Annotated in this window: 46 protein-coding genes and 1 pseudogene (2 of these 47 running past the window's edge); 28 read left to right on the top strand and 19 right to left on the bottom strand. The window is 62.3% G+C overall.

Translation table 11 applies throughout. The features are described from left to right. From ACLD1Y_RS16090 to pbpC, 6 genes are all read right to left on the bottom strand, one after another. On the bottom strand, positions 1-977 hold the start of the coding sequence (locus tag ACLD1Y_RS16090; RefSeq protein WP_429478864.1) for a pilus assembly protein TadG-related protein. 979 nt of this gene lie to the left of the window's left edge; only the first 977 of its 1,956 coding nucleotides appear in the window; it begins with the start codon at positions 975-977; its stop codon lies off the left edge, out of view. Between the two features lie 128 nt (positions 978-1,105). Beyond that, a complete protein-coding gene (locus tag ACLD1Y_RS16085; protein ID WP_429478863.1) occupies positions 1,106-1,663 on the bottom strand; it encodes a DUF4136 domain-containing protein in 558 nt (185 codons plus the stop codon). Positions 1,664-1,708: 45 nt separating this feature from the next. Next, on the bottom strand, positions 1,709-2,305 hold the full coding sequence (locus tag ACLD1Y_RS16080; protein WP_429478862.1) for a DUF4136 domain-containing protein: 597 nt from the start codon (positions 2,303-2,305) through the stop codon (positions 1,709-1,711). 24 nt (positions 2,306-2,329) lie between these two features. Continuing rightward, complete coding sequence (locus ACLD1Y_RS16075; protein ID WP_429478861.1) at positions 2,330-3,079, bottom strand: methyltransferase; 750 nt, start codon at positions 3,077-3,079, stop codon at positions 2,330-2,332. After that, positions 3,072-3,380, bottom strand: a complete 309-nt coding sequence (locus ACLD1Y_RS16070) for a MazG-like family protein (RefSeq protein WP_122487391.1) — start codon at positions 3,378-3,380, stop codon at positions 3,072-3,074. Before ACLD1Y_RS16070 ends, ACLD1Y_RS16075 begins: the two co-directional genes overlap by 8 nt. Before the next feature lie 318 nt (positions 3,381-3,698). After that, positions 3,699-6,011: a peptidoglycan glycosyltransferase PbpC gene (gene pbpC, locus ACLD1Y_RS16065; RefSeq protein ID WP_429478885.1), complete on the bottom strand. Its 2,313-nt coding sequence runs from the start codon at positions 6,009-6,011 to the stop codon at positions 3,699-3,701. Positions 6,012-6,236: 225 nt separating this feature from the next. Between pbpC and ACLD1Y_RS16060 the strand changes: the two genes are divergently transcribed. Then, positions 6,237-6,527 carry a hypothetical protein gene (locus ACLD1Y_RS16060; protein WP_429478860.1) on the top strand — a complete coding sequence of 97 codons (291 nt, stop codon included), beginning with the start codon at positions 6,237-6,239 and terminating at the stop codon, positions 6,525-6,527. A gap of 138 nt (positions 6,528-6,665) precedes the next feature. On the opposite strand, the gene ACLD1Y_RS16055 is transcribed toward ACLD1Y_RS16060, so the two are convergent. Beyond that, entirely contained in the window at positions 6,666-11,561 is a 4,896-nt protein-coding gene (locus tag ACLD1Y_RS16055; RefSeq protein ID WP_429478859.1) for an alpha-2-macroglobulin, read from the bottom strand. Positions 11,562-11,861: 300 nt separating this feature from the next. Here ACLD1Y_RS16055 and ACLD1Y_RS16050 point away from each other — a divergent pair, with 300 nt between their 5' ends. Next, positions 11,862-13,199, top strand: coding sequence for an MATE family efflux transporter (locus ACLD1Y_RS16050; RefSeq protein WP_429478858.1), 1,338 nt, complete (start codon positions 11,862-11,864; stop codon positions 13,197-13,199). Here ACLD1Y_RS16050 and ACLD1Y_RS16045 read toward each other — a convergent pair. The 5 genes from ACLD1Y_RS16045 to ACLD1Y_RS16025 form a co-directional block, all read right to left on the bottom strand. Continuing rightward, positions 13,144-14,037: an alpha/beta hydrolase gene (locus ACLD1Y_RS16045; RefSeq protein ID WP_429478857.1), complete on the bottom strand. Its 894-nt coding sequence runs from the start codon at positions 14,035-14,037 to the stop codon at positions 13,144-13,146. The two genes, ACLD1Y_RS16050 and ACLD1Y_RS16045, sit on opposite strands and share 56 nt — an antisense overlap. 153 nt (positions 14,038-14,190) lie before the next feature. Then, positions 14,191-16,104 carry an arginine decarboxylase gene (gene speA, locus ACLD1Y_RS16040; protein WP_429478856.1) on the bottom strand — a complete coding sequence of 638 codons (1,914 nt, stop codon included), beginning with the start codon at positions 16,102-16,104 and terminating at the stop codon, positions 14,191-14,193. 144 nt (positions 16,105-16,248) lie between these two features. Continuing rightward, entirely contained in the window at positions 16,249-16,620 is a 372-nt protein-coding gene (locus ACLD1Y_RS16035; RefSeq protein WP_429478855.1) for a translation initiation factor Sui1, read from the bottom strand. 300 nt (positions 16,621-16,920) lie between these two features. Further along, positions 16,921-17,457 carry an NUDIX hydrolase gene (locus tag ACLD1Y_RS16030; protein WP_429478853.1) on the bottom strand — a complete coding sequence of 179 codons (537 nt, stop codon included), beginning with the start codon at positions 17,455-17,457 and terminating at the stop codon, positions 16,921-16,923. A gap of 2 nt (positions 17,458-17,459) precedes the next feature. After that, the gene (locus ACLD1Y_RS16025; RefSeq protein ID WP_429478852.1) at positions 17,460-18,527 is read right to left on the bottom strand and encodes a DUF2333 family protein; all 1,068 of its coding nucleotides are present in this window, start codon (positions 18,525-18,527) and stop codon (positions 17,460-17,462) included. Between the two features lie 301 nt (positions 18,528-18,828). Here ACLD1Y_RS16025 and ACLD1Y_RS16020 point away from each other — a divergent pair, with 301 nt between their 5' ends. From ACLD1Y_RS16020 to ACLD1Y_RS15960, 13 genes are all read left to right on the top strand, one after another. Next, complete coding sequence (locus ACLD1Y_RS16020; protein WP_429478850.1) at positions 18,829-20,499, top strand: diguanylate cyclase; 1,671 nt, start codon at positions 18,829-18,831, stop codon at positions 20,497-20,499. A gap of 53 nt (positions 20,500-20,552) precedes the next feature. Further along, complete coding sequence (locus ACLD1Y_RS16015) at positions 20,553-22,514, top strand: methyl-accepting chemotaxis protein (RefSeq protein ID WP_429478849.1); 1,962 nt, start codon at positions 20,553-20,555, stop codon at positions 22,512-22,514. A gap of 316 nt (positions 22,515-22,830) precedes the next feature. Beyond that, positions 22,831-23,286, top strand: coding sequence for a type II 3-dehydroquinate dehydratase (gene aroQ / locus ACLD1Y_RS16010; protein ID WP_056860456.1), 456 nt, complete (start codon positions 22,831-22,833; stop codon positions 23,284-23,286). Positions 23,287-23,310: 24 nt separating this feature from the next. After that, positions 23,311-23,772, top strand: coding sequence for an acetyl-CoA carboxylase biotin carboxyl carrier protein (gene accB / locus ACLD1Y_RS16005; protein WP_429478847.1), 462 nt, complete (start codon positions 23,311-23,313; stop codon positions 23,770-23,772). Positions 23,773-23,789: 17 nt separating this feature from the next. After that, entirely contained in the window at positions 23,790-25,151 is a 1,362-nt protein-coding gene (accC, locus tag ACLD1Y_RS16000) for an acetyl-CoA carboxylase biotin carboxylase subunit (RefSeq protein WP_135291444.1), read from the top strand. A 251-nt stretch (positions 25,152-25,402) separates the two neighbouring features. After that, entirely contained in the window at positions 25,403-26,281 is an 879-nt protein-coding gene (gene prmA / locus ACLD1Y_RS15995; RefSeq protein ID WP_429478846.1) for a 50S ribosomal protein L11 methyltransferase, read from the top strand. Positions 26,282-26,311: 30 nt separating this feature from the next. Further along, positions 26,312-27,553 carry a DUF3426 domain-containing protein gene (locus ACLD1Y_RS15990; RefSeq protein WP_429478845.1) on the top strand — a complete coding sequence of 414 codons (1,242 nt, stop codon included), beginning with the start codon at positions 26,312-26,314 and terminating at the stop codon, positions 27,551-27,553. Positions 27,554-27,738: 185 nt separating this feature from the next. After that, a complete protein-coding gene (dusB, locus tag ACLD1Y_RS15985) occupies positions 27,739-28,752 on the top strand; it encodes a tRNA dihydrouridine synthase DusB (protein WP_429478844.1) in 1,014 nt (337 codons plus the stop codon). Next, positions 28,749-29,069 carry a DNA-binding transcriptional regulator Fis gene (gene fis, locus ACLD1Y_RS15980; RefSeq protein ID WP_002555375.1) on the top strand — a complete coding sequence of 107 codons (321 nt, stop codon included), beginning with the start codon at positions 28,749-28,751 and terminating at the stop codon, positions 29,067-29,069. Before dusB ends, fis begins: the two co-directional genes overlap by 4 nt. An 82-nt stretch (positions 29,070-29,151) precedes the next feature. Then, positions 29,152-30,759 carry a bifunctional phosphoribosylaminoimidazolecarboxamide formyltransferase/IMP cyclohydrolase gene (gene purH, locus ACLD1Y_RS15975; protein WP_429478843.1) on the top strand — a complete coding sequence of 536 codons (1,608 nt, stop codon included), beginning with the start codon at positions 29,152-29,154 and terminating at the stop codon, positions 30,757-30,759. A gap of 125 nt (positions 30,760-30,884) precedes the next feature. Continuing rightward, positions 30,885-32,177 (top strand): phosphoribosylamine--glycine ligase, encoded by a 1,293-nt coding sequence (gene purD / locus ACLD1Y_RS15970; protein WP_429478842.1) that lies wholly within the window; start codon positions 30,885-30,887, stop codon positions 32,175-32,177. Between the two features lie 114 nt (positions 32,178-32,291). Then, complete coding sequence (locus tag ACLD1Y_RS15965; RefSeq protein ID WP_429478841.1) at positions 32,292-35,063, top strand: response regulator; 2,772 nt, start codon at positions 32,292-32,294, stop codon at positions 35,061-35,063. Positions 35,064-35,263: 200 nt separating this feature from the next. Then, a complete protein-coding gene (locus ACLD1Y_RS15960; protein WP_429478840.1) occupies positions 35,264-35,860 on the top strand; it encodes a MarC family protein in 597 nt (198 codons plus the stop codon). On the opposite strand, the gene ACLD1Y_RS15955 is transcribed toward ACLD1Y_RS15960, so the two are convergent. The 5 genes from ACLD1Y_RS15955 to cobG all read right to left on the bottom strand — a co-directional run bounded on the left by ACLD1Y_RS15955 (position 35,857) and on the right by cobG (position 41,196). Then, the gene (locus tag ACLD1Y_RS15955; protein ID WP_429478839.1) at positions 35,857-36,636 is read right to left on the bottom strand and encodes a hypothetical protein; all 780 of its coding nucleotides are present in this window, start codon (positions 36,634-36,636) and stop codon (positions 35,857-35,859) included. The genes ACLD1Y_RS15960 and ACLD1Y_RS15955 overlap by 4 nt on opposite strands. Before the next feature lie 226 nt (positions 36,637-36,862). Next, the gene (gene cobJ, locus ACLD1Y_RS15950; RefSeq protein WP_429478837.1) at positions 36,863-38,500 is read right to left on the bottom strand and encodes a precorrin-3B C(17)-methyltransferase; all 1,638 of its coding nucleotides are present in this window, start codon (positions 38,498-38,500) and stop codon (positions 36,863-36,865) included. Further along, complete coding sequence (locus ACLD1Y_RS15945) at positions 38,500-39,231, bottom strand: precorrin-2 C(20)-methyltransferase (RefSeq protein ID WP_429478836.1); 732 nt, start codon at positions 39,229-39,231, stop codon at positions 38,500-38,502. The genes cobJ and ACLD1Y_RS15945 overlap by 1 nt, the downstream gene beginning before the upstream one ends. Continuing rightward, complete coding sequence (locus ACLD1Y_RS15940; RefSeq protein WP_429478835.1) at positions 39,231-39,857, bottom strand: precorrin-8X methylmutase; 627 nt, start codon at positions 39,855-39,857, stop codon at positions 39,231-39,233. Before ACLD1Y_RS15940 ends, ACLD1Y_RS15945 begins: the two co-directional genes overlap by 1 nt. Continuing rightward, positions 39,850-41,196, bottom strand: a complete 1,347-nt coding sequence (gene cobG / locus ACLD1Y_RS15935) for a precorrin-3B synthase (protein ID WP_429478834.1) — start codon at positions 41,194-41,196, stop codon at positions 39,850-39,852. The genes ACLD1Y_RS15940 and cobG overlap by 8 nt, the downstream gene beginning before the upstream one ends. Positions 41,197-41,234: 38 nt before the next feature. Between cobG and cbiE the strand changes: the two genes are divergently transcribed. Further along, positions 41,235-42,440, top strand: a complete 1,206-nt coding sequence (gene cbiE, locus ACLD1Y_RS15930) for a precorrin-6y C5,15-methyltransferase (decarboxylating) subunit CbiE (protein ID WP_429478832.1) — start codon at positions 41,235-41,237, stop codon at positions 42,438-42,440. Continuing rightward, complete coding sequence (locus tag ACLD1Y_RS15925) at positions 42,437-43,156, top strand: cobalt-precorrin-6A reductase (RefSeq protein ID WP_429478831.1); 720 nt, start codon at positions 42,437-42,439, stop codon at positions 43,154-43,156. Before cbiE ends, ACLD1Y_RS15925 begins: the two co-directional genes overlap by 4 nt. A gap of 119 nt (positions 43,157-43,275) precedes the next feature. Here the strand turns inward: ACLD1Y_RS15925 and ACLD1Y_RS15920 are convergent. Continuing rightward, a pseudogene (locus tag ACLD1Y_RS15920) lies at positions 43,276-43,440 on the bottom strand (DUF6124 family protein); the annotation flags it as partial. 160 nt (positions 43,441-43,600) lie between these two features. Here ACLD1Y_RS15920 and ACLD1Y_RS15915 point away from each other — a divergent pair. From ACLD1Y_RS15915 to ACLD1Y_RS15865, 11 genes are all read left to right on the top strand, one after another. After that, entirely contained in the window at positions 43,601-43,903 is a 303-nt protein-coding gene (locus tag ACLD1Y_RS15915; protein WP_429478830.1) for a type II toxin-antitoxin system RelE/ParE family toxin, read from the top strand. Positions 43,904-43,906: 3 nt separating this feature from the next. Continuing rightward, the gene (locus ACLD1Y_RS15910; protein WP_122511288.1) at positions 43,907-44,197 is read left to right on the top strand and encodes an addiction module antidote protein; all 291 of its coding nucleotides are present in this window, start codon (positions 43,907-43,909) and stop codon (positions 44,195-44,197) included. A gap of 97 nt (positions 44,198-44,294) precedes the next feature. Further along, positions 44,295-44,690 carry a DUF2946 domain-containing protein gene (locus ACLD1Y_RS15905; RefSeq protein WP_429478829.1) on the top strand — a complete coding sequence of 132 codons (396 nt, stop codon included), beginning with the start codon at positions 44,295-44,297 and terminating at the stop codon, positions 44,688-44,690. A gap of 46 nt (positions 44,691-44,736) precedes the next feature. After that, positions 44,737-45,219 carry a copper chaperone PCu(A)C gene (locus ACLD1Y_RS15900; protein WP_429478827.1) on the top strand — a complete coding sequence of 161 codons (483 nt, stop codon included), beginning with the start codon at positions 44,737-44,739 and terminating at the stop codon, positions 45,217-45,219. A gap of 11 nt (positions 45,220-45,230) precedes the next feature. Then, positions 45,231-45,632, top strand: coding sequence for a DUF2946 domain-containing protein (locus ACLD1Y_RS15895; protein WP_429478825.1), 402 nt, complete (start codon positions 45,231-45,233; stop codon positions 45,630-45,632). 95 nt (positions 45,633-45,727) lie between these two features. Beyond that, on the top strand, positions 45,728-47,746 hold the full coding sequence (locus ACLD1Y_RS15890) for a TonB-dependent copper receptor (protein WP_429478823.1): 2,019 nt from the start codon (positions 45,728-45,730) through the stop codon (positions 47,744-47,746). Positions 47,747-47,908: 162 nt separating this feature from the next. Further along, on the top strand, positions 47,909-49,291 hold the full coding sequence (locus ACLD1Y_RS15885; RefSeq protein WP_429478822.1) for a PepSY-associated TM helix domain-containing protein: 1,383 nt from the start codon (positions 47,909-47,911) through the stop codon (positions 49,289-49,291). A 157-nt stretch (positions 49,292-49,448) separates the two neighbouring features. Then, positions 49,449-51,557 (top strand): TonB-dependent receptor, encoded by a 2,109-nt coding sequence (locus ACLD1Y_RS15880; protein WP_429478820.1) that lies wholly within the window; start codon positions 49,449-49,451, stop codon positions 51,555-51,557. A 139-nt stretch (positions 51,558-51,696) separates the two neighbouring features. Then, positions 51,697-52,479 carry an ABC transporter ATP-binding protein gene (locus ACLD1Y_RS15875; RefSeq protein ID WP_429478819.1) on the top strand — a complete coding sequence of 261 codons (783 nt, stop codon included), beginning with the start codon at positions 51,697-51,699 and terminating at the stop codon, positions 52,477-52,479. Next, positions 52,476-53,423, top strand: coding sequence for an ABC transporter substrate-binding protein (locus ACLD1Y_RS15870; protein WP_429478817.1), 948 nt, complete (start codon positions 52,476-52,478; stop codon positions 53,421-53,423). Before ACLD1Y_RS15875 ends, ACLD1Y_RS15870 begins: the two co-directional genes overlap by 4 nt. After that, positions 53,420-54,433 (top strand): FecCD family ABC transporter permease, encoded by a 1,014-nt coding sequence (locus ACLD1Y_RS15865; protein ID WP_429478816.1) that lies wholly within the window; start codon positions 53,420-53,422, stop codon positions 54,431-54,433. Before ACLD1Y_RS15870 ends, ACLD1Y_RS15865 begins: the two co-directional genes overlap by 4 nt. Here the strand turns inward: ACLD1Y_RS15865 and ACLD1Y_RS15860 are convergent. Then, positions 54,428-57,671 carry the 3' portion of a hypothetical protein gene (locus ACLD1Y_RS15860; protein ID WP_429478815.1) on the bottom strand. Its footprint extends 1,235 nt past the window's final position, so only the last 3,244 of its 4,479 coding nucleotides appear in the window; its start codon lies off the right edge, out of view; it ends in the stop codon at positions 54,428-54,430. The two genes, ACLD1Y_RS15865 and ACLD1Y_RS15860, sit on opposite strands and share 6 nt — an antisense overlap.

Raw genomic sequence — 57,671 nt, 5'->3', positions numbered from 1 at the left:
AACGGCAGGTTCACCTGCACCGCGGCACTCACGGCGCTCTTGTTACTCGACAGTTGCGCCACCCCTTGCAGCAAGCCAAACAACTGCACGTTGGTGTTCAACGCAGCGGCAGGCGTACCCGTGGCCAAATTCAGCAGGTCGCCGACTTTCAGCAATTGGGTATTGGGCGCGATTGCACTCAATGAAATCGTGTCAGTGATGACACTGACTGCCGCGCCGCTTTTTTGCAGCACCTTCACCGAGGCATCAATCAACTCACGGGCGGATACGGCGGTGTTCAACAGCGCATCGTAATCCCCCGCCTTCACGTTCAGCTGCACCGCCAATTGGTCCAGATAACTGAGCAGGTTCACGTTGGTGTTCAGCAACCCAGTCCACCCGGCCGCCGTGAGCGACAGGCTGCCGCCGAGCAAACCGCCAAGTGTGGCGTTGAGCAACGCAGATTTTGAGGAGTCGAGAGTGGCCAGGTTGCTGCGAATCGTCAGTTGCGCTACCGGCGGCGCGTTGGCGGCCACCGCCGTGGCGGTCAGGGTGGTTTGCGAGGAAACCGGCGTGCCGCCGAACATGTTCCAGATACCACTAGCGATGCTGGACATCACGCTGCGGGTGGCGACCACACGCACTGCATCGTTTTTGCTCGCGTCGGCGGTAAACACGCGGATATTACTGGCATTGGTTGCCAGGGTGCCGCAGGTCACGACCAAGCCACGGCTGGTATCGCCGGCAACCACGGTGAAGCCGTTGCGCGTGGCATTTTCCTTGGCGTAGTCGTTGGCGGTGGTGGTCGGGGTGCACAGGCCTCCACGGCCGGCGGCTTCCAGCGCAGCGGTGTCGGCGATGGATTGCAACTTGCGCTTTTCCAGGTACAAGCGGCCGCTGTCCACCGCCAGCAGCATAAATACCAGGGCCACCGCCAGGGTACCTGCCGCCATCAAGCCAATCGCACCGCGTTGCCTGGAACGAAGTCGGGGAGACATCGAGCACTCCTTAGCGCTTACTCTCCGTAGGTGAGTTGGAGTGTAGACAAGGCTGGGCGGGTATGTGGTGGGCATACAACAAATGTGGGAGGGGGCTTGCTCCCTCCCACATTTTCCCTGCAGTGTCTTTAGCGAGGGGGGTAGCTGGAGAGAATGCGCGTGATTGTGGTACGAATGGCATTACTGCGATCCTGCGGGTTCGGCGTGCTGCTCATCATCTGCTCGTCACTGCCGCGCCACACCAGTTTGCCGTCCTTGCCGTCGAGCAGGTCGATCTGGATCGTTGCTACTTTGTAGGTGATGTTGCGCGTCTCGTTGTACATCGGCGCGCCCCAGTAGCCGTTCCACGGGCCGCCCCAGGCGCCGCCGTAGTTGGTGGTGACTTGCTGCTGGCGGTCTTCGACGATCAGGTAGGCCTGTACGTTCAGGTCAGCCTTGGTGCCCGCCGCAGCCGGGCGCAGGCCGCGCTGGTCGAGTTGTTCGCCCACGGCCTGGCGGATGCGTTGTTCTGTGAGGTCGCTCTTGATGCGCGGGTCATCCGGGCGGTATTGCAGCGCCGGGTCTTTCCAGGCCCAGTTGCGGTACGCGCCGAAGTCCCGGCTGGCGTCAAAATCGTGGTTGACCTGGCTGGTCTGGCAGCCACCCAGCAGCACGACAAAAGCGAGCGTAGCAATACGACCAAACATGGGTTTTCTCCAAAAAGCGAACGGCGCTTGAGATGAGAATAGCGGTTAACTGGGCGGGTAAGCCGTCATGGCCTTTTGCACGGCCTGGCGCAAGGCATCGGCGCGTTCGCTGAGGCTGCCATTGCTGGCGGTTTCGGCACTGGTGCTCCACACCGGCTGGCCGCTGCGCGCATCAAACAGGTCGACCCGCACCACGGCCACCGTCACTTCATAGGTGCGCACCACCGGCACCGAGTTGTACATGCCGTAGCCATTGCCATAACGGTTGTAGCCGCCGTAACCGTAGTCATCCTGAACTTGCTTGAGGCGCTTCTCCAGGCGCACATCGGCGCTCACCAGCAGGTCGGGTGGGCGGTTGTCATGCAAGGGGCGCAAGCCGCGCTGGTCGAGGGCGCCGCTGACCGCTTCGGCAATCTGCGCCGAATCGGCCCAGGCCGAGCCCGCCGGCAGTTGGCCGTTGCGCCAGGCCCAATTTCGATAGGCGCCATAGTCGCGCACCGGCGCAGGGTACGCGCTGGCATCAAACGTATTCGCCGCCTGGGCGGGCGCCGGCGGGATCGGCGCCGAAGCCGCCACATAAGGGTTTGGGCTGGAACAAGCCGCCAGCCCGAGGGACAACAGGATCAAACAGAGACGACGCATTTCGACCTCCGCAGACTGGGCCGCTTAAACCGGACGGCAGATCCAGTGCAAATAACGCCCAAGTCCGGCAAAGCTTGGGTGACGACGGTGAGCGAGTTCCATCTCCAACAAGTCCTGTAGATCAGCGCGGGCCTGGAACTCCACCGGCATATAGTCGTGGAATACCCGCACGCCACTTTGGCTTTCGACCTGCCAAAGGCCTTCGAGTTGCGCCGCCAGTTCCCGAGGGTCCAGCGGTTGTTGCGGGGTGAGGCTTTGCTTCTCGCCGGCCATGTCGTTCTTGCGCATCTTGCGAAAGTGGCCCTTGAGCAAATTACGGTAAATCAACGCATCCCGGTTGTAGAACGCCAACGACAACCAGCCGCCGGGCAGCGTAAGTTGATGCAACACCGGCAGGATCGCATGGGGCTCAGCCAGCCATTCCAGCACGGCATGGCACAGCACCAGGTCGTAGGGCTCGGTGAGTTGGCCGAGCAGGTCTTGCCAGGGCGCGTGGATAAAGGTCGCTGTTTGCCCGGCGTCGGCGAAGCGTTGGCGCGCGCCTTCGAGCATCGGCTCGGCAGGTTCAGCCAGGGTCACTTGGTGGCCCTGCTGCGCCAACCACAGCGACATATGCCCCAGGCCCGCGCCGATATCCAACACCCGCAATGGGCGTTTGGGTAGGGCTTCGGTCAGGTCGGCCTGAAGCACCGCCAGGCGAATCGCACCCTTGGCACCGCCGTAGATCTTCTCGGCAAAGCGCGTGGCCAGTTGGTCGAAATGACGGTCACTCATGGGCAAACCGCCGTTCGCTGTCGGCCAACTTGGCGCGCACCACCTCGTTCATGTCCAGACCCAACTCACTGCACAGCAACAGCAGGTACAAGACGATATCGCCGACTTCCTGCCCGGCATGGGCGAGCTTGTCGGCGGGCAACTGGCGGGATTGGTCTTCGGTCAGCCATTGGAAAATCTCCACCAGCTCAGACATTTCCACACTGGCGGCCATGGCCAGGTTTTTCGGGCTGTGGAACTGCTTCCAGTCGTTGTTATCGCGGATACGGTGCAGGCGTTCGGTGAGGTGTTCGAGGTTCATGCGCGGGGCTCCTGAAGGTGAGTAGCTTCGGGGGGATTGGGCTTGAAGGNCCATGGCCAGGTTTTTCGGGCTGTGGAACTGCTTCCAGTCGTTGTTATCGCGGATACGGTGCAGGCGTTCGGTGAGGTGTTCGAGGTTCATGCGCGGGGCTCCTGAAGGTGAGTAGCTTCGGGGGGATTGGGCTTGAAGGCAAGCGTCCGTAATGCGGACGCGTAGGAGCGAGCTTGCTCGCGAAAAAACGTCAACGATAACGCAGCGCTTCAGGTTGTCCGCGCTGCCTGTTGGTTTTTCGCGAGCAAGCTCGCTCCTACAGTGGGATTAGTCAACCACACTGAACTCCAGCCTGGCCGTCTGCCCAGCTTCATCCAACACACTCAACTGATAGCGCCCCAACCGCTCGAAACTGGCATTGATAAAGTCCTGGTTGGCGCTATCCCCCAACGGCGCCCCATTGAGAAACCACCAACGCCGCCCGCTGCCGCCCAACGCTGAGAGTTTCAGGTGCAACGCCTGCTGGCTCGTGACAGGCAGGCGCAGTTGATCACCCTCGCGCACGCCCACAATCGACAACGGCGAAGACGCCGCCAGCGCCGGTGGCGGGCAATCCGGGTCTGCCGCCGGGATACGCGCTTCACGCCGCTCAATCCGAGGCAGCCAAGGCTCCAACGGCGCTGGCCATAAGGCAATATTCCGCAGCTCTGCACCCGGGCAATGGGCATCCACCCGCAACCCCTTGGCGTTAACCCACACGTTTTCCATCAACCCCACGCTCAACGGCTGGTCCAACGCCTGCAAGGTTGGCGGCGTGGTGTTGTCCAGCGTCCAGGCGAAGCGCTGGCGACGGCAATTGGGATCGGTGCGGCTCACGGGCTGGCCCAACGGCCAACAGATCGCCGCCACGCCCACATTCGCTGGAACCGGTTTGACGGGAGCGCTGATACCGCGCTGGCTGTCGCGGTTGGTCAACACATCGTGCACCTGCAGCATCAGCGGCGCCGCCGAGGCCAGGCCGAACTGCCCCGGCACCGGCGTGCCATCCGGCCGGCCGATCCACACGCCAATCAAGTAACGCGGCCCCACGCCAATCGCCCAGGCATCACGAAAGCCATAGCTGGTGCCGGTTTTCCAGGCCAGTACCGGGCGCTGTACCAACTCGGCACGCGGGTCGCGGTCGGGCCGCGCCTGGCCGCTGAGGATACGTCGCACAATCCAGGCGGCGCCGGGGGACAACATCGGGCGTTCGCGCAGCAGGTCATCCGGCTGCAAACGAATCGTCGCGCTCTTGCCGTCGCGGGCGAAGGCGCTGTAGCCGCTCACCAGGTCTTCCAGGCGGCTGCCCGCGCCCCCCAGGATCAGCGCCAGGTTGGGTTCGGCCATGGGAGGCAATGCCAGCGGCACCCCGCCGATGCGCATCTGCGCGGCAAAGCGCTTGGGGCCGTAGGCTTCCAGCAACTGCACCGCCGGCAGGTTCAGCGAACTGGACAACGCCGTGCTCGCCGGCACTGCGCCGGTAAAGCCCATGGAGAAATTGCCCGGCCGGTAGTCGCCATAGCGCCGAGGCACGTCCTGCAACAGGGACTCAGAATGGATCAGCCCCTCGTCCAGGGCCATGCCGTAGAGGAACGGCTTCAAGGTAGAGCCCGGCGAGCGCAGTGCGCTGATCATGTCCACATGACCGAAGCGCTTGGTGTCGTTGATATCCACCGAGCCGAGGTAGGCGCGCACTGCCATGGTTTCCTCTTCTACCACCAGAATCGCGGCCGAGGTGTGCTCCGGCAGGCGTGCGCGCCAGCCCAGCAGCAAGTCTTCGAGGCGGCGTTGCAGGGTGGCATCCAGGGTGGTGCGGATCAGCGGCGGACTATCTGGACGGTTCAGGCGGCGCGCCAGCAACGGCGCCAGGCTCGGCTCCAGCCGGGGGGCGAGCAGCAGCGGCTCTTCCAGGGCTTCATCCACGGCGCTTTGCGGCCACACCTGGAACTCGGCGAGGCGGCGCAGCACTTTATCGCGGGCCTCCTGGGCGCGTTGCGGGTGACGGTCCGGGCGCAGACGGCTGGGCGCCTGGGGCAATACAGCGAGCAACGCGGCTTCGGCGTGGGTCAGTTGGGCCGGGGACTTGCCCAGGTACGCCCAACTCGCAGCCGCTACACCCTGCAAGGTGCCACCGAACGGCGCACGGTTCAGGTAAAGGTTGAGGATCTCTTCCTTGGACAGGTGCCACTCCAACTGCGCGGTACGCCAGAGCTGGCGCAACTTGCCGTGGAAGGTGCGTGAATGTGGGTCGAGCAAACGCGCGACCTGCATCGACAAGGTGCTGCCGCCGGACACCACCCGTGCGCCGGTCAGGTTCTGCCAACTCGCCCGCACCAGCGCCAGCGGGTTTACGCCGGGGTGCTGATAGAACCAGCGGTCTTCGTAGGTGAGCAGCGCGTCGAGGTAATACGGCGAGACTTCATGGGTTTGTACCGGGTAGCGCCACACGCCGTTGGCATCGGCGAAACGCCACAAGGGGGTGCCATCCTCGGCGAGGACTACGCGGGCGAGGTCGTCCTGGGGCAAGGGCAAAGGCCAGATGCGGTCGGCGAGCCACATTAGCGCCAAAACTAACACCATGAGCCCCAAGGCCCAGCGCAGTAAATGTGGGAGGGGGCTTGCTCCCGATGGCGGTGGGTCAGGCAACAGAGATGTCACTGACCCACCGCATTCGCGAGCAAGCCCGCTCCCACATTAGACCAAGTACATCCGTCACTCTTGATTAATCGCAAACTCAAACGGGCAAACCTCTATGCTTGTAGGGAACTCGCCGCCAGCAATCACAACCAAAGACACACATACGCCCACCTTAAACAGGACTCACCTATGCAAGTAGATTTTTTCGGATGGCTGGGCCATGCACTCGGCTCCATCATCCATTACATCGTTGAATTCTTCAGCGGCCTGTTCAACCTGCTGTCCAACGCCGGTGGTGATTTTGTCGAGGGCATGTCCCGTGCACTGGGCATGGACACCTCGATCATCAGCATCGTCACCCTGATCGTGGGGCTGTTGTTCCTGTATTCGGCGGTGCGGGCGTTTATGCGGGCGTCGATCATCATCGGGGTGATCTGGTTGATGCTGGGGTTGTGGCTGCTGAGTTGGGTCGTGCACTGATCCCAAAAACACCTCAGATTCCCTGTGGGAGCGGGCTTGCTCGCGAAGGCGGTGTGTCAGTCAGCATTTCTGATACTGATACACCGCTTTCGCGAGCAAGCCCGCTCCCACATTTGGCCCGCATTTCAAATACTGATATCAGCGGCCTTTGATGACTAGGTCTGCCGGGATCTCACCCACCGCCTGCCAGTTCGGCCGATACATCGACTCCACCTGCGGCGGCGGCACCCGATACGTACCCGGTGTCACCGCACGCGCCAGGTACAGCAGGTGCGTGGTGCCATAGCCATCCAGGTTCAGCGCCGCCACGTAGCGGTCATCGCGGAATTCCTGGTGCTTGAGCGAGGCGTTTTGCATCGACTCACGCCATTCCTTCACTTGGCTGCTGGCGTTTTCCAGGCTCGCAGCGCTTTGCGCCAGGTTCTGGTTTTCCAGCTCAAGGCCGGCCGGCAGCAGGTCCACCACCAAGGCATCCGGCACGCGCTGCTTGGCGCTCACCGCCAGATGCACCAGCACCAGGTCGCCGCTGTTGAGGTTGCGCAAGTTCAACGGCTGGCCGTTCATGCCCAGGTATTCGCGGCGAATACTCAAGTTATCCCCACCGGATACCGGCGGCACTTGTGGATAACCCGAGATCGTCAGTTGCTGGTAAACCGGCGCCTCGCCCTGATTGCTCAGGCTGAGGTCGCCGGAGAGCAACTTGCCTTCCAGTTCCAGCGTTGACTGTTGGTTATTCAGTTCATGCACACCGCCACTGCCGTTGAGCGTCACTTGCCAGTTCGCATCCGGCTTGGCGAACCCCAGGCGCCCGGCCAGGAACAACGAATTACGCTCCTGGGTAGACAGGTACGGGCTGGCTGCCAACTGGTCCGACAAGGTAAACAAACGCTCCTCACGCTTGCCCTTGGCCAGATCGTTCTCTTCCAGCAAGGCCAGGATCATCGCTTGATCGCGCAACGGGCTGCCGTAGTCGGCCAGCCATTCATTGGCATTGCGCTGCGCCGCCAGGCCTGAGAGCAAGGCTTGATCGGCACGCGGCTGGTCGCCCATCTTCTGCAACGCAATGGCCAGTTGTACCAACGGCAACCCGGAGCGCGCATCGCTGCGGCGCTCGAAGACGCTGCGCAGCGCGCCCAACGGCGCCTGCTGGCTGCGCGCCAACACCATGCCCGCATAGGCCTGTACGGCGAAGCGGGTGTGGTCGGCGTTGTCGCTGTAATCGACTTCGATCAGGTTGCGTTCCTGCACATAGCGCAGCAGGCGCTCGCTGGCCTTTTTCAGGGCCTCAGGCGGCACCGCGAAACCCTGGTCGCGGGCGCGCAGCAGGAAGTCGGTGACGTAGGCCGTCAGCCAATATTCTTCCTCACCATCGGCGCCCCACAAACCAAAGCTGCCGTTGTAGCGCTGCATACCCAGCAAGCGCTCGATACCGATTTCGATCTTGCGCTTGCGCTCGGTATCCGACTCGCCCTTGATCGACAGGCGCTTGAGCAACGCGTCATCGGCATACAGCGACGGGTACAGGCCACTGGCGGTCTGCTCCAGGCAGCCGTAGGGGTAGGCCTTGAGTGCGCTGATCTGTGCTCCAAGGTTCAACGGCGGGCGGCTCGACAGGCTCAGCAGGGCTTCGCGCCCTGAAGCATCGAACTGATCCAGCGCACCCGCCGGCAGGCTCCAGGGCTGGTCTTTAAGTACGGCGCGGTACTGCTTGAGCAACGCCGGGTACGCCGGGCGCACGCCCAAGGTCCATTCACGGCTGAACGGCGGCAGGTTTTCACCCGGCAAGTCCAAGCCATTGACCGTAACCTTGACCTTGCCCTGCCCCAACCCTCCCCAGGCTTTGACCGGGATACGCAGGGTGGTGCGCTGGCCTTGTTTGAGTTCGACGGTTTGCACGGCGTTGCTGGCCAACTCCAACTGCCCTTCGGCGCTCAGTTGCACATCGAGTTTTTGCGCCTTGCCCGACAAGTTGGACAGGTCCAGCGCCAAGGTGGTCTGGTCACCACCGGCCAGGAAGCGCGGCGCCGACAGCTCGGCGATCAGCGGTGCGGCAATCACCGTCTTGGCCTCGGCCATGCCGTAGCGATCATCGCTCCAGGCCTGGGCCATCAGGCGCAGCTCGCCGTTGAAGTCCGGGATGTTGACGCTGACTTCGCCCTCGCCCTGCTCATTCAAGGTCACCGGCGCGCTTTGCAGGGCGACGATGGTTACGCTGGTGTCCGGGCGTTTGCCGCCCTTGGCCAACGCGGCATCGCCACCAAATGCCAGGCTGGCCAGGCGACCTTGGCCGGCTTCGATCAGTTGGCCGTAGATGTCGAACTGGTCCACGCCGTAGGCCTTGCGGCCGAACAGGCTGGAGTACGGGTCGGGCGTGGGGTATTCGGTGATATTCAGGATGCCGACGTCCACCGCGGCGACCAGCACATGCACCTGTTTAGGCACGCTGCCATCGGCATTCTTGGCGGCAACTTTCACCGTGAGCGGTTGTTTGGGGCGCATTTTTTCCGGCGCGGTGAGGGTCAGGCCGAGTTTGCGCTGGGTGCGGTCCAACGGCAGATGCAGCAGGCCCACCGCACGTTTGGGCGTGATATTGGCTTTGCGCTCGCCGGGTCGAATGACCAGGGCGCTCACGTACAAGTCATGGCGCGACCATTTCGGATCGAGTTTCACCGCAAAGCTTTTACCTTCAGCTGGCACATCGATTTCCTGCCACCACAACGGGCCTTCGGCGGACTCCACCAGCAGGTAGCCTTTACCGGCAGCGGGCGGCGTGACGGTGACGTTGGCGGTATCGCCATCGCCATACGCAGGTTTATCCAACGCCAGCTTGACCTGATCGGGGCGCACGGCGCCGCCTTCGGTGTTGTCCTGGGCCTGGTAACCGGCCCAGAAACGCAGGCTGCTGACCAGCCCGGTCTGTGGGTCTTCAACCTCCACGCGGTACGGGCCCCACTCCACCTGGAAGCTGACCTTGGCGGTGTCACCGGCCTTGATGTTCAGGGTCTGCTCATCAAGGTTGAGGAATTTCTCGTTGAAGTGGTAGCTCCAGCCATCACTCTCGGAGTAGTTCCAGTAATAGTCGCGGCGCTCACGCACCAGACGCACCTTGAGGTTCTGCGCGGCGAGTTTCTGCCCTTCCTGGTTGGCCAGCAGTACTTCGAACTCTGCCGGGCCATCCCCATTGGTTTCCTTGCCGTCAAACAGCCCGCGCAGGCCCGGCAGTTGCTCGGCCGGCCAGATCGGTTGCACCAGGCGCCGGGTGATCGGCCGCCCACCCGACTCTTGCAGGCTGGCTTGCACGATCAATTGCAGCGGCGACTTGGCATCGGCCCATTTGCTTTCCAGGGTCAGTTCTTCCTGGCCCTTGGCATCCAGGACGCTTTCGTCCAGCTCGAAATCCTGGCTCAGTTCTTCTTCGGTGACGGAGCCGAACTGGTAACCGGGCAAGGCTTTGACCGCCTCGCGCAGCGGCCGCACATAGACTTGGCCGCTGACCCGATTGCCCGATGCCGGCGCACCGTAGAGGTAGCGACCGTTGACCTGAATCACCGGGTTATCCGCCGGGCTCAGCGGCGTGTCGCTGCCCTTGAGTTCCAGGGCCAAACGCTCGGGCAGGAAGTCTTCGACGAGGAATTCATACAGCTGTGGCTTGCCATCGCCCAGGTCGAACACCAACTGCCAACGCCCGGTCGGTGCTTCGCCGGCCAGTTGCAGTTGATATTGATAGAGGCCGGAGGCGTCGGCATCCCATACGAACTTGCGGCTCACCTGCTCATCCGGGCGCCGCACTTCGACGCTCACCGGCTGGGGCTTGACGGCGTTGCCATCCTTGTCCCGCAGCAGGGCGTTGAGCAGCACGGTTTCGCCAGGGCGATACAGGTCGCGCGGGCCGAACACAAAGAACTGCAACGGGTGGGACGGTTGGCCGCCGATGTCGAACTCGGCCAGGTCCAGCGCGGCGCTGTCCAGGCGCAGCAGGCTGGTTTGCTCGCCTTGTTTGGCCAGCAGCACTTGGGCCTTCTTCGGCAACGGCAACTCGGCGTGGCCGCCCTTCTCGGTTTTGCCCTGGCCCACCACACGGCCATCGGCATCAAGCACTTCCAGATCGACCCCGTCCAGCGCCTTGCCGCCTTCCAGCGCCTGGGTGAACACATCCAGGCGATTGGCATAGCGGTGCACCGACAGGCCGATATCACTCAAGGTGAACAGCGTGGCCGGTTGGGAATAGTTGTAGGTGCCAGACGCGCGCATCACCGCCAGGTACACACCCGGCTGCTGCAATTGCTTGAGGCCGGCGATGGGCAGCAATAGGGTTTCGCGGGTGTTGCGCGCCGGGTTCAGGTCGAAGCGGCCGCCGTAGACCAGATCGGCCAGGGGCAGCAATTCGCGGGACTCATAACTTTGCAGGCTGGTGTTGCGCCCCCACTGCGCGAGGAATGTCGGCAGCGACTCGGGCTTGATGCGGAAGAATTCAACGTCGATCTTATCGACGTTCAGCGCGATCACCGGCAGGCCTTCGGCCAGACGCGTCGGCAGCAGGGTGCCACGGCTGGCGAAGCCGACGGTGGCTTGCAGGTCGCGGGTTTCCAGGCGGGCACTGTATTCGGCGGCGAGCGTGTTGTCGTTGACCGCCTTCACCCCGGCATCAACGGTGAGTACGAGTTTGCGCTGCGGCTCCAGGTGACGCAGGCGCAATTCCATTAGGTTGTCGGAGATTTCCCAGGCACCGTCGACCTTGCCGGACTTGCTGTCCACCAAATGGAGTTTGTCGGCGAACTTCTGGTCGGGGTCCAACGGGATGGAAAAGCTCACGGAGAGCGTGCTGGCCCCGTCGAGCTGCACTTCGGAGACGTCCACCACGCTTAACTCACGCCCGGCATAACGCTGCTTGAGCGCCGCCACATCCACCGCCGCCTTGGCCGGTTTTGGCGCTGTGGCCACGGTGGGCGCCGGGGGTGCCGCGGGTTTATCAGAGGAATCGCAGGCGCTCAGCAGGGCCAGCGCGCAGGCCAGGAACAGTCCTTTGTTAAGCATGTGTGCACTCGTGGTGAGGGGGGCCGAGGGGGTGAACTATATATCAGCCTGAGTGGGGCCGATGTGGTGCTGGTCACATTGACCGACGGAGGGTGGTTTGGTTCTGGATAGGACTGCAAGCCAAGCACAATCCCACAAACAATAAAGTTCAAAATGTGGGAGCGGGCTTGCTCGCGAAAGCGGTGGGTCAGCCGGCACATGCATTACTGACCCACCGCATTCGCGAGCAAGCCCGCTCCCACATTGGATCTGCGCCACGCCTGAGGCCCGGTTACAATGCCGCTCCCCCAAGGAGCCTCCATGACTGCCCTGCTCACCGACTGGCGCCACCGCCCCACCCACCACAAGGTCTGGGCATTAGCCGCGCCGATGATTTTGTCGAACATCTCGGTGCCGTTGGTGGCGCTGGTAGACAGCATGGTCATCGGCCACCTGCCCCACGCCCATCAGTTGGGCGCCGTGGCGGTGGGCGCCAGCCTGTATACCTTTTTGGCCTGGGCCATGGGCTTTCTGCGCATGGGCACCACCGGGTTTGCGGCTCAGGCGGCCGGCCGCAATGATGGGGCGGCGCTACGGCAAATCCTATTGCAAGGGTTGCTCTTGGCGCTGGGGCTGGCACTGCTGCTGGGCACGATCGGCATTCCGTTCAGCCACCTGGCGCTGGAGTGGATGCAGCCTTCAGCCGAACTCAATCAGCTGACTCAGGATTTTTTCCACTCCCGCCTGTTCGGCCTACCCGCCGCCCTGGCCAGCTATGCGCTGGTGGGCTGGTTCCTCGGCACGCAAAACGCCCGGGCGCCGCTGGCGATTTTGCTGACCACCAACCTGGTGAACATCGCGCTGAATCTGTGGTTCGTACTCGGCCTGGATTGGGGTGTGGTCGGCTCCGCGCGCGCCTCGGTGATCGCCGAATGGACCGGCGCCCTGCTGGGTCTGGCCCTCACGCAAAAAGCCCTGCGCGCCTACCCCGGTCATATCGCCTGGGCCGCGCTGAAGCTGTGGCACAGCTGGCGCCCGCTACTGGCGGTGAACCGCGACATCTTTATCCGCAGCCTGGCGCTGCAATCGGTGTTTTTCATGATCACCGTGCAGGGCGCGCGCCTGGGGGATGCGACCGTGGCGGCCAATGCGCTGTTGCTCAACGGTTTGCTGCTGACCGCCCACGCGCTGGACGGTTTGGCCCACGCGGTAGAAGCCCTGTGCGGCCACGCCATCGGCGCCCACGACCGCCACGCCTTACGTCGCTCGCTGGTGGTGGCCGGTGGTTGGTCGCTGATCGCAAGCATTGGGTTTGCCCTGCTGTTCACGCTCGCCGGGCACCTGTTTATCGCCATGCAGACCGATATCCCCAGCGTGCGCGAAACTGCTGACATCTACCTGCCGTATCTGGCAGTGCTGCCATTGATTGCGGTGTGGAGCTACTTGCTCGACGGCCTGTTCATCGGCGCCACCCGCGCCCGGGAAATGCGCAACGGCATGCTGCTGACCCTGTTGCTGACACTGCCCATCGCCTGGGCGCTGCAAAGCCTAGGCAACCACGGGCTGTGGATCACCTTTTTGCTGTTCATGGCGCTGCGCAGCCTCACTTTGTGGGCGATTGCCTGGCGCTTGAACCGGCAGGACCAGTGGCTTGGATAAACGCGGTCACACGGTCCAAGACCGGCGCTAGCCAGCGTAGGGGTTTAGACATGGCCGCCACCAGCGTCTGGTGGTTGGTCTTGCCGAAGTAAAACTCTTGCACCGGCACACCCGCGCCTCGCAGCTTCTCAGCCAGCCCGCCGGTGTTGCGCGTCGGGTTGACCAGGTTGTCGTCTGTCGACGCGATTAACAAACTCGGCGGCGCGCCTGCACTCACATGGTTGATCGGCTGGGACTCAGGCGGCGAATCAGGGAAAAAAAACACCGGCCGCACGTCGCGGTTTTCAATCGGCAGGAAGTCATAAGGCCCGGCCAGGCCGATCCAACCTTTGAAGATTGATGGCGACAAGCCCACTGCATTCAGCCAACGCGCATCCAGCGCCAGCATCGAGGCGTTGTAGGCGCCGGAGCTGTGGCCCATCACATACAGTTGCTTGGGGTCGGCGCCGTAGTCGGCGATGTGTTGGTACGTCCAGGCCACGGCTTGGGCGCCGTCCTGGAGAAAGGCGGGGTAGCGTACTTGGGGGTACAGGCGGTAGTCGGCGATGACCACGACGATGCCGCGTGAGGCCAGGGCTTCGCCGACGAAACCGTAGTCGTCCTTGGAGCCTGAGTTCCAGCTGCCGCCGTAAAAAAACACCACCACGGGGGCGTTGGCAATCGCCGGGACAGGTCGGTAGATATCGAGCTGTTGCCGGGGATCAGTGCCGTAGGCGATGGCGGATGTTTTGGTGAAGGTGCTGGAGGGGGTAAGTGCGTTGAGCACTTTGATGGGTGAGCAGGCCGCGAGGAATGCGGTGAGTGCCAGGGTGAAGGCTTGCAGGAGTTTGCTCGACATCGTTCAGACCTTGCGAAGACTTACCACCAAACAAGGATCCAAATGTGGGAGCGGGCTTGCTCGCGAAAGCGGTGGGTCAGTTAACACATGTGTGACTGATGTACCGCATTCGCGAGCAAGCCCGCTCCCACATTGGATTACCGTCAGCTCAGATTATGAGGACAAGTACGAAGACCGCGTCAGCCCCAGACGCAACGCATCCAGGAACTGGGTACGCTCCGCCGCACTGATTTTCGCGCTCGCACACTTGTCGCGGTAGTGGGTCATCAACTCCTCCGGCGACAAGTGCACATAGCGCAGCATGTCTTCGATGGTGTCGTGGGTCTCGATACCGGCGCTGTACACCGAGCCGTCTTCACGCTGGTAGATGTTCACCGAGTCGGTGTCGCCGAACAGGTTGTGCATGTCGCCGAGGATTTCCTGGTAGGCGCCCACCAGGAAGATCCCCAGCAAGTAGTCTTCGCCTTCGTTCAAGGCGTGCACCGGCAGGCTGGTCTCGATGGACTGCTCGTCGACGTACTGCTTGATCTTACCGTCGGAGTCGCAGGTCAGGTCTTGCAGCACGGCACGGCGCAGCGGTTCTTCGTCGAGGCGATGCAGCGGCAAAATCGGCAATACCTGGCCGATGGCCCAGGTGTCCGGCAGGCTTTGGAATACCGAGAAGTTGCAGATGTACTTGTCGGCCAGCTTGTCGTTGAGTTCGTCCAGCACCTGGCGGTGCGAGCGTTGGCGGGCTTTCAACGAGTTGTGCAGGCGGCGGCACACGGCGAAGTAGCACTGTTCGGCCAGGGCTTTTTCCGCCAGGGTCAGCTTGCCATCGGCGTACTGGGTGGCCACGTCGCTCATGTAGTGCGTGGCGCGCCAGTAGGTTTCGGTGACCATCTCGATGTCGGTCGGGCCTAGCAGGTCCACCAGCCATTGCACGGTTTCGGGCAGGCTTTCCTTGTTTTCGATCACTGGGATTTCGTCGTTGTGTTTCTCGACGTCAGTGACCTGCACCACCAGCATGGCGTGGTGAGCGGTGAGCGAGCGGCCGCTTTCGGAGAAGATGTTCGGGTGCGGCAGGCTCTGCGCGTCGCAGAATTCCTTGAGCATGCCCACCACCACGCCGGCATAGTCGTCCATGTCGTAGTTGATGGAGCTGGCGTTACGCGAGTGGGTACCGTCGTAGTCCACGCCCAGGCCGCCGCCCACGTCGATGTGGTCAACCGGCAGGCCGAGGTTGCGCAGTTCGCCGTAGTAACGAATGGCTTCCTTGAAACCGTGCTGGTAGTCCGCCAGGTTGGCGATCTGCGAGCCCATGTGGAAGTGCAGCAGGCGGATGCCCTGGTCCAGGCCAGCGGCGCGGAAGCGCTCGACCACCGACAGCAGTTGCGCTGCCGACAGGCCGAACTTGGATTTTTCGCCGCCGGTGTCCGCCCACTTGCTCGACGCCAGCGACGACAAACGCACGCGCAGGCCGACCTGTGGCTTGACCTTGAGGCTGGCAGCCTCTTCGATCACCAGTTCCACTTCGGATTCTTTCTCGATCACGATGAACACGTTGTGGCCGAGCTTCTGGCCCATCAGCGCCAGGCGGATGAACTCACGGTCCTTGTAACCGTTGCAGACGATGGTGCCGCCCTTCGGCGCCAGGGCCAGCACAGCCAGCAGCTCAGGCTTGGAGCCGGCTTCCAGGCCAATGGAGACGTTCTGGGTGGCGATGATGTTCTCGATCACCGCTTCCTGCTGGTTCACTTTGATCGGGTACAGCGCGGTGTACTTGCTCTGGTATTCCAGGCGCTCGATGTTCGCATCGAAGGCGCCGGTCAGCTGGCGTACACGGTCTTGCAGGATGTCAGGGAAGCGCACTAGCAATGGCAAGGACAGGCCGCTTTTACGCAGCTCGTCAACTTGCTCGTACAGATCGACGGGCGTGCTGTTCGGGCCGTTCGGACGGACTTCTACGCGACCGGCTTCATTGATCGCGAAATACCCGGCCCCCCAATGGCGAATCCCGTAAACACTGCGGCTGTCCGCAACTGTCCATTGGCTGCCATCGTCTTTGCGTGTGCGTCGTACGGACATCGAAGTCCCCTATAGATGAAGTCGAAAACACCGCCCCCTATCAGAGGCTGGCGCAGTCTAAAGAATGAAAATGACGATTTGCCTGCGTGCAAGGTAGGACCCCACGCGCAGGACAGAGTTTAGACACAGGTCGGAAACGGGCTTTCAGCCGCCGGACTTCTTGGCCTTGTACCCAAGCTTGATCAGCTCGGCCAACAGCAACTCGACGTGATCACCCTGGATCTCGATAACCCCGTCTTTCAACGCGCCACCAGTACCACAGCGCTTTTTCAGCGTGGTGGCCAGCGCCTTCAGGGCCTCTTCGGCCAACGGCAAGCCGGTGATGGTGGTCACCGTCTTGCCGCCACGGCCTTTGCTCTCGCGTCGCACGCGGGCAATGCCGTCGCCTTCAGGGATCAGGGTCTGTTTGCAGGTACACGAATCCACGGGCTGACGACAGTCCGGGCAGTGTCGACCTGCGTCGGTGGAAAATACCAGGCCACCAAGGGCGGCGAAGGATGCGGCTTTTTTGGCCACCGGCAATCCTCTTGGGAGGACAAAGACAGATCGGTACCCGCAACGGGACTACCGACCGCGAAGCCCCACTCAGGCAGGGGCAGCGCTACCGAACCGTCATGCCCCTCGTTGTAGGAGCGAGCTTGCTCGCGAAGATCGTCAACGATGACGCGGGCATTCAGGATGACCGCGGCGCTCTTGAGCTTTTCGCGAGCAAGCTCGCTCCTACAGTAAAGACAGGGCGGCTCGGGTGAAAAGTCGCGCAGTGTAACGGCAAAAAGCCGACTTGCTAAGGGCCTAATCGCGCCAATTTATGCAGCTTTAGCGACGTGAGGCCAGATAACGGCGCAAGCCCTCTTGGGCGTCCGGGCAGTAGGGCTTTTGTTCAGCTTCCTGTAGGACATTTTCGACAGACAGAAAGCGCGCCTCCATGACCTCTTCGGGCTGCAAACGCAGGGGCCCGTCCCACACCGCAGAGTAGGACGTGCACCAAAGCCGGCTGTCGCCGTCCTCGAAGTAGAAATGATCATGCTCAACCAACGCCACGCCGCCCACGCCGAGTTCTTCCTCCAACTCGCGGGCAGCCGAATCGGCATAACTCTCCCCCGCCGCCACCATGCCACCGGCCGCCGTGTCCCAGAAACCGGGGTACATGGCTTTGCTCAGGGTGCGCCGATGTACACACAGCTCGCCCTTGGAGTTGAACAGGAAGATAAAGGTGCAACGGCCGATCAGGCCGCGCTGGCGCAGGTCAGACCTGACCAGGGCGCCGAGCAGGTTGTCCTGCTCGTCGACCCAGCAGATCAGTTCGGCATCGGAGGCCGCACGGTGAGCGGCCTCCTTTTGAGTGGCATCCATCATCAACCCTGGTTGAGGAGCTGACGCAAGTCGATCACGGCCGCGTTGGCCCGGGAAATGTAGTTGGCCATCACCAGCGAATGGTTGGCCAGCACGCCAAAGCCGCTGCCGTTGAGGATCATCGGACTCCACACCGGCTCTTGCGAGGCTTCCAGCTCACGGATGATCTGGCGCACGCTGACCGTGGCGTTCTTCTTGGCCAGTACATCGGCAAAGTCCACTTCAATGGCACGCAACAGGTGGGACAACGCCCACGCCTGGCCACGGGCTTCGTAGAACACGTTGTCGATCTGCATCCATGGGGTTTCCACCACTTCTTCATCGACCTGTGGCACTTCACCCGGCGCCAGAGCTTCGGTTTTCAGTGCGGTGTTGAGCTTGACCCGACCCACGCTGGCCGACAGGCGTTGCGACAGCGAACCCAAGCGGGTCGCCACATCGCCCAACCAGTTGTTGAGGTTGTCGGCACGGGCATAGAACAGCGCGCCGCGCTGATTCGGGTCGGACAGGCGTGCTTCATAGCGGCTCAGGGAGTTGATGCCTTCCTGGTATTCCGACTCGCTGGACGGCAGCACCCAGCTCTTGTTGTCGAAGTTGAAACGCGGCTCAGCCTTGGCCAAATCCGCATCTTCCGCCGACTGCGACTGGGAACGGGCGAAGTCTTTGCGCAGCGCGCGGGTCAGGTCACGCACCTGCACCAACACGCCGTATTCCCAGCTCGGCATGTTGTCCATCCACAGGCCCGGCGGGAAGCGGTCGTTGGAAATGTAACCACCGGGTTTGTTCAGCAAAGTGCCGACCACGGTTTTGAGGGTTTCGACGGTGGTGAAGCCCACCACCATCTGCTTGCCGTCTTTCTCGGCGGCGATCTGCGCATTCTGCTGGACCGGAAACAGCGCCGGTTCTTCGCTCCAATACCAACCCAGGGCACCGGTGACTACCAGGTACAGGCCCACCAGGCTAAGCAAGGCTTTGCTCATCAGCAGGCTGCGAACGTAGCTGCGGTTGGCCGACTTGGGCTCAGGGGCGGGGCCTTTGGCACTGCCTGCACGGTTTTTCCAGTCCAGCATGGCGATATCCTTTCAATCACTTGAGTTCATGCACTTGAATTGATGGCGTGCGTTCAAACACTCCGACCACAACCCTACCCCATCGTGCCGCCGGTGCGGGGGCTTTTATAACGAAACTGGCACGACGGCGAGGTTGGACTATAAAGGATGCACGTTTTTTCCGCTGCGCGACCATCGAGTCAATAACTGAATCGCTCAGAGATGCAGTTTATTGACGTACGACACTCATCCTATAGAAAAGAGGTGCTAGCATAGAGCCATCAGTTCGACCTCAGCATGCACCCTAACTAGTAGTCAGGATATGACCGAGCCAGAAGACCCCAGCCGTGAGCGTCTCAAGCACCATTTTGCCCAGCGGGTAATTCATCAGGCACGTCAAATTCTTGAGATCTGGCAACGCCTGCAACGCAGTGAATGGTCCACCGCCGACCTCTCAGAACTCAGCGAAGCGAACCTGCGCCTGCTGCGTTTTGCCGAGCGCTTCGAACAGCCGGAGCACGGCCAGTTGGCGCGGCATATCGGCGAATCGCTCAAGCTGGTGGACGAAAACCGTGGCCGCCTCAGCAGCCAGCTGATCACCGAACTCAACCGCTTGATGCAGCGCCTGTCCCGCACCGGCCTGCGCCAGGGCGACCAGTTGGAACAAACCTTCCTGCCGCCGATGCGCAAGCCGATCTACGTGATGCTGGCCGATCACGACCGCGCCGAACGCCTGGCCAAGCAGCTGGAATTTTTTGGCATGAGCGCCCAGCACCTGGACAGCGTCGCGGCGTTTCGCGCCTCCATGGCCGAGCGCTTGCCGTCGGCCATTGTGATGGACGTGGATTTTTGCGGCGCAGGCCTGGGCCTCAAGCTCGCCGCCGAAGCTCAGGAAGGCCTGGAGCAGAAGCTGCCGCTGCTGTTTTTCAGCCTGCATGAAACCGACACCCCGACCCGCCTGGCCGCCGTACGCGCCGGCGGCCAGGAATTTCTTACCGGTACGCTGGAAGCTTCCAGCCTGCTGGAAAAGATCGAAGTACTGACCTGCGTCGCCCAGTACGAACCCTACAAAGTGCTGATCATCGACGATTCCCGGGCCCAGGCGCTGCACACCGAGCGCCTGCTCAACAGTGCCGGCATCGTCACGCGCACCTTGATCGAGCCGATCCAGGCTATGGCCGAGCTGGCAGACTTCCAGCCCGACCTGATCATCCTCGACATGTATATGCCGGCCTGTACCGGTACCGAACTGGCCAAAGTGATCCGCCACAACGACCGCTACGTCAGCGTGCCGATCATCTACCTGTCGGCCGAAGACGACCTGGACAAGCAACTGGACGCCATGAGCGAAGGCGGCGACGACTTCCTCACCAAGCCGATCAAGCCACGCCACCTGATCACCACCGTGCGCAACCGCGCCGCCCGTGCCCGCCATCTCAAGGCGCGGATGGTGCGCGACAGCCTGACCGGCCTGTACAACCACACCCACATCCTGCAATTGCTCGAAGACTGCAGCTTCCGCGCCCGCCGCGAGAACAAGCCGTTGAGCTTTGCCATGCTCGACATCGACCACTTCAAGCGGGTCAACGACAGCCACGGCCACCCCATGGGCGACCGCGTGATCAAGAGCCTGGCGCTGTTTCTCAAGCAGCGTTTGCGCAAGACCGACTACATCGGACGCTACGGCGGTGAAGAGTTCGCCATCGTGATGCCCGACACCGACCTGGAATCGGCCTGCAAAGTGCTGGATGAGATTCGCGGGCGTTTTGCCGAAATCCACTACCCCGCTCAACCTCAGGACCTGTGGTGCACCTTCAGCGCAGGCTTGGTGGAGCTGTGCGACGGTTCCGACAGCCTGATGATGGCGGCCCAGGCCGACGAGGCGCTGTACCGTGCCAAGGACGCTGGACGCAACCGCGTGCAGGCCTCGCGCGCATCAAAGCAAAGTGCCACCTTTTCACCGGAATCCACTGATTCCGTCATAACCCTGTAACGAAAACGCAATAACTTCAGGCACTTATCTTTTGCTGTCGGTTGAAACCACGCATGCGCCTGAAGCTGCTGACCAATCTCAACACCCTTCTTCTGGTGGCCGTGTGCCTGGCGCTGGGGGCGACACTCTGGTGGTCGCAACGCGCACTGGAGCGTCCGTATTTGCTGATGGAGCGCTACCTGGGCCTGTCGCAAACCTTCCAGAACCAGGCCGCGCGCAATATCGATGACTACCTGGCCAGCGGCGACGCCCTGCGGCTGAGCAGTGCCAGCCAAAGCCTGGAAAGCCTGCTGCAACACCTGGACGAGCTGCCCGCCGACCTGGCGCAAAACCTGCGCCCGAGCCTGGTGGACCTGGATGGGTTCAGCAAGACCGACCTGCTGGCCGCCGGCAAACTGGCCGGTGACCCGCAAGCCCTGCTGTTGCAGGCCGAGCGCGAGTTGGGCGCAAACCTGGAGCAGTTGAGCCAGTACGCCATCGGCGTTAACACGCCGCAAGCCGCGCAATACCTGCCACCCTTGCTCGCCGCCGCCCAACACCTGGGCAAACTGTCCCTGGCCCGCGACAAGCTGGTGAGCAGCGGGCGTGCGGAACTGGCCGATGATGTGGAACGCGAACTGGGCAGCATCCGCAGCCAGGCCGACCTGCTGGCGCAACTGCCGCTGTTAGGGGTAAAGGCCAGCGCCGAGTCCAGCGCCGATGACTTCTCCGCCCTGATGGGCCTGGAAAACAGCGAAAAAACCGAAGCCCAGGACACCGGCGTCGACCTCAAGCGCGAACTCAACAGCCTGCTCACCCGCTACCCCGCCGAACTCAAGCGCACCCGCGAACAGATCCAGCAGCGCGCCGACCTGGGCAACGCTACCCACCTGAAAATCAACGCCGTGCAGCAAGCCATCGCCGGTCTTGAGCCCGTGGTGCGCGCCCAGCACGGCAAGATCCAGGGCGAGGTGCGCCTGATGCAAGGGGTGATGATCGGCCTGATTCTGCTGATCGCGCTGTTGATCGACACCCTGCAACGCCGCCTGGCGCGGGTGCTGACCAACCTGGCACCGGCCTTGTCGATCTGGGCCGAAGGCGACTTCAGCCAGCCGATCGCCCTGGGCAAGACCAACCGCGAACTGCACGATATCGAAGCCTCGCTGAACCGCCTGCGCGCCTACTTGGTGGACTTGGTTGGGACCATTCGCGGCAACGCCGAGGAAGTCGCCGGCAGTAGCCGCGCATTGGCCGAACTTAGCAGCGGCCTGCACGACGGTGCCGAGCGCCAGGCTGGAGACACCGCACAGATCCGCGATTCGCTGGGTGAACTGGAAGCCACCATTCAACAAGTGGCCGGCGATGCCAGCCAGGCCGCTGGTGCCAGCCGCAGTGCCGGTGACGCCGTGGAACAAGGCCAGCGCGTGATCGGCCTGAGCCTCACCGGGCTGCATGCATTAGTGGGCGAAGTGCAGCAAAACGCACAGATGATCGAAAAACTCGCCGAAGAATCCGCCACCATCGGCGGCGTGCTCACCGTGATCCGCTCGATTGCCGACCAGACCAACCTGCTGGCCCTCAACGCCGCCATCGAAGCTGCCCGCGCCGGTGAAGCCGGGCGTGGTTTTGCCGTGGTGGCCGACGAAGTGCGCTCCCTGGCCCAGCGCACGGCGGGCGCCACCGCCGAGATCCAGACCCTGATCGCCGGCCTGCAAACCGCTGCGCATCAATCGGTGCAAGGCATGCGCGCCCAGGTCGAACACGCCGAAGCCACCGCCCAGCAAGCCCAGGCGGCCGACGGCGCACTGGATGAAATCGTCGGTGCGATCCAGACCATTTCCGACACCGCCGTGCGGATTGCCGATGTGACGGCGCAGCAGAGTGGTGCTGTCAGTGAGATTCGTGACAACAGCGAGCGGATTCATCGGCTGGGTGAGGACAATTTGCTGCGTATTGGCCAAGGGCGAAGCCAGGGTGAGCATCTGTTGGTGCTGGGTGGGCAGCTCAACACGGCTGTCCAGGCCTTCCGCGTCTAACCCGGTCTCTCACCCAATGAAGATTGGAAATCATGTGGAGATCAAAAATGCGGGAGCGGGCTTGCTCGCGAATGCGGTGTGTCAGTCAACACATCCATCACTGACACTCCGCATTCGCGAGCAAGCCCGCTCCCACATTTGATCTCCATTGGATTAAAGACCGTGTTGCCAATGACCAGATCCAACGGGTTAGTCACAAATTTTGCGCTATCCTCGCTAATCGTGCTGCCTACTGCATAGAACTGGACAGTCACAAAGGCTTTGCGGCATAGTCGCCGGGTTCTGCCGTACCCACTTCAACAACAAGGAACAGCCGATGGCGACCTTTCTGGTTCTACACGGACCCAACCTGAACCTGCTCGGCACCCGTGAACCGGGCGTCTACGGGGCAGTCACCCTGGAACAGATCAACCTCGATCTGGAACGCAGGGCCCGTGAAGCCGGCCACCATCTGCTCTACCTGCAAAGCAATGCCGAGTACGAATTGATTGATCGCATCCATGCCGCGCGCGGCGAAGGCGTGGACTTTATCTTGATCAATCCCGCCGCTTTTACGCATACAAGCGTTGCATTACGTGACGCGCTGCTGGCGGTGAGCATCCCATTCATCGAAGTGCATTTGTCGAACGTGCACAAACGCGAAGCTTTCCGCCATCACTCTTACTTCTCCGACGTAGCGGTAGGTGTGATCTGCGGCCTTGGCGCCAGCGGTTACCGACTGGCCCTGGAGGCCGCCCTGGAACAACTTGAACAACCGGCCAAGCGCCCCTGACCGACCCTTGGGAGTTGATGATTCATGGATATCCGTAAAGTTAAGAAACTGATCGAACTGCTGGAAGAATCCGGCATCGACGAGCTGGAAATCAAGGAAGGCGAAGAGTCCGTACGGATCAGCCGCCACAGCAAAACCCCGGCCCAGCAGTTCTACGCGCCGCAAATGCAAGCACCGGCTCCAGCCGCTGCTGCCCCAGCCGCCGCACCTGCCGCTGCCGCACCTGCTGCGCCAGCCGCTCCAGTGCTGAACGGCTTCGTGGTCAAGTCGCCAATGGTCGGTACGTTCTACCGCACCCCGGCACCGACTTCGCCAGCCTTCGTTGAAGTTGGCCAGACTGTGAAAGTGGGCGACACCATCTGCATCGTTGAAGCGATGAAGATGATGAACCACATCACCGCTGAAAAAGCCGGCGTCATCGAATCCATCCTGGTAGAAAACGGTCAGCCGGTTGAGTACGACCAGCCGCTGTTCACCATCGTTTGAACCGCGGAGCGCCTTCGATGTTGAAACCTGCGAAGAAACTGCAAAAAGTCCTGATCGCCAACCGCGGCGAGATCGCGCTGCGTATCCTGCGCGCCTGTAAGGAAGAGGGCATCAAGACCGTCGCTGTTTACTCGACGGCCGATACCGAATTGATGCACGTGAAGCTGGCGGACGAAAGCATCTGCATCGGCCCGCCATTGGCAACGAACTCGTACCTGAAAGTCTCGAACATCATCGCGGCCGCAGAAGTGACCGGCGCTGATGGCATCCACCCAGGCTACGGCTTCCTTGCGGAAAACGCCGATTTCGCCGAACAGGTGGAAAAATCCGGCTTTGCCTTCATCGGCCCGAAAGCCGAAACCATTCGCCTGATGGGTGACAAGGTTTCTGCCAAGGACGCCATGATCGCAGCCGGCGTGCCAACCGTTCCAGGTTCCGACGGCCCGCTGCCGGAAGACGAGGAAACCGCTCTGCGCATTGGTCGCGAAGTCGGTTACCCGGTGATCATCAAGGCCGCCGGTGGCGGTGGTGGTCGCGGCATGCGTGTTGTGCACAAGGAAGAAGACCTGATCGAAGCGGCCAAGCAGACTCGCTCCGAAGCGGGCGCCTGGTTTGGCAACCCAATGGTCTACCTGGAAAAGTACCTGACCAACCCACGTCACGTGGAAGTGCAAGTACTGTCCGACGGCCAGGGCCACGCCATCCACCTGGGCGACCGCGATTGCTCGCTGCAACGTCGTCACCAGAAGGTACTGGAAGAAGCACCGGCACCGGGCCTGGACGAAAAAGCACGCGCCGAAGTACTGGCCCGCTGCGTCAAGGCGTGCATCGACATCAACTACCGTGGCGCCGGTACCTTTGAGTTCCTCTACGAGAACGGCCGTTTCTACTTCATCGAGATGAACACTCGTGTGCAGGTAGAGCACCCGGTTTCGGAGATGGTCACCGGTATCGACATCGTCAAGGAGATGCTGAGCATCGCCGCTGGCAACCCGCTGTCCTTCACCCAGGACGACGTGAAGATGCATGGCCACTCCCTGGAGTGCCGCATCAACGCCGAAGACCCGAAAACCTTTATCCCAAGTCCAGGCCTGGTCAAGCATTTCCATGCTCCGGGCGGCAACGGCGTTCGCGTCGATTCGCACCTGTACAGCGGCTACAAGGTTCCGTCCAACTACGACTCGCTGATCGGCAAGCTGATCACCTGGGGCGCCACTCGTGACGAGGCCATGGCCCGCATGCGTAACGCCCTGGACGAAATCGTGGTTGACGGCATCAAGACCAACATCCCGCTGCACCGGGACCTGGTCCGTGATGAAGGCTTCTGCGAAGGTGGTGTGAACATTCACTACCTGGAACACAAGCTGGCCAACCAGTAAGTGCTCCACCCAACAAAACCGCCTTCGGGCGGTTTTGTTGTTTCTGGCCTCCAATAACTCAAAGGCTACTGTGGCGAGGGAGCTTGCTCCCGCTGGACTGCGCAGCAGTCCCATTCTTTTAAACAAAGAGCGGGGCCGCTTCGCGCCCCAGCGGGAGCAAGCTCCCTCGCCACAAACCCCGCTCTCGCGTAAACTCCCGCGCTTTCGCGACGGATGTAGTCGCACATTCAATTTTTTCAAAGGTGCCCGCCATGCCTTGGCTGCAAGTCCGTCTCGCCATCAGCCCAGAACAAGCCGAAACCTACGAAGATGCGTTCCTCGAAGTAGGCGCGGTGTCGGTGACCTTCATGGACGCCGAAGACCAGCCGATCTTCGAGCCTGAACTCAACACCACCCCGCTGTGGTCCCACACCCATCTGCTGGCCCTGTTCGAAGACGGCACCGATGCCGCCGCCGTGCTGGCCCATATGGAACTGCTCACTGGCGGCCCACTGCCGGAGCATCACAGCGAAGTGATCGAAGACCAGGATTGGGAACGCAGCTGGATGGATAACTTCCAGCCCATGCGTTTCGGCCAGCGCCTGTGGATCGTGCCGAGCTGGCACGCTGCGCCGGAGCCGGATGCGGTCAACCTGCTGCTGGACCCGGGCCTGGCGTTCGGCACCGGCACCCACCCCACCACCGCACTGTGCCTGGAATGGCTCGATGGCCAAGACCTGACCGACAGCAACGTGCTCGACTTCGGTTGCGGCTCGGGGATCCTGGCGATTGCCGCCCTGCTGCTGGGCGCCAAGGAGGCTGTGGGCACCGATATCGACGTGCAGGCGTTGGAAGCCTCTCGCGATAACGCCGGGCGCAACCACATTGCTGAGGGCAAATTCCCACTGTATCTGCCTGAGGACCTGCCCCAAGTGCAGGCCGATGTGCTGGTGGCCAATATCCTCGCCGGGCCACTGGTTTCCCTGGCGCCGCAGTTGTCGAGCCTGGTCAAGCCGGGCGGCCGCCTGGCACTGTCGGGCATCCTCGCCGAGCAAGGTGAAGACGTGGCCGCGGCCTACGCCAAGGATTTCGAGCTGGACCCGATCGCCAACCGCGATGGCTGGGTACGCATCAGCGGCCGTCGGCGCTAGAATGAGCGCTTGTCTGAATCGGATAGCCGCATGACCGACAGTTTCGTCACCCAGTGCCCGCATTGCCAAACGCGCTTTCGCGTCAGCCACGGTCAATTGAACGTGGCCCGCGGCGTGGTGCGCTGCGGCTCGTGCCTGCAAGTCTTCAACGCGGTTCGCCAGTTGATGGAGCAGCGTGCCACCGGCACGGCAACGCCTGAGCCTGAGCTGCCGGCGGCCGTTGAGCCTGAGCCTGCGCGGGCGATCAGCCAGAAGCAGTGGACCGCACAAGAGCTGGACCTGGACAGCCTGGACCTGGATGAAGAACTGGCCAAGCTGGAACGCCGCGAGATCCAGCACACGCTGCCGGTCAGCGCGGAGCGTCGCCAACCCGGCGCCGACCGCCGACAAAAGGACGATGCCCTCAGCGCCAGCCGCGATACGGTCAAGGCCGAAGAAGAAAAATGGGCCGCCAGCCTGTTCAGTGAGCCGCCCGAGGAACGCGCCCAGGCCGTCGAAAATGAGCCGGAACCGACCAAAGCGCCTGCGACCAAGCAGCGCACCGAGCCGTCGATGTCGTTTCACACTGACGGTATCGACGACGAACCGCCGCTGCACACCGCTCAGGAAGATGACGACGACATCGACCCGCCGTTCACGCCGCTGACCCAAGCTGCCGATGAAGCCGAACCCGACGAACATCTCCTGCCCCGCCGCAAGCGCCTGCGCGCCGAAAACAGCACCCACGACGACCTGCTCCAGGACCTGGAAGACGACCCGCTGCACCTCTACGCGCAAAAACGCCCGTCGAGCGTGGGCCGTCGCCTGTTGTGGATCCTGCTGGTACTGATCGCCGCCGCTGGCCTGGCCGGGCAGTACATCGCCTATCAGTTCGACGACCTGGCCCGCCAGGACACCTACCGCCCGTGGTTCCAGCAACTGTGCCCCACCTTGGGCTGCACCGTGCCGTCGCGGGTGGATATCGCCCATATCAAGAGCAGCAACCTGGTGGTACGCAGCCATCCAGACTTCGCCGGCGCGCTGGTGGTGGATGCAATCATCTACAACCGTGCGACCTTCTCCCAGCCGTTCCCGCTGCTGGAGCTGCGCTTTGCCGACCTGAACGGCGGCCTGATTGCCAGTCGTCGCTTCAAGCCCGCCGAATACCTCAGCGGCGAACTGGCCGGCGTGAGCGAAATGCCTTCACAAACGCCAATCCACATCTCCCTGGATATTCTCGATCCGGGCAATAAAGCCGTGAATTACAGCCTGAGCTTCCACTCGCCCGAGTGAAACGGTTCATGCCTTGAGAGTTGACGGCAGATTCTTGACTTCACGCTTGGCAACCAAACCGGCGGCGATAAAGAAATAACTGTTCAGATTTTATCCAATTCAGCCTTTATCCAGTCATCGAGAGCGGGTATCATGCCAACCCTTTTTCGAACTCTAATGATCCGGCCCCACAACAGGGAAGTCCTATGTCGGCGGTACGCATCGGCCCATACACATTGCACAACGGCTTGATTCTCGCCCCCATGGCGGGCGTCACCGACCAGCCCTTTCGTCAGCTGTGCAAGCGTTTGGGCGCAGGTCTTGTAGTCTCGGAAATGGTCACCAGCGACATGAGCTTGTGGAACACCCGCAAATCGCGGATGCGCATGATCCACGAAGGTGATCCCGAGCCCCGCTCGGTACAGATCGCCGGTGGTGATGCACAGATGCTGGCGGATGCAGCCCGGGCCAACGTGGAGTTGGGGGCGCAGATCATCGACATCAACATGGGCTGCCCGGCCAAGAAGGTCTGCAACAAGGCTGCCGGTTCTGCCCTGTTGAAAGATGAGCAGTTGGTTGCCGAGATCCTGCAGGCCGTTGTCGCCGCAGTCGATGTGCCGGTCACCCTGAAGATCCGTACCGGCTGGGACCGGGACAACAAGAACGGCCTGACGGTGGCGAAGATCGCCGAACAGGCAGGAATTACAGCGCTGGCAGTGCATGGCCGCACCCGCGCCGACCTTTACACCGGTGAAGCCGAGTACGACACCATCGCTGCGATCAAGCAGGCAGTGTCGATGCCGGTCTTTGCCAATGGCGACATCGATTCAGCCGAGAAAGCCCGGCGCGTGCTCAACGCAACCGGTGCCGATGGCTTGTTGATTGGCCGGGCCGCCCAAGGGCGACCATGGATTTTCCGTGAGATCGACCACTTCCTGTGTACCGGCGAAGTCTTGCCGGCACCGGAGTTGATCGAGGTGGAACGTATTCTGCTAGAGCATCTGGCTGCCCTTCACACCTTCTATGGAGACGTGATGGGCGTACGCATTGCTCGCAAGCATGTGGGTTGGTATCTCGCAACCCTACCGGGCGCCAGGGAGTTTCGCGCCGGGTTCAATCGTTTGGATGAAACGCAAGCACAGGTCACCGCCGTTCGTGAGTTCTTTGCCGAACGAGACAAGAGCCTGAAAGCAGGGGATGCAGAGGGGGTGGCCGCATGACGATGATGACCGAGACTTTAGTGAGTGGAACAACACCCGTGAGCGACAACGTCAATTTGAAACAGCACCTGAACACGCCGAGCGAAGAAGGCCAGACCCTTCGCGGGAGTGTCGAGAAGGCGCTGCACAATTATTTCGCCCACCTTGAGGGCGCTTCCGTCACGGACGTGTACAACCTGGTGCTCTCCGAAGTCGAGGCGCCCTTGCTCGAAAGCGTGATGAACTACGTCAAGGGCAACCAGACCAAAGCCAGTGAGCTCTTGGGCCTCAACCGTGGCACCTTGCGCAAAAAGCTCAAGCAGTACGATTTGTTGTAAGCATTCAATCAAACCAGAAAGGCGCCCGCGTAAAAAACGGTCGCCTTTTTTGCTGACTCCTTTGCTTTTGATGGAAATTGAAATGACCGACCAGACTACCCGCCTGCCGATCCGCCGCGCCTTGATCAGCGTTTCCGACAAGACCGGCATCCTCGAATTTGCCCGGGAGCTGGAAGCCCTGGGCGTGGAAATCCTCTCCACAGGCGGGACCTTCAAACTGCTGCAGGACAACGGCGTGGCCGCAGTAGAAGTGGCGGACTACACCGGTTTCGCAGAAATGATGGACGGTCGGGTCAAGACCCTGCACCCGAAAATCCACGGCGGCATCCTCGGCCGTCGCGGCACCGACGACGCCATCATGGCCGAACACGGCATCAAGCCGATCGACCTGGTGGCCGTTAACCTGTACCCGTTCGAAGCCACCATCAACAAGCCAGGCTGCGACCTGCCGACCGCGATCGAAAACATCGATATCGGCGGCCCGACCATGGTTCGCTCGGCAGCCAAGAACCACAAAGACGTGGCCATCGTGGTCAACGCCAGCGATTACAGCCAAGTGCTGGAAAGCCTGAAAGCCGGCGGCCTGACCTACGCCCAGCGTTTCGACCTGATGCTCAAGGCGTTCGAACACACTGCCGCCTACGACGGCATGATCGCCAACTACATGGGCACCGTTAACCAGGCCGCTGAAACACTGTCGACCGAAGACCGCAGCCAGTTCCCGCGCACCTTCAACAGCCAGTTCATCAAGGCCCAGGAAATGCGCTACGGCGAGAACCCGCACCAAAGTGCGGCGTTCTACGTTGAAGCCAAGCCCGCCGAAGTGGGCATCGCCACCGCGACCCAGCTGCAAGGCAAGGAACTGTCCTTCAACAACGTGGCCGACACTGACGCCGCGCTGGAATGTGTGAAGAGCTTCGTCAAGCCCGCCTGCGTGATCGTCAAGCACGCCAACCCGTGCGGCGTGGCCGTGAGCCCGGACGCCGAAGGCGGTATCCGCCAGGCGTACGAACTGGCCTACGCCACCGACACCGAGTCGGCCTTCGGCGGCATCATCGCCTTCAACCGTGAGCTGGATGCCGAGACCGCCAAGGCGATCGTCGAGCGTCAGTTCGTGGAAGTGATCATCGCGCCAAGCGTAAGTGAAGAAGCCCGCGCCATCGTGGCAGCCAAAGCCAACGTGCGCCTGCTGGCCTGCGGCGAGTGGTCGGCTGACCGCGCTGCGGCCTGGGACTACAAGCGCGTCAACGGCGGCCTGCTGGTACAGAGCCGCGACATCGGCATGATCGGCAGCGAAGACCTTAAGGTTGTGACCAAGCGCGCACCGACCGAGCAAGAGATCAACGACCTGATCTTTGCCTGGAAAGTGGCCAAGTACGTTAAATCCAACGCCATCGTCTACGCCAAGAACCGCCAGACCATCGGTGTCGGCGCCGGCCAGATGAGCCGCGTGAACTCGGCGCGTATCGCCGCGATCAAGGCTGAGCACGCGGGTTTACAGGTCGTGGGTTCGGTGATGGCTTCCGATGCGTTCTTCCCGTTCCGTGATGGCCTGGACAACGCCGCGAAGGCGGGTGTGACCGCCGTGATCCAACCGGGTGGTTCGATGCGTGATGCCGAGGTGATTGCTGCTGCTGACGAAGCCGGCATCGCCATGGTCTTCACCGGCATGCGCCACTTCCGCCACTGATTGATCGTTCCCACGCTCCGCGTGGGAACGCAGCCCGGGACGCTCCGCGTCCCTGGGACGCAGAGCGTCCGTAGAGGCATTCCCACGCAGAGCGTGGGAACGATCATCCACACGAGGTTTTTGAAATGAATGTTTTGATCATTGGCAGCGGTGGCCGTGAACACGCCCTGGCCTGGAAAGTAGCCCAGGACCCACGCGTCCAAAAGGTTTTCGTCGCCCCCGGCAACGCCGGCACCGCCATTGAAGCCAAGTGCGAAAACGTCGCTATCGACGTGCTGGCCCTTGAGCAGCTTGCGGATTTTGCGCAAAAGAACGTCTCCCTGACCATCGTTGGCCCCGAAGTGCCATTGGTCGCAGGCGTCGTGGACTTGTTCCGCAGCCGTGGCCTGGACTGCTTCGGCCCAACCGCCGGTGCGGCCCAGTTGGAAGGCTCCAAGGCCTTCACCAAGGACTTCCTGGCGCGCCACAAGATCCCAACCGCCGACTACCAGAATTTCACCGAGATCGAGCCAGCCCTGGCTTACCTGCGTGAAAAAGGTGCGCCGATCGTGATCAAGGCCGACGGCCTGGCCGCTGGTAAAGGCGTGATCGTGGCAATGACCCTGCAAGAAGCCGAAGACGCCGTGCGCGACATGCTCGCTGGCAACGCTTTTGGTGATGCCGGTTCGCGCGTGGTGATCGAGGAATTCCTCGACGGCGAAGAAGCCAGCTTCATCGTGATGGTCGACGGCAAGAACGTCTTGCCGATGGCCACCAGCCAAGACCATAAACGCGTTGGCGATGCCGACACTGGCCCGAACACCGGCGGCATGGGTGCTTACTCCCCTGCCCCTGTGGTGACGGCTGACGTTCACCAGCGCGTCATGGACCTGGTGATCTGGCCAACCGTGCGTGGCATGGCCGCCGAAGGCAATGTCTACACCGGTTTCCTCTACGCCGGCCTGATGATCGACAAAGCCGGTAACCCGAAAGTCATCGAGTTCAATTGCCGCTTCGGCGACCCGGAAACCCAACCAGTGATGCTGCGCCTGCAGTCGAGCCTGGTATTGCTGGTGGAAGCCGCCCTGGCCCAGGCCCTGGACAAGGTTGAAGCGCAGTGGGATCCACGCCCAAGCGTCGGTATCGTGCTGGCGGCCGGTGGTTACCCTGCCGACTACGCCAAGGGCGATGTGATTGAAGGCCTGGACGCGGCTGCTACGCTGGAAGGCAAGGTGTTCCATGCGGGCACCGCGCTCAAGGATGGCAAGGTCGTGACCGCCGGTGGCCGTGTGCTGTGCGCTACCGCCATGGGTGCCAGTGTCGACGCCGCGCAACAGCAGGCGTACAAGCTGGCCGCGAAAATCGACTGGAACGGCTGTTTCTACCGCAAGGACATCGGCTACCGCGCCATCGCCCGTGAACGGGGCGAAAACCAGTAAGTAGCAGGCGTCAGTAGCTATCCGTTCGGTTAGGCAAGGGCCTCTGGCCCTTGCCGTACAAAAGCCTCCCGCGCATAGTTAACCCCGTGCATCAACCTACGAAGGGATTTCGCCGTGCGCTGGCTCAGGATCGCCATAGGTTTTACTGTCAGTCTGCTGACGCTGCTCTGCCTGTTTCCGGCCCAAGCCGCCGCGCAAGGCAGTGGCTGGGCAGTATTGCTCGATGAACAAGCCGATCTGCAACTGAGCGACATCCGCTCCTCGCGCTACACCAATCAATTCAGCCCAATCGAACTGGACCGGATCACCGCCGCGGCGCCGGACGGTGCGTTGTGGGTGCGTTTCAAGCTGCAACCGGGTAAGCATGAGCAGATCCTGCGGGTGTTTGCCCCGGACCTGTCCCACCTGAGCCTCTACGTGCTTGACGGCGACACCCTGGTGGAACAACAGAGCACCGGCACACGCCAGCCCCAGGCTGAACGCCCGCTGCCCAGCAGCGACTTCATGCTGCCGATGCCCCAGAGCCCCAAACCCCTTGAGGTCTACCTGCGCCTGGTCTCGGAACACGAGCTGCGCCCCTATATCACCTTGGAACCGGCCGTACTCGCCGCTGCCGACCAGACCCAGACGCTGATCTACGGCCTGCTGTTCGGCTGTCTGCTGATGCTGATCCTGCATAACCTCACGCGCTTCGCCTACCACCGCTCACGCAGCAGCCTGTGGCTGGCGGCCTGCGAAGTGCTGTTGATGCTCAGCCTGGCGCTGCTGCTCAACCTGGTGGGCCCGTGGCTGCCGAACTGGCACGCCATCCAAACCCCCGGTGCCTACTTGGCGCTGCTGCTCACCGCACCGTGCGGGCTGATGTTTGCCTACCGCTTCTTCATGCCCCTGGGCCCACACCCGCTGAACAAGCTGTTGATGGCCGACATCCTGCTTATCGTGCTGTGCGGCCTGTTGTTGCTGTTCGTCAACACCTTGCCGCTGAACATCATCACCTACGCCCTGGTGGCGTTGGCCGGCTTGAGCATGCTGTTTGTGTCGGCCTATCACTGGCAGAAAGGCTACCGCCCGGCGCGCCTGTTCGTGGCGGCGATGGTGGTGTTCAACATCGGTACGCTGATTATCCTGCCCGCCCTGCTTGGCCTCACATTGCTGGCGCCACAGGGCTTGATCCTGACCCTACTGGGCTTTATCTGCCTGAGCGGCCTGTTGATGAGCCTGGCCCTGGGCGAACGTCAGCGTGCGATTGTGGAAGCGCGTTTCAGCCTCAGCCGCGACCTGGCGGCCAGCAATGCCGAGATCGCCGCCAAAGCCGAGTTCCTGGCCAAGATCAGCCACGAAATCCGCACCCCCATGAACGGCGTGCTGGGCATGACCGAACTGTTGCTGGGCACACCGCTGTCGGTCAAACAACGCGACTACGTGCAGACCATCCACAGCGCGGGCAATGAACTGCTCACACTGATCAACGAAATCCTGGACATCTCCAAGCTCGAATCCGGTCAGATCGAACTGGACGACGTGCAGTTCGACCTCAATGCGCTGATCGATGACTGCCTGAGTATCTTCCGCGCCAAGGCCGAGCAGCAGAATGTCGAGCTGATCAGCTTTATCCAGCCCCAGGTGCCCCGCGTCATCAGTGGCGACCCCACGCGCCTGCGCCAGGCGCTGCTGAGCCTTTTAGAAAACGCCCTGCAAAAAACCGACGAAGGCGAAGTGCTGATCGTGGTGGCGCTGGACGACCGCAGCACCAAGCCGCGCCTGCGCATCGCCGTGCAAGACAGCGGCCTGCCGATGGAAGCTGCCGAGCGCGACGCGCTGCTGCACAGCGAACTGCACAGCAAGAACTTCCTCTCGGCCACCCGCCTGAGCGGCCACTTGGGCCTGGTTATCGCCCGCCAGTTGATCCTATTGATGAACGGCGAGTTCGGCATCAAGAGCGGCAGCCATCAGGGCAGCACCTTATGGCTGACCTTGCCGCTGGACCCGGAACGCCTGGAACATCCCACCTCCGACCTCGACGGCCCACTCAAGGACGCACGTGTACTGGTGGTGGACGACAACGACACCTGCCGCAAAGTGCTGGTGCAGCAATGCAGTGCCTGGGGCCTGAACGTCAGCGCCGTGCCATCGGGCAAGGAAGCCCTGGCGCTACTGCGCACCAAGGCGCACTTGCGCGACTACTTCGACGTGGTGCTGCTGGACCAGAACATGCCTGGCATGACCGGCATGCAACTGGCGGCGAAGATCAAGGAAGACCCAAGCCTTAACCACGACATCCTGTTGATCATGCTCACCGGCATCAGCAATGCGCCGAGCAAGATCATCGCGCGCAACTGCGGGATCAAGCGCATCCTCGCCAAACCGGTGGCCGGCTATACCCTCAAGACCACCCTGGCCGACGAACTTGCCCAGCGCAGCAAAGGCGGCGCCCCGCAGCGCGCGGTCCTCAGCGCACCGGCGGCCGTTACCGTACCTGCGGACTTCCGCATTCTGGTGGCCGAAGACAACAGCATCTCCACCAAAGTGATTCGCGGCATGCTCGGCAAACTCAACCTTAACCCGGACACCGCCAGCAATGGTGAGGAAGCCCTGGAAGCGATGAAAGCCCAGCGCTATGACCTGGTGCTGATGGACTGCGAAATGCCGATCCTCGATGGCTTCTCGGCGACCCAGCAACTGCGGGCATGGGAAGTCAGCCACCAGCGGATTCGTACGCCGGTGGTGGCGCTGACGGCGCATATCCTGTCGGAGCATAAAGAACGTGCACGCCAGGCCGGAATGGATGGGCATATGGCCAAGCCGGTGGAGTTGTCGCAGTTGCGCGAGTTGGTGGAGTACTGGGTTGCCCAGCGCCAACAACGCCCCGAGCACGCACCTTCTTAACTTGAAACGCAGTTAACTGTGGGAGGGCTTTTTGTGGCGAGGGAGCTTGCTCCCGCTGGGGTGCGAAGCGCCCCCAAAAAGCCGGCTCCAGCTTCGCTGTCGAACGGGAGCAAGCTCCCTCGCCACAGCAAGCCCCCTCCCACATTTGATCTCTCTCGCCTGATAGACTCTCCACACTTTCCTCCTGCGAGCCACCCTCCATGCTCCACGTGTTATTCAGCGTCTACCTGAAAATGCTGGTGCTCTACAGCCCGTTCTTTGTGCTGTCCTGCTTTATCAGCCTTACCCGAGGCTACTCCAGCAAAGAGCGGCGCCGCCTGGCGTGGAAAGTGGCGCTGGCGACCCTGGTGTCGAGCATATTGCTCTACCTGTTCGGCCGGGTGATCTTCAGTGTGTTCGGCATCACTGTGGATGCCTTCCGCATCGGCGCCGGCAGCGTGCTGTTTATCTCCGCCCTGGGCATGGCCCAAGGCAAATCGGCGGTGCAGAGCGACAACGTGCAGCAGGACGTGACCATCGTGCCGCTGACCATCCCCCTCACCGTCGGCCCCGGCACCATCGGTGCGCTGCTGGTGATGGGCGTGAGCCAGCCCCATTGGGATGACAAGCTCACCGCCATCCTCAGCATTGCCCTGGCCAGCCTTACGGTGGGCGTGGTGTTGTACCTGTCCAACCGTATCGAACGGATTCTCGGCGACCAGGGCTTGCAGATTGTCAGCCGCTTAATGGGCCTGTTCGTCTGTGCCCTGGCCGCACAGATCATCTTTACCGGAGTGCGTGGCTACCTGGTGCCTTAGATCCGGTATTTGGCGATTGCCAGTTGCACCTTGTCGCCCGCGCTCTCGCGCATCAGTTGGATGGTTTTTTCGTTGACCACCGAGGTATTCAGCACCAGGCAGGTTTGCCCGCTAAACGCCTCGAATGTGGAACTGTCCCATTCCAAGAACGGCAGCCCCACCTGTTTGCTCACCCCGTGCGAGCTATAGGTCACCAGTACCATCATCACTTCGCCCGCATTTTCGGCACAAGACGCCAGGCCAAAGTCGCCCCCCTGATGCACCGTGCTATTTCGCTTGAACAACTCAAACGATGCCGGTTGTTGCTTGAGCGCTTCCAGTGCATCGGCCGCCAGCTTGGGCAGCGCATTGAGCAGTGGCCCCGCCAGCGACGTCGAGGCCAACATCGCCGTAATCATATTCAGCGCCGCCAACTGGACCGTCAGGCCCTTACCGGTGCTGGAGACCCGCTCAAAGCTGCTGCGCACCGGCAGCCAACCCAGGCTGATCATGACCTTGATAAATTCGTCGTACCAACCCTCGGTGCCGCGCTGAATCTTCAGCACATCGCTCACGTAGCTGCTGGCAAGCAAGTAACTCTTGCGAATGTACTCACGATTCAACGCCGACATGCCCTCCACAAACGAGATCACACCGTTGTTCACCACCGCCGCATTGCTGTCGCACTCAGTGTCTACCGGCAAGGTCGGATGCGATCCCGGCGCCCCCGGCAGCTTGTAGGCCGCAATCAGTTTGCGCCGTTTTGCACTGTTGATCCTTCTGTGATGTCGCTCCATTTTTGGTTCTCCACAAGCACCCCAACATGGGGCTTGCTTCAACACTAGACCAGCCGCCGACAGGCTTTCCATGCCACAAACATGCCTTGGCGCAGCACCTCGGATCATGCAGCCCAGCGATCGCGGGACCTCTTTGAATTTCGCTGGTAAAAAAAGAAAAAGCCCCGAACAACAGTGGGCAATCACCCAGTGTCATTCGGAGCTTTCCGACAATGGCCGGGTCGTTTCAGGACACCGGTTTTTCGCCGTACCAACGTGGCGTGTACACCCACTTACCACCATCGGCGCGTGGGAATACACAGGTGGTGGACGAACCGATCAACACCATGGTGCGCATGTCCACCTGCTCGGGCGTCAGTTGCCCAAGGGTGGTGACGCGCAGGGTCTGGCCAGGGCGGCCGATATCGCGGCCCAACACCACCGGTGTTTCAGGCGTGCGGTGCAGCGCCACGATCTCCAGGGCGCGGCCCAACTGCCACGGTCGTGAACGGGAGATCGGGTTGTAGAACGCCAGCGCCAGGTCGGCCTCGGACGCGAGGTCCAGGCGTTTTTCAATGATCGACCAAGGCTTGAGGTTGTCCGACAGCGACATCACGCAGAAGTCATGCCCCAATGGCGCGCCCGCCTGGGCGGCAGTGGCCAGGGAGGCCGACACGCCCGGCAGGATTTGCAGGTCAACCTGATGCCAGGCCGGGTCGCTGGATTCGTGCAATGCCTCGATCACCGCTGCGGCCATGGCAAATACGCCAGGGTCGCCGGACGACACCACCACCACCGAACGACCTTGTGCCGCCAGTTCGAACGCATGGCGGGCACGCTGCATTTCTTCGCGGTTATCGGTGCAGTGCTGCACTTGATCGTCCCGGAACGGGCCAGCCATGCGTACGTAGGTTTCATAACCCAAAACATCCGTGCAGCGCGCCAGTTCGGCCTTCACTGCCGGCACCATCAACTCGGCAGCGCCTGGACCCAGGCCGATGACGGCAAGACGGCCACGCGCGCGGCCCATTTGCGTCAGGTCCAGCGGCTGTTCGGCAACGTCGATGACGATATCGGCTTGCTGATTGACGCCCGTGAAACGCAGCGGCACACCCAGTTCCAACGCGGCTTCATGCAACGACACTTCGGCCATCTGCCTGTCGCTCGCCAGCAGGCACGCCAGGGATTGCACGGCGATTCCTGCCTCATGCAACGCCATGCGTACACGCTCGGCCAATTGCGCGCCGGGCTTGCAGGTTACGCTCACGTTTTTTGGATAGATCAGCAACTCATTGGCCACTGCCTTGCGCTCGGCACTGCCCACGTGAATCGCCAGGCGGGCCTGTTGGTCCTGGGGCAGGTTGGCCTGATCCAGCCACGGCGCGGCGCCTTCGATGCGCACGCTTTCGCCGGCCAGCAAATCGGAGACGAAGCGCTTGCCCAGCTCCAGATCGGCCAACTCATAACCGTTCGGCGGGTTGAGCAGGCAAGTGCCGAAGCGCAACTCGCCGCTGGTGGTGATCGCGGCCGCCACGTCCAAGGCCGCAGCGATTTCCCGCGCCATGACGTTCACACCGCCCAGGCCACCCAGCAACGGCACCACCGCGCTACCGTCTTCGGCGACAGCCAGCACGGCAGGTTCCTCGCCTTTTTCCAGTAGCAGCGGCGCCAGCGTACGAATAACGATACCCGCCGCACACAGCGCAATCAGCGGCGTGCCCTGTTGATACAGCTGACGCAGGGTCGCGCCAAATTCGTTGTAGCCCAAATCCGCACCTTCAACGCGGCCCGCCAAGCCGTGGATCAACGCGCCAGGGTAAACCTGCTGGATCTTGCGCGCAGTGGCCAGGCTGCCCTGGCCCAGAATGACAATCGCCGGGCTCATCAACCTTGCCACCGTTCACCGGGCACGATGATCAGCGAGAAGTACGGCGACGACGATGGGTCCACCTGATTCAACGGCACGATCTTCTGGTTGGCCATGGTGGCGCGCTCCACATACAGCGCGCGTTCGGCCAGGCCGAGTTCTTCGAGCACCTGGCGCACTTTGGGGAAATTGCGTCCCAGCTTCATGATCACCGCCGCGTCAGCATCCGCCAGGCGGCGCTTGAGATCGTCATGGGGCAACACGCCCGAGAGCACCGACAGGCTCTGGTTGCGATACACCAACGGCGCACCCAGTACCGAGGCGCCGCCCAGCATCGAGCACACGCCAGGGATGACTTGCGCTTCGTAGCGCTCGGCGAGGCGGTCATGCAGGTACATGTAGGAGCCGTAAAAGAACGGATCGCCTTCGCAGATCACCGCCACATCACGGCCGGCATCCAGGTGCGCGGCGACGTCGACGCTGGCGGCGTCGTAGAAATCACTGATCACCTGCTCATAGGACATCGGCGCTGGCAGCACCTCGGTGGTCACCGGGTACACCAGCGGCATCAGGGTCTGTTGTGGCACCAAGTGGTCTTCGATGATGCCGAAGGCGTTGCCCTTCTTGCCCTTGGCCACGAAGTACGCCACCACTGGCGATTCACGCAGCAGGCGCAGGGCCTTGAGGGTGATCAGTTCCGGGTCACCTGGGCCTACGCCCAGGCCGATCAAACGTCCGCGAGCCTGCATTATTCGACCTCCGTGGCCAGGGCATTTACCGCAGCGGCGGCCATGGCACTGCCGCCCAGGCGACCCTGCATAATCACAAATGGCACGCCACGACTGTCGGCGGCCAGCATTGCCTTGGATTCGGCGGCGCCGACAAAGCCCACCGGAAAACCAAGGATCAGCGCCGGTTTCGGTGCGCCAGCGTCAATCATTTCCAGCAGGTAAAACAGCGCCGTCGGCGCGTTTCCGATCACCACCACGCTGCCTTCCAGGTGCGGGCGCCACAGCTCCAAGGCGGCGGCGGAACGGGTGTTGCCCAACTCCCGCGCCAGCTCCGGCACGCTGTCGTCGCGCAGGGTGCAGATCACTTCGTTATTGGCTGGCAGGCGCGCACGGGTCACGCCTTCGGAGACCATCCGCGCATCGCACAGAATCGGCGCGCCCGCTGCCAGCGCATCGCGCCCAGCCTTGCCCGCGCCTTCGGAGAATTGCAGGCCATCGATGGCCTCGACCATGCCGCAGGCATGGATCACCCGCACTGCGAGTTTTTCCAGATCAGCCGGGATACGGTCCAGGTTGGCTTCCGCGCGAATAATGGCGAAGGAGTTGCGATAGATCTCCTGACCGTCGCGGATGTAATCAATCATCGGTGTTGCTCCGTGGGCGGGCGCGCAGCAAGGCGCCCGTCGCTTCAATAGAAAGGGTGCGCGCGTGCAGCCGGCCGAAACCTGGCTCGGCTGCATCGCGAAAATAGAGGTCGTAGTGGCCGGGGCTCACCGCCAACAAGGTGACGGGCGCCGTGTGCGCGGCGGCGCAGGAACGGGGGCAGCCGGACAAGTGCACATCGTGCCCCGGTTGCAACGCCGCTAGTTGCACGGCATCGGCCTTGGTGTCGGCCAACGCCTTGCCACAGCCGCTGGAGCCTGTGCAGGCGGTCATGTGCGCCAGAGGCTGGTCGATTGAACACAGAAAACCAAGCTGCGCCAGGCGTTTGGTGACGGCGTGAGGCTTTTCCACGTAAGGCAGCAGCACGCCTTGCCAAGGGGTGAAGCGCAATGTGCCGTCGCCGTAGTCGCTGGCCAGTTGCGCGGCGCCTTTGAGCATCGTCGAATCCAGGCGACCCAAGGGAGCGATCGCCGCCACGTAAAACTGATTCTTCTGCACCTGTGGATAAGTACCGAGGTGCAGCAAGGCGCCGCTGGGCGGGTGTTTGAAGCCGTCCGTCGGCAGCAACGGCAGGCTGAGGTGGCTCAATAACTTATCCACAGCCAGATGACGCATACGGGTCTGCTCTGGCGTGGCGAGGTCGAGAAACGCTTCCAGCACGGCCACCACCAGTGCGTGGCCCTGCCCCAGCGGCACGGCGGCGATTGGCGCATCCAGCCCTGGGCAACCGGCAAGCCCGAACGCAAGCAGCGTCTGGCCATCTCGCACAAATGCCGACAGCCACAGGTCATGGTGATGTTCGAGCATCGCCAGGGCCTCGCCGCCATCCAATTGCACGGCGAACTTGGCCGACAGCTCATGGAAGCGCGGATGATTTTGCAGGGTAGCCAGGATCTGCTCGGCCAGCGGGCGGGTGTCGAACAGCATCTGCGGGTCGATACCGGCGCTGGGGCTGAGCATGAGGTTGCGTACATCGTCACCGGCGGCGTTGTTGGGGCCGAGGTCAGCCGCCAGCAACATCGCAATTAATCCGTTCTCCTCAGTGCCAATACCGCGTATCTGCAGGTTGGCGCGGTTGGTTGCCTCGATGACCCCGCCTGCATAGGCGTGAGCCGCATCCGCCACCGCATGGGCCTGCTCTGCGGTGATGGAGCCACCGGCCAATTTGATCCGGCAAATGCCGCCGTCCAGCGCCTGGACAATACGCAGCAACCCCGGACAAGCCGAGGGGCGCAAGGTATTCACAGCGGGCGTTGGGTTCACAGGGCTACCGGTTGACGGGTAAAGGCGCGGTATTATGCCTGCTTTGTCCGGCGGCATGAAAAGCCTGCCCGTCGGATGTCGTTCAAGGAATCTTTATGTCGCCCTGGCTGACGGTTGTAGGCATCGGTGAAGACGGCTTCAAGGGGCTGGGCAAAAATGCCCGGCATGCCCTGTTGCGCGCCACGCGGATTATAGGTGCTCAGCGCCAGTTGGACCTGCTGCCGGTGTGTATTCGTGGTGAGCGGGAGTTGTGGCCGAGCCCGTTTTCCCTGGCGCCGGTGCTGGCGCGGCGCGGTGAGCCTGTGTGCGTGCTGGCCAGTGGTGATCCGATGTTTTATGGCGTGGGCGCCAGTTTGGCGCGGCAGGTGGCGGCGGACGAGTTGCTGATCTTGCCGGCGCCTTCATCGATGTCGTTGGCGGCGGCGCGGTTGGGCTGGCCGTTGCAGGAAGTGGTGACGCTGTCCGTGGTGGCCCGGCCGTTGGCGGCGTTGAATGCGCACCTGGCCAGTGGTGTGCGGTTGTTGGTGTTGAGCAATGACGGCGCAAGCCCGGCGTTGATTGCTGCGTTGTTGGCTGAAGCCGGCTTTGGGCCGAGCCGGTTGAGTGTGTTTGAACATCTGGGTGGCACCGACGAGCGGCGCATCAATGGGTTGGCGGTTGATTGGCAACACAACTCAGTCGCCGATTTGAATCTGGTTGCCATCGACTGCGTGGCCGATCCGCAGACGCAGCGCCTGTCACGTCTGGCGGGGCTCCCCGACTCGGCCTTCAAACACGACGGCCAACTGACCAAACGCGATGTACGCGCCATGACCCTCGCCCGCCTTGCCCCCATGCCCGGCGAACTGCTGTGGGACGTGGGCGCGGGCAGCGGCTCCATCGGCATCGAGTGGATGCGCGCCCACCCCAGCTGCCGCGCCCTGGCGATTGAAGCCGACCAAGGCCGCCAAGGCCTGATCGAACACAACCGCGACGCCCTTGGCGTGCCCGGTTTGCAACTGATCCGTGGCAAGGCACCGGACGCGCTGCAAGGCCTGGAAGCCCCGGACGCCATCTTCATCGGCGGCGGCGTCACCCGCGACGGCGTGCTCGACACCTGTTGGCAACACCTGCGGCCGGGCGGCCGATTGGTCGCCAACGCTGTGACCCTGCAAAGTGAAATGACCTTGATGAACTGGCGCGCCCAGCATGGCGGCGAACTGACCCGCATCCACGTGGCCCAGGCGCAAGCGTTGGGGGCGTTCGATACCTGGCGGCAAGCGTTGCCGATCACCTTGCTGGACGTGGTCAAGCCGCTATGAAACGTATCTTGCTGCTGGGGGGCGTGACGGAAGCCCTCGCCATCGCCCGCACCCTGGGCCGGGAACATATCTACAGCCTGGCCGGGGTTGGACGGGTGCCCACTGACCTGATCTGCCAAGTACGCGTTGGCGGATATGGCGGGGCTGAGGGCCTAGCGCAGTTTGTTCGGGATGAAGGGATTGGCCTGATTCTCGACGCGACCCACCCATATGCGGCGCAGATCAGCCGCAATGCTGCCGAGGCTGCGCAGTTGAGCGGCGTGCCTTGTTGGGCGTTGCGCCGTCCGGCGTGGCAGCCGCAGGCGGGGGATGATTGGCGCGAGGTCAGCGATTGGGCCTCGTTGATTGAAGCACTCAAACCGTTCAAGCGCCCGCTGTTCACGTTGGGCCGTGAGCCGTTGCAGCACCTGGATGAAATCCCGTCGGAGCAATTCTGGACACTGCGCGCATTGGATGTGTATCCGGGCAATGAGCGCTGCGAAGTGATTGGCGCACGGGGGCCGTTTTTGATTGAGGATGAGCGGGCGTTGTTCGAGCGGCGCGGCATTGATGTGTTGATCAGCAAGAACAGCGGCAGCACCGCAACCGAGCCGAAGCTGGAAGTGGCGCGGGAGCGTGGAGTGCCGGTGTTGGTGTTGAAGCGGCCGGTGTTGGCTGCGGTGGACCGAGAATTCACCAGCGTGCCTGCGCTGCTACAGGCAATCACCACTCTCTAAACACCACAAATCTAATGTGGGAGCGGGCTTGCTCGCGAAAGCTGTGTGTCAGTCACCAAATCTATTGGCTGACACTGCGCATTCGCGAGCAAGCCCGCTCCCACAGTTGGACTGTATTGTCAGGCTGCCGTTATCGCCGATCCGAAACCCTCGTGCACACGATCGGCGAGCAACTGCGCCAACTCAATCAATTGCGCAACGCCCAGCAATTGCTCTCGTTTCGAACCTTCCAGACCAAACGCCAGATCGCAGCTCAATGCGTTGGCCGAGGCGAGGGTTTCGAATCCCCCTACAAACCTTTCCGAACTAGCTGGCTAGCTCAGCCAAAAGCCCCCGCCCTAACCTCCCCGCTCGCGGTTTTGAGTCAACCAGCCGCAGTGGGGATGCCTGCTTTTACAGCGCATCGTATCTTGCCAAGATGTATCCCAAGGAATACGATTCGAGATGATTGAATTCGATGAATCCGTTGAGTTTGTCAAATGGCTGGACGCCGTTCGAGATCCATTCGCAAAAGTGCGTGTTATCAAAAGAATACGCATGGCAGAGGCAGGTAACTTCGGTGACTGCGAACCCGTAGGTAACGGCGTGTCCGAAATGCGGATCCACTATGGTCCGGGGTATCGCGTTTACTTCACTCGTCGACACGCGGTGGTTTACCTCCTGCTGATCGGTGGTGACAAATCAACACAAGATCGGGACATCAAGCTTGCAAAACAACTGGCATTAAATCTTGGAAATGAGGACTGACTCATGAGCGAATCCTTTACCCGCTTCGACGCGGCAAAATACTTGAAAACCCCACTGGAAATGGCCGCGTATCTAGAGACCTGTTTCGAAGACGATGCAGGTGACGGACTGTTGATTCGCACCGCCTTGAACGACATCGCCCGCGCCCAAGGCATGACCCAAGTAGCCCGCGACGCTGGCCTCGGACGAGAAAGCCTGTACAAAGCCCTCTCCACCACTGGCAACCCCGAGTTCGCGACTATCATGAAAGTCATGAAAGCGCTGGGCCTCAAACTTCACGCCACGGCGGTCTGATACGACTGCGACACCAAACCACAGCCCCCCTTTTTACTTATCCCCTACGATCAGGCTAAATACCCGCCTGATCGTTTAACCCTACGGATTGTCCGCCATGGCCCGTCAACGCTTTGCAATCGTCTGGATCGCCTGCTTCGCAGTGCTGTTCAATACCTTTGCCATGCCGCTGGCCGGTGCAATGCAGCAGTCGGATGACCCGGTCAAGCAACTGATGTGGGGCGGTTTCTGCTCCTCCAATGGCGCCAGCCTCAAGACCATCGCCCTGGGCAAGCTGGAGATTCCGGCGCCGCAACAGGATGATCATTCGGCCATGCAGCATTGCTGGTGCTGCTCGGGTTCGGCGCCTTTAGTTGCGCTGCCGGGGCATGTGCCGCAGCTGTACGTCACTCAATTCAACACGTCGCAGAGCATGCCGGCGCCCCAGCTGCAAAACCCGACCCCGCGCCAGCAATGGCCGAGCCTCAACCCACGCGCCTCTCCAACGGTCTGATTTATTCGCAAGTGAACTGCGTTTAAACCCGTTTTGGAGAACTGCCATGCTCAAATCTTCCCTGCTTCTGGCCGCGTTGTTGCTGCCGGTGTTCAGTGCTGCCAATGCCGATGACTACAAGGCCGGCGACCTGCTGGTCAGCGATCCCTGGTCCCAGGAGTTGCCACCGAATGCGCCGACCGTCGCGGCATACTTCGTCATTCACAACACCGGCGTTACCCCAGACCGCCTGCTCAGCGTCGACACGCCTGTGGCCGAGAAGGCCGAGCTGCATGAGCACGTGATGCAGGGCGACCTGATGAAGATGCAGCAAGTGCCCAGCGTCGCCGTTCCGGCCAAGGGCGACCTGACGTTTGCGCCCATGGCCTATCACGTCATGCTGGTGGGCCTCAAAGACCGCAGCCTGCTGGCCGATGGCAAGCAGTTCCCGCTGACCCTCACCTTCGAAAAGGCCGGCAAGGTCGAGGTGCAAGTGTCGGTGCAAAAGGTGCCGCCCATGGCCAGCCACGCGCACAAGCACCCGCAATAGGCTGACACTCGATGGGCGCCCCTCGCGCCAGGCTCTCTCCCCACTCGCGCTTAAGACGCGGCAGTTGGGTCAGCCTGTTCGCCATGCTGATGATCTTTATCGGTCCGCTGATTTCCCAAGCGATGCCGATGGATCATCACGCCGGTATGTCGATGAGCATGTCCATGGACATGCCGATGGACCACGGCGAATCCCATCACCCCAAAGCGCCTGACGAACACCACGCCCTCTGGTCCAAGTGCGGCTACTGCGACCTGCTCTACAGTTGCCCCGCCCTGCCCGGTGGCGTTTCAACGTTCACCCTCAACGCCCCTCCCCCCGCCAACGCCCTTACCCCCGCCACACGCCTGGGCCATGCCCGGCAGAGCATCTTCCCCGGCGCCCGCAGCCGCGCGCCGCCCATCGCCTCGTAAGCACTTCACATAGCGCTACTTCACACCGGCCGACTTTAGACAGACAGCCGCAGGCTGCTGGCCGTGTTGTTTACGATTGATTGATGGAATTTGTCATGTCCAGGTTTTCTGCTGACACCCGCTTTGCCGTTCTATGCGGCGCACTGCTGATCCCATTGGCCCATGCCGATGAGCACGACGAACATGAACTGAGCCCCACGGTGATCACTGCGATTGCCCCCAGCTCACCGCTGACCGTGATCACCAACCCCAAAGACCCGCGCCAACCGGTGCCCGCCAGCGATGGCGGCGACTACCTCAAGACCATCCCCGGCTTTGCCCTGGTGCGCAACGGCGGCACCAATGGCGACCCGGTGCTGCGCGGCATGTTTGGCTCGCGCCTGAATATCCTCACCAACGGCAGCATGATGCTCGGCGCCTGCCCCGGCCGCATGGACGCGCCCACCTCATACATTTCCCCGGAAACCTACGACAAGCTCACCGTGATCAAAGGCCCGCAAACTGTACTCTGGGGCCCGGGCGCTTCTGCCGGCACCATCCTGTTCGACCGAGAACCGGAGCACTTCGGTGAACTGGGTACACGCCTCAATGCCAGTGTGCTGGCCGGCTCCAACGGGCGCTTCGACAAGGTCATCGATGCCGCGGCCGGAGGTCCGCTGGGCTATGTGCGGGTGATCGGCAACCAAGCCCATGCCGACGACTACAAAGGCGGCAACAACGACACCGTCGCCTCGCGCTACGACAAGTGGAACGGCGACGTAGCCGTCGGTTTCACCCCCGACGCCGACACCCTGCTGGAACTCACCGCTGGCCGTGGCGATGGTGAAGCGCGCTACGCCGGGCGCGGCATGGATGGCTCGCAGTTCCTGCGCGAAAGCCTGGGCCTGCGCTTTGAAAAGTCCAACATCGGCGAGGTGTTGGACAAGGTCGAAGCCCAGGTCTACTACAACTACGCCGACCATGTGATGGACAACTACAGCCTGCGCACGCCGTCGGGCACCGGGATGATGGCCGGGCCCATGGCCTCCAACGTCGACCGCCGCACCCTCGGCGCACGGGTCAAGGCCACCTGGCGCTGGGAGGATGTGCAACTGATCGGCGGCCTGGATGCCCAGACCAACGAACACCGCCAGCGCAGCAGCATGGGCATCGACACCTACAAGGCATTGCCGCGCACCAAGGACGCCAACTTCCATAACTACGGCGTGTTCGGCGAACTCACCTGGTACGCCGCCGAGCGTGATCGGCTGATCACCGGCGCCCGACTCGACCGCGCTTCTGCCAAGGACTTCCGGCAAACCAGCGCCACTGTCGACAAGACCCGCGCCGATACGTTGCCTTCAGGCTTTGTGCGCTATGAGCATGACATCGACAACACCACTCTCTACGCCGGTCTCGGCCACTCCGAACGTTTCCCCGACTACTGGGAGCTGTTCTCGCCGAACACCGGCGCAGTCGGTTCGGTGAACGCGTTCGACGGCGTGAAGCCGGAGAAGACCACCCAACTCGACTTCGGCGCGCAGTACAAAGCTGACGACCTCGAAGCCTGGGCCTCGGCCTACATCGGCCGCGTGCAGGACTTCATCCTGTTCGACTACAAGCCCGGCATGATGGGCACCACCTCCCAGGCCCGTAACGTCGACGCCCGCATTATGGGCGGTGAATTGGGTGCGGCGTACAAGCTGACGCGCAACTGGAAAACCGACGCCACCCTCGCCTACGCCTGGGGCAAGAACAGCAGCGACGGCAAAGCACTGCCGCAGATGCCGCCGCTGGACGCCCGCCTGGGCCTCACCTACAGCGAAGACGACTGGAGCGCCGGCGCCTTGTGGCGGGTGGTCGCGGCGCAAAACCGTATCGACCAGAACAAGGGCAACGTGGTCGGCAAGGACTTCGACAAGAGCGGCGGCTTTGGCGTGTTCTCGCTGAATGCGGCGTACCGCATCAACAAAAACTTCAAGGTCAGCACCGGTGTGGACAACCTTTTTGGCAAGGCCTACGCCGAGCACTTGAACCTGGCCGGCAACGCCGGGTTCGGTTACCCGGCCAACGACCCGCAGGCCATCAAGGAACCTGGCCGCACCCTGTGGACTAAAATCGATATGAGCTTTTAACGCATTGTAGGAGCGAGTTTGTTGTGGCGAGGGAGCTTGCTCCCAGGTTTTAGGGGCTGCTGCGCAGCCCAGCGGGAGCAAGCTCCCTCGCCACAACAGCCGGCTCCTACAGGTTTGGCGTTCACGAATAAATAAATCACAAGCCTTGCGGAGAAAAGCCTGATGAACACGCAAAAAATATCCTTCTACAACCTGGCCTGGCGTTGGCACTTCTATGCCGGTCTTTTTGTTGCCCCCTTCATGGTGCTGCTGGCCCTGACCGGCATCATCTACCTGTTCAAACCCCAGCTCGACCCGCTGATGTACGGCAACCTGCTCACCGTTCCGGCAGCGGAACGCACCCTGAGCGCCGACGAGCTATTGCAACGCACCAAAGCCGCTTACCCCCAAGGTGCGATCAGCAAATACCTGCCACCGGCCACCGCCACCAGCAGCGCGCAATTCGTGATGCATAACAACGGCAGCGAAGTGACGGTATTCGTCGATCCCTATCGCGGCACCGTCCTCGGCGAACAGGACGCCAAATACAACCTGCAAGCCATCGCCCGTGCGCTGCACGGTGAGCTGATGATCGGCACCGTGGGCGACCGTCTGATCGAACTCGCCGCTGGTTGGGGGGTGATGCTGGTGGTGTCGGGCGTATACCTGTGGTGGCCGCGCGGCAAATCGTCGGCGGGTGTTTTGTGGCCGCGCTTCAATACCCGTGGGCGGGTGTTTTGGCGCGATCTGCACGCGGTCACTGGTTTCTGGGGCGCCGCGCTGTTGCTGGTGATGCTGCTCAGCGGCATGACCTGGACCGGCTTCTGGGGCAAGCAATACGCTGAACTGTGGAATAAATTCCCGGCGGCAATGTGGACCGACGTGCCGCAGTCCGACCAACAGGCGCGCACGCTCAACACCGCAGCGCAACAGACCGTGCCGTGGGCCATGGAAAACACGCCGATGCCGATGTCCGGCGACCACGCCGAACACATGAACCACGGCGCCATGCACGCAGGCCCGGCCGCACCCACCGTGAGCCTGCAACAGGTGGTGGACCTGGCCACCGCACGCAAGGTCGAGCCCGGCTACAGCATCACCTTTCCCACCACCGCCACCGGCGTATTCACCGTCGCCGTCTTCGCCGATGACCCGCGCAACGACGCCACCCTGCATGTGGACCAGTACACCGGCAAAGTCCTGGCCGATGTGCGCTGGGAACATTACAACCTGGTGGCGCGGGCCACCGAGACGGGCGTGATGCTGCATGAGGGCAAGATGTTCGGCTGGGTCAACCAACTGATCGTGTTGCTGATCTGCCTGATGATTTTGCTCAGCGCCGTCAGTGGCGTGGTGATCTGGTGGAAGCGTCGGCCCCAAGGCGGTCTCGGTGTTCCGCCACTACGCCATGACCTGCCAAAGTGGAAAACCGCGATGGTGATCATGCTCGCGCTGGCGATTATTTTCCCGCTGGTGGGGGCGTCGCTGATCGCGGTGTGGGCCTTGGATCGCCTGATCCTGTCGCGTTTTTTCCGCCAACATGAATCCGCCTCAGGTTCGCTATGAACCCTGTGAGATGCCCGATACAGAGCACTTCTGTAGCCTTGCGCGACTGTTGTCGCGCAGGGAATAAGTGTTAACTTATAACACTTTCTGCGTTATCGTTACCTCGTTGCCCGCCACGCCCCGCGGCGGGCAACCCTCCAAGAAGACCGATCGCCCCATGAACAAATACCTCGTGTCCGGGCTGTGCCTGCTCGCCTTGCATACCAGTGCCCACGCCCTGACGCTGCCCGCCAGCTCCGTCCATGCAGCCCCCGTGGATGACGAACGCGTCGACCCCAAGACCCCGACCACCGCCGGTTCGCGCCTGAACCTCACGGCCCTGCAAACCCCCGCCAGTGTCGAAATCCAAACCGGCACGCAGATCCGCGAACGCGGTGATGCCAGCGTGCAGGACGCGATCTCCCGCGCCACCGGCATCAGCCGCACCGGCACACCGGGCGACGGCGGCACCTCGTTGTCGGCCCGTGGCTTTACCGGCCAGGGTTCGGTGATGCAGCTCTACGACGGCAACCGCATGTACATGGGCATGGGCACCTCGACCTTCCCCGTGGACACCTGGTCGGTGGAGCGCGTGGACGTGCTGCGCGGCCCGGCTTCGGTGCTGTACGGCGAAGGCGCCACCGGTGCGGTGATCAATACCGTGCCGAAAAAGCCGTTTGAAGGCGAGATCGAAAACCATATCCGCCTAGGCTACGGCTCTTATGACCGCCAACAGCAGGCTCTGGACAGCGGCGGCTCGCTGACCGACACCCTGAGCTATCGCCTGAACCTCAACCGCCTGCGCAGCAACGGTTTCATCGACCGTGGCGACTCCAGCAGCGACTTTGTCAGCGGCGCGCTGCGCTGGCAGGCGGCCGACAACCTGAGCTTCACGTTGGCCAGCGATTACGGCGACCAGCGCCCGCAAAACTACTTCGGCACGCCGCTGATCAACGGCCAGTTGCACAAAGGCCTGCGCGAGAAAAACTACAACGTCAGCGACGACATCCAGCATTACAACGACCAGTGGACGCGCTTGACCGGCGAGTGGCAAATCAGCGACAACCTCAGCGCCACCAACGAGCTGTTCTACCTGAAAAACCAGCGCCGCTGGCAGAACGCCGAGAACTACAATTTCACCGACGGCCAGCTCACCCGCAGTGGCAACTACGGTATCAAGCACAACCAGGAACAGGTCGGCGATCGCCAGACCTTCACCTTCCAGCACACCTTGTTCGGCCTCGACAGCCAGACCGTCACCGGCGTGGAATACAACCGCATCCGCTTCCGCCTGGCCAGCAACTCGCCGTTTACCGACAGCTTTGCCGATGGCCAACCCATCGACATCAACCACCCGGCACCGGGGCAGTTTGCAAGCAGCAGCGCGTTCCAGCCGCTGTTCGCGACCACCACCAAAACCGTCGCAGGCTTTGCCGAAAACCGCCTGCAGCTCACCGACCAACTGTCGTTGATCACCGGCATCCGTCGCGACTACGCCCATGTTGACCGCGATGACTTGCGCAGCGGGGCTCAGTCCGACAAAACCCTCACCGGCAATAATTGGAAGGCCGGCCTGGTGTATGCGATCACCCCAGATACTTCGGTCTACGGCCAGTATTCCACCAGCACCGATGGCGTCGGCGGCCTGATTTCCCTGAGCCCGAGCCAGCAACAGTTCGACCTGTCCACTGCCAAGCAGACCGAGATCGGCATCAAGCAAGCCTTCTGGAACCAGCGTGGCGAATGGACGTTGGCGGCGTATCACATCGTCAAAACGAAGCTGCTCACCGACATCCCGGGTGACCCGGACCACCAGCAACAAGTCGGCCAGCAATCCTCCCGAGGGCTGGAGGCCAGCCTCGACCTGCAACTGCCCGATGCCTGGCAGCTGCAAGCCAACGCAGCGATCGTTCACGCACAATACGACGACTTCAACCAGGACGTTGACGGCACGCAAGTCTCCCGCGACGGCAACCGCCCGGTGGATGTGCCACGCCGCACCGCCAACCTGTGGCTGAGCAAGGCCGTGACCGACGACATCCGCGCCGGGGCCGGTGTGCGGTATGTAGATGCGCGGTATGCCGATATGGCCAACCAGAATGAGCTGCCGAGCTATACCGTGGTGGATGCCACGGTGTCGTGGAAGGCCATGCGAAACACCACGCTGGGGCTGCAATTGAACAACCTGTTTGATCGCACCTATGCGGTCAGCCAATACAATGACGGGCAACAGTGGATCCTGGGCGAGCCGCGCTCCTTCTTCGTCACGGCGGACTACACCTTTTAATCGAACAAAATACAAAACCATGTGGGAGCGGGCTTGCTCGCGAATGCGGTCGATCAGTGACTACTGCATTGGCTGACACACCGCATTCGCGAGCAAGCCCGCTCCCACATTTTGATCTGCGCTGAGCCAGAGAATGTTGATGACTTCACTCACCCTCACCGGCGTCAACTGGTCCCCAACCAGCCACTGCCACCACCAGTTCCACCTGCGTGACGCCAGCCTGCAGGTCGGTGCGGGGGAATTCGTCGGCCTGATCGGCCCCAACGGCAGCGGCAAGACCAGCCTGCTGCGATGCGCCTATCGCTTCACCCAACCGGTGCGCGGTGACGTGTTGGTCGACCACCAGAACGTGTGGAACCAAAGCGCCAAATGGTGCGCCCAACGCATCGCCGTGGTGTTGCAGGAGTTCCCCGACGCCTTCGGCCTGCGGGTGGATGAAGTGGTCGCCATGGGCCGCACGCCCCACAAAGGCCTGTTCGATGGCGACACCCTGCACGACCGGCAGTTGGTCCAGCACGCCTTGCAATCGGTCGGCATGCAGGGCTTCGAAGACCACGCCTTCGCCACCCTTTCAGGCGGTGAAAAACAACGCGTGATCCTCGCCCGCGCCCTGGCCCAGCAACCCCAATTGCTGATCCTCGACGAGCCCACCAACCACCTCGACCCGCGCTATCAGTTGGAGCTGCTCAGGCTGGTCAAGGGCCTGGGCATCGGTACTTTGGCCAGCATCCATGACCTCAACCTGGCCGCCGCGTTCTGTGATCGCCTGTACGTGATCAACCACGGGCGCATCGTCGCCAGCGGCACGCCCCATGAAGTGCTGACGGCCCAGTTGCTGCGCGATGTGTTTGGTGTCGACGCGCTGATCGACACTCACCCCTTGTCCGGCTACCCCCGCATTACCTGGATAACCCAACCATGACCCTGCGTTCCCTGTTGGCTATAGCGTTTCTGTGCGGTGCCTCTCAAGCGTACGCCCAAGCCACTCATTACCCACTGACCATCAAGAGCTGCAACCGCAACGTGACCTTCCAAGAGGCGCCAAAGCACGCAGTCAGCCACGACATCAACATGACCCAGATGATGCTCGCCCTCGGCCTCAAGCCGCGCATGGCCGGCTACAGCGGCATAACGGGTTGGAAGTCAGTCACACCGCAAACGGCCGAGACCCTCGACGGCCTGCCTGAGCTGGCGAGCAAGTACCCGTCGGTGGAAACCCTGCTCAACGCCAACGTGGATTTCTTCTTCGCCGGCTGGGATTACGGCATGCGCGTCGGCGGCGACCTTACGCCAGCGAGCCTGCAACCCCTGGGCATCAACGTGTATGAACTGACCGAGTCCTGCGCCTTCGTGATGAAGCGCCCGGCCGCAACGCTTGAAGACACCTATAACGACCTGCGCAACCTGGGCAGGATCTTCGACGTGCAAGACCGCGCCAACACTTTGATCGCCCAGATGCAGGCGCAAATCGCCGAGGTGCAAAAAGACCTGCCCGCCGATAAACCACGGGTGTTCCTCTACGACAGCGGCGAAGACCGCGCCATGACCTCCGGCCGCCTGGGCATGCCCCAGGCGCTGATCACCGCGGCCGGTGGGCGCAACATCCTCGACGACGTAGACGCCAGCTGGACCCGCGTCAACTGGGAAACCGTGGTGGAACGCAACCCGCAAGTCATCGTGATCGTTGATTACAGCGAAATAACCGCCGAGCAGAAGCAGGCCTTCCTGCTGAACAACCCCGCGCTGCAAGCTGTAGACGCGATCAAGAACCAGCGCTTCATCGTGATCCCTTACGTGCAAGCCACACCGGGCATCGACAATGTGCTGGCCGTCGAAACCCTGGCCAAGGGGTTCCACGGCGAATGATCACCCGTCGCTATGCCTTGTTGCTCGCGGCCCTCGTGTCGGTGTTGCTGGTTTCCTGCGTCATCTCGCTGGGCTTCGGCCCAGCACGGGTGCCGGTGGACGTGGTGTGGCGGATCATGCTGTACAAGTCCTTGGGCATCGGCGAGATAAATTGGCCGGCTGGGCAGGAACATATCGTCTGGCTGATTCGCGTCCCGCGCATGTTGCTCGGCGCATTGGTCGGCGCGGGGTTGGCCTTGATCGGCGCGGTGTTACAAGCCGTCACGCGCAACCCGCTGGCCGACCCGCACCTGCTGGGCGTAACGTCCGGCGCCACCTTGGGCGCGGTGATCGTGGTGCTGCATGTGGGTGAAATCGTCGGTCTGCTGACCTTGCCCATCGCTGCGTTCATCGGCGCGTTGGCGAGCATGCTGGTGGTGCTGGCGGTGGCCAGCCGCAACGGGCGCCTGGAGAGTGATCGCCTGCTGCTGTGCGGCGTGGCGGTGTCGTTTGTGATGATGGCGGCGGCCAATCTGTTGCTGTTCATGGGCGATCATCGCGCGGCGTCGGCGGTGATGTTCTGGATGCTCGGCGGCTTGGGCCTGGCGCGCTGGGAACTGCTGGCAGTTCCTGCCGCCACGGTGTTACTGGGGCTATTGATATTGTTGGGCATGGCCCGCCCATTGAACGCCTTGATGGCCGGCGAGCAAACCGCCGTAACCCTCGGCCTCAATGCACGCGCCGTGCGCTTGAAGGTGTTTGTGGTGGCCTCGCTGATAACCGGTGTGCTGGTGTCCATCAGCGGCTCCATTGGTTTTGTCGGGCTGATGATCCCGCACATCGCCCGGCGCCTGGTGGGCGCCGAGCATCGCCGGTTGCTACCGGTGTGTGCGCTGCTGGGCAGCCTGTTCCTGGTCTGGGTCGATGTGGCCGCACGCACCCTGATCGCCCCCGAAGACCTGCCCATCGGCGTGGCCACGGCGGCGATTGGCGGGCTGTTTTTTATCGGACTGATGCGCAGGCGGTCATAGCTCATCCTTGGGCGGATAGGCCGGCTGCACCTGCCAGACTGGCTGTTCCTCCCCAGTCCAATCCACAGTCAGCACACCGCGGCGTGTCCAGTAGTTGTCCTGATCCAACACCTGGAGCACACCGTCGCTAGCCAGGCGCGACAGCCACTGCGTGGGGCGGAACGGCGGCGAGCCAAAGATCCCCGTGCTGAACAGTTGCGCTTCACGCTCGGTAAACCGGGGCACGTACTTGAGCAGGCCATTCTGGCGCGTCGACAGGTAACAGAACGCCCCGCGCACACCGCTGACCCTGAGCAAGTCGCGATAGAACCCCAGCGTGGCCTGCGCGACAAAATGCTCGCCCAGGCGCTGGTCGGCGGCGCTGGCATCCGAGTCGACAGCCATACGCTGAAACAGCAGATGCACTGCCACCAACTTGAAGCCAGACGGATACGCTGGCGCCGGTGGCGAGGGGTTGAGCAGGCTACCCTCAAGCTGAAACAGGCGCTCGGGCAACGGCGATTCGATACCGGTGTCACGCACCGGTTCGAGGGCCACGAACGAGGTGGACGTTGCGTTCACCAACACCAGGCCGAGGAACGGCGCGTCACGCCCGCGCCCGAGCCGCCGCAGGGCATGGCGGGCTGCGTCGTCGGGGTGGGAAAACAGCGGGCCCAACGCCAGCGCCGGGTCCAGGCGCGGTGCCGCGTGCCGGGGTTGCCAGTCGGCACCGACCCGCCCCTTGGCGCCCCACACGTCACTGCTGTGCACGACCGTCATATCAAGGGTCGTTGCGACGTGGTGCACGTAGGCCAACGCCTGCACCGGCACACTCTCGAACGCCGGCCACGCAGCGCCCGCGTGCGGCGCCAAGCGCAGCCATGCACCGTCGGTACACCCGACAAACACCGGCAAGTAGCCGTTGCGCTTGCCGCCTTTGAAGCCCGTCGCGCGCGTCAGGTCCGAGGGCGCGACAAAGTAACGATACACGGGGTCATCCACCCACTGCTCAGGCTGTGCAGGCGGGCATAGATACAGCCCCAACAGCTCGACACCGACCGGCGGCATGCCATCGACCAGCAACCGTTCCAGGTTCAGGTCTGCGCTGCCCGCCGGTTGAGGAACGCTGGCCAGGTAGAGCTCCAGGTTGCGCACCTTGAACACTGCGCCATAGGTCAGTTGCCGGCGCGCGCCGCTTTGTCGGTGCACGTACTGCAGGGCATCGGTCAACTGCACAAACACTGGGCTGAGGGCGCCGTCCACCGTTAACGGCGTGAGCGGCGTTGGGGCCTGCCACTGAGTCACCCGCGTCGGGCGTCCCCACTGCGCGCTGCCCTTGATCACCCGCAACACCAGTGCCCGCGCCACTCGGTTGACGTACTCGCGGGGCGCCAGCGTACCGGTGCGCAACGCCTGCTCCAGCGCGTTGTGTTTGGGATGGGTCGTGCCGCGCACCGCCAATTTGGCGGCGAGCGCATGCTCAAGGGCGCCACCCCCGGTGGCAACACTGAGCAACGCGCCATCCGCGCAAAACAGGTATTCCAGCCCCGTGGTAAACCGCAACGCTGTCGGCGACTCGTCAAGCATGGCGCCCAGGAAATCCGTACTGAACATGTTCTGGTACAGCGCCCGCTCGCCCTCGCTCAAGGCAAACGGCAGCTCACCCGCCAGTCGTGTGTGATAACGCGCCACCGCCGTACTGCCGCCCAGAAACTGCGACTGCACCACCAGCTCATCCCGGCGAATCCAGCCCGGCGCGAAGTTCTCCACATACACGGCCACCGGCTCAGTCGCCACATACAGACCATCGGTGCGGCGCAGGATCAGCCCGCCGTAAACCTGATCGCGCCGATTGCCCAGACGCAGCTGGGCGTGACGCGCAGCATCGTCCGCCGAGATAAAACAGGGGCCCAACGCATGCCGGTTGACCTGCGCTGCGGCGATCCAGTCCTTGCCGACACGGCCGGGCACGTCCCAACAGGTACTGGCGGCCAACACGCGAAGTTCACCGGCCTGGGCCACCTGGCGCACGTACGCCTGGCCCGTCAGTGTTTGCCCGAGCTTGGCCGGCAACGCCTGCGGATCGAGGGCGCCGCGTTCATCCAGGAACAACGCAAACGGATCAAAGCCGGCCTTCAACACCAGCAAGGCGCCGTCGAGTAGCGACAGGTAAACCTCCAGGGCCTGGGCAAAACTGGCGCGGCGCGCGGCCTGTTGGTTATAGAGCGCGGCGTATAAATCCTGCGCCCCGATAAAGTGCCGCCCCACCCAGGCGGCTTGCCCACGCAGCCCTTTGGGCAGGCCATGGGCACTGTAGTAAACCGCGTGGACACTGAAGTGTTCGGTCAATACCGGCGCGCCAAACTCACTGGCAAATTGCAGGCGGTCAAGCAGCGCTCCCGCCACGGTTTGGGTGGCGACGAACTCATCGCCCACCCGGCTCTTGAGCACCAACCCAAGGCCCTGGGGCGCCAGGCAATAGCTGCGGCGCCAGCGCTGGCAAGCATCCACCACCGCTTCACGGGCCGTGGCAAACACCGGCCCCAGTTGCGGCTGCGCCGGTACGTGGTCTGCGTCCTGGTCATACGGCGGCGACCAGTCGCTTTGCACCTTGGCAGGAGGGCCCCACACTCGATTGCCGAGCACCACCCGCAGCACCCCGGCCAGCACCATTGCCCGCACGATATCGCTGGGCACCAGCGTCTGGTCCTGCAACTGGCGCTGCAACTGGCTACCGCCGCGCTGTGGCGCGCTCAAGTCATACAGCTCGCGGCTCAGGTCTGCAGCGTAAGGCTCGAAGGCGAGCAGGCTGTCGGCAGAGCCAGACAAATAGGCCACCGCCAGCTTGGGCGCGAGGCTGAGAACTTGATGAATATCGACATCGGTAAACATCTGCGCCGCCACCTGGGCTTCATCACCCTGCGCCATCGCTACACGGGCGCGGGAGCTGTACACCCCATACAGGCTGAACCCGGCCGGCATCACCACTGGCAAGCCGGCACGGTCCACCGGGCCGACCTGACGCATATCAAAGCGCGCACCGGGGTTGATCTGGGGCTCGGTGGCAACAAACCGTTGCTGCGCATTCTTGAGAATCAAGCCGATGTACTCGTGCTCCCGGCGGCTACCGATCTGCCCGTGGGCATACCGCGCCGCATCATCGGCCAGCACAAACACAGGGCTCAGACTCGCCTGCGGATGGCGCGAATACGGCTGCCACGTTGTATCGACACGCCCGGGTACATCCCATAGCGCACTG

It is taken from the genome of Pseudomonas sp. 18175, assembly GCF_050432925.1.
Lineage (GTDB): Bacteria > Pseudomonadota > Gammaproteobacteria > Pseudomonadales > Pseudomonadaceae > Aquipseudomonas.
Note: the sequence above shows the minus strand (reverse complement) of the source record. Positions and strands in the feature narration are given on the sequence as shown.

Coding starts and splice junctions, on each gene's coding strand:
- ACLD1Y_RS16085 (WP_429478863.1), bottom strand. CDS start 1,663: ATGTTTGGTCGTATTGCTACGCTCGCTTTTGTCGTGCTGCTGGGTGGC.
- ACLD1Y_RS16080 (WP_429478862.1), bottom strand. CDS start 2,305: ATGCGTCGTCTCTGTTTGATCCTGTTGTCCCTCGGGCTGGCGGCTTGT.
- ACLD1Y_RS16075 (WP_429478861.1), bottom strand. CDS start 3,079: ATGAGTGACCGTCATTTCGACCAACTGGCCACGCGCTTTGCCGAGAAG.
- ACLD1Y_RS16070 (WP_122487391.1), bottom strand. CDS start 3,380: ATGAACCTCGAACACCTCACCGAACGCCTGCACCGTATCCGCGATAAC.
- ACLD1Y_RS16060 (WP_429478860.1), top strand. CDS start 6,237: ATGCAAGTAGATTTTTTCGGATGGCTGGGCCATGCACTCGGCTCCATC.
- ACLD1Y_RS16055 (WP_429478859.1), bottom strand. CDS start 11,561: ATGCTTAACAAAGGACTGTTCCTGGCCTGCGCGCTGGCCCTGCTGAGC.
- ACLD1Y_RS16050 (WP_429478858.1), top strand. CDS start 11,862: ATGACTGCCCTGCTCACCGACTGGCGCCACCGCCCCACCCACCACAAG.
- ACLD1Y_RS16045 (WP_429478857.1), bottom strand. CDS start 14,037: ATGTCGAGCAAACTCCTGCAAGCCTTCACCCTGGCACTCACCGCATTC.
- speA (WP_429478856.1), bottom strand. CDS start 16,104: ATGTCCGTACGACGCACACGCAAAGACGATGGCAGCCAATGGACAGTT.
- ACLD1Y_RS16030 (WP_429478853.1), bottom strand. CDS start 17,457: ATGGATGCCACTCAAAAGGAGGCCGCTCACCGTGCGGCCTCCGATGCC.
- ACLD1Y_RS16025 (WP_429478852.1), bottom strand. CDS start 18,527: ATGCTGGACTGGAAAAACCGTGCAGGCAGTGCCAAAGGCCCCGCCCCT.
- ACLD1Y_RS16020 (WP_429478850.1), top strand. CDS start 18,829: ATGACCGAGCCAGAAGACCCCAGCCGTGAGCGTCTCAAGCACCATTTT.
- ACLD1Y_RS16015 (WP_429478849.1), top strand. CDS start 20,553: ATGCGCCTGAAGCTGCTGACCAATCTCAACACCCTTCTTCTGGTGGCC.
- aroQ (WP_056860456.1), top strand. CDS start 22,831: ATGGCGACCTTTCTGGTTCTACACGGACCCAACCTGAACCTGCTCGGC.
- accB (WP_429478847.1), top strand. CDS start 23,311: ATGGATATCCGTAAAGTTAAGAAACTGATCGAACTGCTGGAAGAATCC.
- accC (WP_135291444.1), top strand. CDS start 23,790: ATGTTGAAACCTGCGAAGAAACTGCAAAAAGTCCTGATCGCCAACCGC.
- prmA (WP_429478846.1), top strand. CDS start 25,403: ATGCCTTGGCTGCAAGTCCGTCTCGCCATCAGCCCAGAACAAGCCGAA.
- ACLD1Y_RS15990 (WP_429478845.1), top strand. CDS start 26,312: ATGACCGACAGTTTCGTCACCCAGTGCCCGCATTGCCAAACGCGCTTT.
- dusB (WP_429478844.1), top strand. CDS start 27,739: ATGTCGGCGGTACGCATCGGCCCATACACATTGCACAACGGCTTGATT.
- fis (WP_002555375.1), top strand. CDS start 28,749: ATGACGATGATGACCGAGACTTTAGTGAGTGGAACAACACCCGTGAGC.
- purH (WP_429478843.1), top strand. CDS start 29,152: ATGACCGACCAGACTACCCGCCTGCCGATCCGCCGCGCCTTGATCAGC.
- purD (WP_429478842.1), top strand. CDS start 30,885: ATGAATGTTTTGATCATTGGCAGCGGTGGCCGTGAACACGCCCTGGCC.
- ACLD1Y_RS15960 (WP_429478840.1), top strand. CDS start 35,264: ATGCTCCACGTGTTATTCAGCGTCTACCTGAAAATGCTGGTGCTCTAC.
- ACLD1Y_RS15955 (WP_429478839.1), bottom strand. CDS start 36,636: ATGGAGCGACATCACAGAAGGATCAACAGTGCAAAACGGCGCAAACTG.
- cobJ (WP_429478837.1), bottom strand. CDS start 38,500: ATGAGCCCGGCGATTGTCATTCTGGGCCAGGGCAGCCTGGCCACTGCG.
- ACLD1Y_RS15945 (WP_429478836.1), bottom strand. CDS start 39,231: ATGCAGGCTCGCGGACGTTTGATCGGCCTGGGCGTAGGCCCAGGTGAC.
- ACLD1Y_RS15940 (WP_429478835.1), bottom strand. CDS start 39,857: ATGATTGATTACATCCGCGACGGTCAGGAGATCTATCGCAACTCCTTC.
- cobG (WP_429478834.1), bottom strand. CDS start 41,196: ATGCCGCCGGACAAAGCAGGCATAATACCGCGCCTTTACCCGTCAACC.
- cbiE (WP_429478832.1), top strand. CDS start 41,235: ATGTCGCCCTGGCTGACGGTTGTAGGCATCGGTGAAGACGGCTTCAAG.
- ACLD1Y_RS15925 (WP_429478831.1), top strand. CDS start 42,437: ATGAAACGTATCTTGCTGCTGGGGGGCGTGACGGAAGCCCTCGCCATC.
- ACLD1Y_RS15915 (WP_429478830.1), top strand. CDS start 43,601: ATGATTGAATTCGATGAATCCGTTGAGTTTGTCAAATGGCTGGACGCC.
- ACLD1Y_RS15910 (WP_122511288.1), top strand. CDS start 43,907: ATGAGCGAATCCTTTACCCGCTTCGACGCGGCAAAATACTTGAAAACC.
- ACLD1Y_RS15905 (WP_429478829.1), top strand. CDS start 44,295: ATGGCCCGTCAACGCTTTGCAATCGTCTGGATCGCCTGCTTCGCAGTG.
- ACLD1Y_RS15900 (WP_429478827.1), top strand. CDS start 44,737: ATGCTCAAATCTTCCCTGCTTCTGGCCGCGTTGTTGCTGCCGGTGTTC.
- ACLD1Y_RS15895 (WP_429478825.1), top strand. CDS start 45,231: ATGGGCGCCCCTCGCGCCAGGCTCTCTCCCCACTCGCGCTTAAGACGC.
- ACLD1Y_RS15890 (WP_429478823.1), top strand. CDS start 45,728: ATGTCCAGGTTTTCTGCTGACACCCGCTTTGCCGTTCTATGCGGCGCA.
- ACLD1Y_RS15885 (WP_429478822.1), top strand. CDS start 47,909: ATGAACACGCAAAAAATATCCTTCTACAACCTGGCCTGGCGTTGGCAC.
- ACLD1Y_RS15880 (WP_429478820.1), top strand. CDS start 49,449: ATGAACAAATACCTCGTGTCCGGGCTGTGCCTGCTCGCCTTGCATACC.
- ACLD1Y_RS15875 (WP_429478819.1), top strand. CDS start 51,697: ATGACTTCACTCACCCTCACCGGCGTCAACTGGTCCCCAACCAGCCAC.
- ACLD1Y_RS15870 (WP_429478817.1), top strand. CDS start 52,476: ATGACCCTGCGTTCCCTGTTGGCTATAGCGTTTCTGTGCGGTGCCTCT.
- ACLD1Y_RS15865 (WP_429478816.1), top strand. CDS start 53,420: ATGATCACCCGTCGCTATGCCTTGTTGCTCGCGGCCCTCGTGTCGGTG.